Source organism: Kitasatospora sp. NPDC048722 (assembly GCF_040650235.1).
GTDB lineage: Bacteria > Actinomycetota > Actinomycetes > Streptomycetales > Streptomycetaceae > Kitasatospora.
Genome location: NZ_JBEZGX010000002.1, coordinates 1 through 53,713, shown reverse-complemented (window position 1 = coordinate 53,713; position 53,713 = coordinate 1). Strand labels below are relative to the sequence as shown.

57 protein-coding genes and 1 pseudogene are annotated in these 53,713 nt (G+C 72.4%); 26 read left to right on the top strand and 32 right to left on the bottom strand.

Annotated features, from left to right (window positions below; genetic code table 11):
* The first annotated feature begins 108 nt into the window (after positions 1-108).
* Positions 109-759, top strand: a complete 651-nt coding sequence (locus AB0C76_RS02205; RefSeq protein WP_359958282.1) for a beta-glucanase — start codon at positions 109-111, stop codon at positions 757-759.
* A 48-nt stretch (positions 760-807) separates the two neighbouring features.
* Here AB0C76_RS02205 and AB0C76_RS02200 read toward each other — a convergent pair whose 3' ends face one another.
* Positions 808-1,194, bottom strand: a complete 387-nt coding sequence (locus AB0C76_RS02200) for a hypothetical protein (protein WP_359958279.1) — start codon at positions 1,192-1,194, stop codon at positions 808-810.
* A gap of 152 nt (positions 1,195-1,346) precedes the next feature.
* Here AB0C76_RS02200 and AB0C76_RS02195 point away from each other — a divergent pair, with 152 nt between their 5' ends.
* Complete coding sequence (locus AB0C76_RS02195; protein ID WP_359958276.1) at positions 1,347-1,658, top strand: hypothetical protein; 312 nt, start codon at positions 1,347-1,349, stop codon at positions 1,656-1,658.
* A gap of 136 nt (positions 1,659-1,794) precedes the next feature.
* Here AB0C76_RS02195 and AB0C76_RS02190 read toward each other — a convergent pair whose 3' ends face one another.
* Complete coding sequence (locus AB0C76_RS02190; RefSeq protein WP_359958273.1) at positions 1,795-2,205, bottom strand: organic hydroperoxide resistance protein; 411 nt, start codon at positions 2,203-2,205, stop codon at positions 1,795-1,797.
* A gap of 135 nt (positions 2,206-2,340) precedes the next feature.
* Between AB0C76_RS02190 and AB0C76_RS02185 the strand changes: the two genes are divergently transcribed.
* From AB0C76_RS02185 to AB0C76_RS02175, 3 genes are all read left to right on the top strand, one after another.
* A complete protein-coding gene (locus tag AB0C76_RS02185) occupies positions 2,341-2,823 on the top strand; it encodes a MarR family transcriptional regulator (protein WP_359958270.1) in 483 nt (160 codons plus the stop codon).
* Between the two features lie 308 nt (positions 2,824-3,131).
* Complete coding sequence (locus tag AB0C76_RS02180) at positions 3,132-3,722, top strand: sigma-70 family RNA polymerase sigma factor (RefSeq protein WP_359958267.1); 591 nt, start codon at positions 3,132-3,134, stop codon at positions 3,720-3,722.
* A complete protein-coding gene (locus AB0C76_RS02175) occupies positions 3,719-4,429 on the top strand; it encodes a hypothetical protein (RefSeq protein ID WP_359958264.1) in 711 nt (236 codons plus the stop codon). Before AB0C76_RS02180 ends, AB0C76_RS02175 begins: the two co-directional genes overlap by 4 nt.
* Before the next feature lie 70 nt (positions 4,430-4,499).
* On the opposite strand, the gene AB0C76_RS02170 is transcribed toward AB0C76_RS02175, so the two are convergent.
* From AB0C76_RS02170 to AB0C76_RS02110, 13 genes are all read right to left on the bottom strand, one after another.
* Positions 4,500-5,756, bottom strand: a complete 1,257-nt coding sequence (locus AB0C76_RS02170) for a PT domain-containing protein (protein ID WP_359958261.1) — start codon at positions 5,754-5,756, stop codon at positions 4,500-4,502.
* Between the two features lie 208 nt (positions 5,757-5,964).
* On the bottom strand, positions 5,965-6,630 hold the full coding sequence (locus AB0C76_RS02165) for a GAP family protein (protein WP_359958258.1): 666 nt from the start codon (positions 6,628-6,630) through the stop codon (positions 5,965-5,967).
* A gap of 161 nt (positions 6,631-6,791) precedes the next feature.
* Positions 6,792-8,216 (bottom strand): argininosuccinate synthase, encoded by a 1,425-nt coding sequence (gene argG, locus AB0C76_RS02160; protein WP_359958256.1) that lies wholly within the window; start codon positions 8,214-8,216, stop codon positions 6,792-6,794.
* 247 nt (positions 8,217-8,463) lie between these two features.
* On the bottom strand, positions 8,464-9,270 hold the full coding sequence (locus tag AB0C76_RS02155) for an SAM-dependent methyltransferase (protein WP_359958253.1): 807 nt from the start codon (positions 9,268-9,270) through the stop codon (positions 8,464-8,466).
* 117 nt (positions 9,271-9,387) lie between these two features.
* A complete protein-coding gene (locus AB0C76_RS02150) occupies positions 9,388-10,050 on the bottom strand; it encodes a rhomboid-like protein (protein WP_359958250.1) in 663 nt (220 codons plus the stop codon).
* 120 nt (positions 10,051-10,170) lie between these two features.
* Complete coding sequence (locus AB0C76_RS02145) at positions 10,171-10,746, bottom strand: YbaK/EbsC family protein (RefSeq protein WP_359958247.1); 576 nt, start codon at positions 10,744-10,746, stop codon at positions 10,171-10,173.
* Between the two features lie 317 nt (positions 10,747-11,063).
* Positions 11,064-11,444, bottom strand: a complete 381-nt coding sequence (locus AB0C76_RS02140) for a VOC family protein (RefSeq protein ID WP_359958244.1) — start codon at positions 11,442-11,444, stop codon at positions 11,064-11,066.
* A 140-nt stretch (positions 11,445-11,584) separates the two neighbouring features.
* Complete coding sequence (locus AB0C76_RS02135; RefSeq protein ID WP_359958902.1) at positions 11,585-12,493, bottom strand: STM4011 family radical SAM protein; 909 nt, start codon at positions 12,491-12,493, stop codon at positions 11,585-11,587.
* 11 nt (positions 12,494-12,504) lie between these two features.
* Positions 12,505-13,836, bottom strand: coding sequence for an STM4012 family radical SAM protein (locus tag AB0C76_RS02130; RefSeq protein ID WP_359958241.1), 1,332 nt, complete (start codon positions 13,834-13,836; stop codon positions 12,505-12,507).
* Positions 13,833-14,717 (bottom strand): STM4013/SEN3800 family hydrolase, encoded by an 885-nt coding sequence (locus tag AB0C76_RS02125; protein ID WP_359958899.1) that lies wholly within the window; start codon positions 14,715-14,717, stop codon positions 13,833-13,835. The genes AB0C76_RS02130 and AB0C76_RS02125 overlap by 4 nt, the downstream gene beginning before the upstream one ends.
* 56 nt (positions 14,718-14,773) lie before the next feature.
* Positions 14,774-15,892, bottom strand: a complete 1,119-nt coding sequence (locus tag AB0C76_RS02120) for an STM4014 family protein (protein ID WP_359958238.1) — start codon at positions 15,890-15,892, stop codon at positions 14,774-14,776.
* A gap of 19 nt (positions 15,893-15,911) precedes the next feature.
* On the bottom strand, positions 15,912-16,841 hold the full coding sequence (locus tag AB0C76_RS02115; protein WP_359958235.1) for an STM4015 family protein: 930 nt from the start codon (positions 16,839-16,841) through the stop codon (positions 15,912-15,914).
* A gap of 102 nt (positions 16,842-16,943) precedes the next feature.
* A complete protein-coding gene (locus AB0C76_RS02110; RefSeq protein ID WP_359958233.1) occupies positions 16,944-17,891 on the bottom strand; it encodes an STM4015 family protein in 948 nt (315 codons plus the stop codon).
* A 487-nt stretch (positions 17,892-18,378) separates the two neighbouring features.
* Between AB0C76_RS02110 and AB0C76_RS02105 the strand changes: the two genes are divergently transcribed.
* The 4 genes from AB0C76_RS02105 to AB0C76_RS02090 all read left to right on the top strand — a co-directional run bounded on the left by AB0C76_RS02105 (position 18,379) and on the right by AB0C76_RS02090 (position 22,078).
* The gene (locus tag AB0C76_RS02105; protein WP_359958230.1) at positions 18,379-18,705 is read left to right on the top strand and encodes a hypothetical protein; all 327 of its coding nucleotides are present in this window, start codon (positions 18,379-18,381) and stop codon (positions 18,703-18,705) included.
* Between the two features lie 89 nt (positions 18,706-18,794).
* Positions 18,795-19,883, top strand: coding sequence for a DUF6745 domain-containing protein (locus AB0C76_RS02100; RefSeq protein ID WP_359958227.1), 1,089 nt, complete (start codon positions 18,795-18,797; stop codon positions 19,881-19,883).
* Positions 19,884-20,036: 153 nt separating this feature from the next.
* Positions 20,037-20,852, top strand: coding sequence for a MerR family transcriptional regulator (locus AB0C76_RS02095; protein ID WP_359958224.1), 816 nt, complete (start codon positions 20,037-20,039; stop codon positions 20,850-20,852).
* On the top strand, positions 20,849-22,078 hold the full coding sequence (locus AB0C76_RS02090; RefSeq protein WP_359958221.1) for a glycosyltransferase: 1,230 nt from the start codon (positions 20,849-20,851) through the stop codon (positions 22,076-22,078). The genes AB0C76_RS02095 and AB0C76_RS02090 overlap by 4 nt, the downstream gene beginning before the upstream one ends.
* Positions 22,079-22,167: 89 nt before the next feature.
* On the opposite strand, the gene AB0C76_RS02085 is transcribed toward AB0C76_RS02090, so the two are convergent.
* Complete coding sequence (locus AB0C76_RS02085; protein ID WP_359958218.1) at positions 22,168-22,344, bottom strand: hypothetical protein; 177 nt, start codon at positions 22,342-22,344, stop codon at positions 22,168-22,170.
* A 234-nt stretch (positions 22,345-22,578) separates the two neighbouring features.
* Between AB0C76_RS02085 and AB0C76_RS02080 the strand changes: the two genes are divergently transcribed.
* Entirely contained in the window at positions 22,579-22,938 is a 360-nt protein-coding gene (locus tag AB0C76_RS02080) for a hypothetical protein (RefSeq protein ID WP_359958215.1), read from the top strand.
* A 131-nt stretch (positions 22,939-23,069) separates the two neighbouring features.
* Positions 23,070-23,864 carry a class I SAM-dependent methyltransferase gene (locus tag AB0C76_RS02075; RefSeq protein ID WP_359958212.1) on the top strand — a complete coding sequence of 265 codons (795 nt, stop codon included), beginning with the start codon at positions 23,070-23,072 and terminating at the stop codon, positions 23,862-23,864.
* 129 nt (positions 23,865-23,993) lie between these two features.
* Here AB0C76_RS02075 and AB0C76_RS02070 read toward each other — a convergent pair whose 3' ends face one another.
* From AB0C76_RS02070 to AB0C76_RS02060, 3 genes are all read right to left on the bottom strand, one after another.
* Positions 23,994-26,267 carry a SpoIIE family protein phosphatase gene (locus AB0C76_RS02070; protein ID WP_359958209.1) on the bottom strand — a complete coding sequence of 758 codons (2,274 nt, stop codon included), beginning with the start codon at positions 26,265-26,267 and terminating at the stop codon, positions 23,994-23,996.
* 286 nt (positions 26,268-26,553) lie between these two features.
* Positions 26,554-28,053 (bottom strand): long-chain fatty acid--CoA ligase, encoded by a 1,500-nt coding sequence (locus AB0C76_RS02065; protein WP_359958207.1) that lies wholly within the window; start codon positions 28,051-28,053, stop codon positions 26,554-26,556.
* Between the two features lie 283 nt (positions 28,054-28,336).
* A complete protein-coding gene (locus AB0C76_RS02060; RefSeq protein WP_359958204.1) occupies positions 28,337-28,783 on the bottom strand; it encodes a DUF6069 family protein in 447 nt (148 codons plus the stop codon).
* Positions 28,784-28,994: 211 nt separating this feature from the next.
* Between AB0C76_RS02060 and AB0C76_RS02055 the strand changes: the two genes are divergently transcribed.
* From AB0C76_RS02055 to AB0C76_RS02045, 3 genes are all read left to right on the top strand, one after another.
* Entirely contained in the window at positions 28,995-29,243 is a 249-nt protein-coding gene (locus AB0C76_RS02055) for a hypothetical protein (protein WP_359958201.1), read from the top strand.
* A 513-nt stretch (positions 29,244-29,756) separates the two neighbouring features.
* Complete coding sequence (locus tag AB0C76_RS02050) at positions 29,757-31,475, top strand: CocE/NonD family hydrolase (RefSeq protein ID WP_359958198.1); 1,719 nt, start codon at positions 29,757-29,759, stop codon at positions 31,473-31,475.
* Entirely contained in the window at positions 31,472-31,921 is a 450-nt protein-coding gene (locus tag AB0C76_RS02045) for a DUF6069 family protein (protein ID WP_359958195.1), read from the top strand. Before AB0C76_RS02050 ends, AB0C76_RS02045 begins: the two co-directional genes overlap by 4 nt.
* Here AB0C76_RS02045 and AB0C76_RS02040 read toward each other — a convergent pair.
* Complete coding sequence (locus tag AB0C76_RS02040) at positions 31,818-32,324, bottom strand: MarR family winged helix-turn-helix transcriptional regulator (RefSeq protein WP_359958192.1); 507 nt, start codon at positions 32,322-32,324, stop codon at positions 31,818-31,820. The two genes, AB0C76_RS02045 and AB0C76_RS02040, sit on opposite strands and share 104 nt — an antisense overlap.
* Positions 32,325-32,584: 260 nt before the next feature.
* Between AB0C76_RS02040 and AB0C76_RS02035 the strand changes: the two genes are divergently transcribed.
* The 3 genes from AB0C76_RS02035 (at position 32,585) to AB0C76_RS02025 (ending at position 35,292) form a co-directional block, all read left to right on the top strand.
* The gene (locus AB0C76_RS02035) at positions 32,585-33,154 is read left to right on the top strand and encodes an isochorismatase family protein (RefSeq protein WP_359958189.1); all 570 of its coding nucleotides are present in this window, start codon (positions 32,585-32,587) and stop codon (positions 33,152-33,154) included.
* Between the two features lie 99 nt (positions 33,155-33,253).
* Positions 33,254-34,363 carry a CE1758 family FMN-dependent luciferase-like monooxygenase gene (locus AB0C76_RS02030; protein WP_359958186.1) on the top strand — a complete coding sequence of 370 codons (1,110 nt, stop codon included), beginning with the start codon at positions 33,254-33,256 and terminating at the stop codon, positions 34,361-34,363.
* Between the two features lie 122 nt (positions 34,364-34,485).
* A complete protein-coding gene (locus AB0C76_RS02025; RefSeq protein WP_359958183.1) occupies positions 34,486-35,292 on the top strand; it encodes a GntR family transcriptional regulator in 807 nt (268 codons plus the stop codon).
* Positions 35,293-35,445: 153 nt separating this feature from the next.
* Here the strand turns inward: AB0C76_RS02025 and AB0C76_RS02020 are convergent, their stop codons facing one another.
* The 8 genes from AB0C76_RS02020 to AB0C76_RS01985 all read right to left on the bottom strand — a co-directional run bounded on the left by AB0C76_RS02020 (position 35,446) and on the right by AB0C76_RS01985 (position 41,778).
* Positions 35,446-35,943 carry an SRPBCC family protein gene (locus tag AB0C76_RS02020; RefSeq protein WP_359958180.1) on the bottom strand — a complete coding sequence of 166 codons (498 nt, stop codon included), beginning with the start codon at positions 35,941-35,943 and terminating at the stop codon, positions 35,446-35,448.
* 127 nt (positions 35,944-36,070) lie between these two features.
* Positions 36,071-36,976 (bottom strand): VOC family protein, encoded by a 906-nt coding sequence (locus AB0C76_RS02015; protein ID WP_359958177.1) that lies wholly within the window; start codon positions 36,974-36,976, stop codon positions 36,071-36,073.
* Positions 36,977-37,022: 46 nt separating this feature from the next.
* Entirely contained in the window at positions 37,023-37,718 is a 696-nt protein-coding gene (locus tag AB0C76_RS02010; RefSeq protein WP_359958174.1) for a class II aldolase/adducin family protein, read from the bottom strand.
* Positions 37,715-38,149 (bottom strand): nuclear transport factor 2 family protein, encoded by a 435-nt coding sequence (locus AB0C76_RS02005; protein ID WP_359958171.1) that lies wholly within the window; start codon positions 38,147-38,149, stop codon positions 37,715-37,717. Before AB0C76_RS02005 ends, AB0C76_RS02010 begins: the two co-directional genes overlap by 4 nt.
* A gap of 41 nt (positions 38,150-38,190) precedes the next feature.
* On the bottom strand, positions 38,191-38,652 hold the full coding sequence (locus AB0C76_RS02000) for an SRPBCC family protein (RefSeq protein ID WP_359958168.1): 462 nt from the start codon (positions 38,650-38,652) through the stop codon (positions 38,191-38,193).
* A gap of 101 nt (positions 38,653-38,753) precedes the next feature.
* Positions 38,754-39,653, bottom strand: coding sequence for a VOC family protein (locus AB0C76_RS01995; RefSeq protein WP_359958165.1), 900 nt, complete (start codon positions 39,651-39,653; stop codon positions 38,754-38,756).
* Positions 39,650-40,846: an NADH:flavin oxidoreductase gene (locus AB0C76_RS01990; RefSeq protein WP_359958162.1), complete on the bottom strand. Its 1,197-nt coding sequence runs from the start codon at positions 40,844-40,846 to the stop codon at positions 39,650-39,652. Before AB0C76_RS01990 ends, AB0C76_RS01995 begins: the two co-directional genes overlap by 4 nt.
* Entirely contained in the window at positions 40,843-41,778 is a 936-nt protein-coding gene (locus AB0C76_RS01985) for a fumarylacetoacetate hydrolase family protein (protein WP_359958159.1), read from the bottom strand. The genes AB0C76_RS01990 and AB0C76_RS01985 overlap by 4 nt, the downstream gene beginning before the upstream one ends.
* Positions 41,779-42,079: 301 nt before the next feature.
* On the opposite strand from AB0C76_RS01985, the gene AB0C76_RS01980 reads away from it, so the two are divergent.
* From AB0C76_RS01980 to AB0C76_RS01955, 6 genes are read left to right on the top strand one after another with little or no spacing between them, the layout of a single operon-like run.
* Positions 42,080-42,874 carry a 2-keto-4-pentenoate hydratase gene (locus AB0C76_RS01980; RefSeq protein ID WP_359958157.1) on the top strand — a complete coding sequence of 265 codons (795 nt, stop codon included), beginning with the start codon at positions 42,080-42,082 and terminating at the stop codon, positions 42,872-42,874.
* The gene (locus tag AB0C76_RS01975; protein WP_359958154.1) at positions 42,871-43,776 is read left to right on the top strand and encodes an acetaldehyde dehydrogenase (acetylating); all 906 of its coding nucleotides are present in this window, start codon (positions 42,871-42,873) and stop codon (positions 43,774-43,776) included. Before AB0C76_RS01980 ends, AB0C76_RS01975 begins: the two co-directional genes overlap by 4 nt.
* Entirely contained in the window at positions 43,773-44,828 is a 1,056-nt protein-coding gene (dmpG, locus tag AB0C76_RS01970; protein WP_359958151.1) for a 4-hydroxy-2-oxovalerate aldolase, read from the top strand. The genes AB0C76_RS01975 and dmpG overlap by 4 nt, the downstream gene beginning before the upstream one ends.
* On the top strand, positions 44,825-45,604 hold the full coding sequence (locus AB0C76_RS01965) for a 4-oxalocrotonate decarboxylase (protein ID WP_359958148.1): 780 nt from the start codon (positions 44,825-44,827) through the stop codon (positions 45,602-45,604). Before dmpG ends, AB0C76_RS01965 begins: the two co-directional genes overlap by 4 nt.
* Position 45,605: 1 nt before the next feature.
* The gene (locus AB0C76_RS01960; protein ID WP_359958145.1) at positions 45,606-45,836 is read left to right on the top strand and encodes a tautomerase family protein; all 231 of its coding nucleotides are present in this window, start codon (positions 45,606-45,608) and stop codon (positions 45,834-45,836) included.
* Positions 45,836-47,314 carry an aldehyde dehydrogenase gene (locus AB0C76_RS01955; protein ID WP_359958142.1) on the top strand — a complete coding sequence of 493 codons (1,479 nt, stop codon included), beginning with the start codon at positions 45,836-45,838 and terminating at the stop codon, positions 47,312-47,314. Before AB0C76_RS01960 ends, AB0C76_RS01955 begins: the two co-directional genes overlap by 1 nt.
* 1,021 nt (positions 47,315-48,335) lie before the next feature.
* Here AB0C76_RS01955 and AB0C76_RS01950 read toward each other — a convergent pair.
* A complete protein-coding gene (locus AB0C76_RS01950) occupies positions 48,336-48,674 on the bottom strand; it encodes a hypothetical protein (RefSeq protein WP_359958139.1) in 339 nt (112 codons plus the stop codon).
* A gap of 538 nt (positions 48,675-49,212) precedes the next feature.
* On the opposite strand from AB0C76_RS01950, the gene AB0C76_RS01945 reads away from it, so the two are divergent.
* Positions 49,213-49,800 carry a TetR family transcriptional regulator gene (locus tag AB0C76_RS01945; protein ID WP_359958137.1) on the top strand — a complete coding sequence of 196 codons (588 nt, stop codon included), beginning with the start codon at positions 49,213-49,215 and terminating at the stop codon, positions 49,798-49,800.
* A gap of 15 nt (positions 49,801-49,815) precedes the next feature.
* Positions 49,816-50,331: pseudogene (locus AB0C76_RS01940) on the top strand (CoA transferase); the annotation flags it as partial.
* A gap of 633 nt (positions 50,332-50,964) precedes the next feature.
* Here the strand turns inward: AB0C76_RS01940 and AB0C76_RS01935 are convergent.
* The 3 genes from AB0C76_RS01935 to AB0C76_RS01925 form a co-directional block, all read right to left on the bottom strand.
* Positions 50,965-51,432, bottom strand: coding sequence for a cupin domain-containing protein (locus tag AB0C76_RS01935; protein ID WP_359958134.1), 468 nt, complete (start codon positions 51,430-51,432; stop codon positions 50,965-50,967).
* A 133-nt stretch (positions 51,433-51,565) separates the two neighbouring features.
* A complete protein-coding gene (locus AB0C76_RS01930) occupies positions 51,566-52,114 on the bottom strand; it encodes a YceI family protein (protein ID WP_359958131.1) in 549 nt (182 codons plus the stop codon).
* 394 nt (positions 52,115-52,508) lie between these two features.
* Positions 52,509-52,721 carry a hypothetical protein gene (locus tag AB0C76_RS01925; protein WP_359958128.1) on the bottom strand — a complete coding sequence of 71 codons (213 nt, stop codon included), beginning with the start codon at positions 52,719-52,721 and terminating at the stop codon, positions 52,509-52,511.
* Between the two features lie 651 nt (positions 52,722-53,372).
* Between AB0C76_RS01925 and AB0C76_RS01920 the strand changes: the two genes are divergently transcribed.
* On the top strand, positions 53,373-53,713 hold a 341-nt coding region (locus AB0C76_RS01920; RefSeq protein WP_359958125.1), incomplete at its 3' end, for an acetyl-coenzyme A synthetase N-terminal domain-containing protein.

Here is a 53,713-nt window from a genome sequence, read left to right as displayed (position 1 = left end):
CCCGGATGGCCAGGTCCACCTCCGCATACTGCGGAGCGTATCGGGTAACTCACTCTGTGTGCCCGGCGGGCAGGACTGCCGGGTCGGCGGAGCACCGGGGAGGCAGCCGTGGCAGTCGTGTTCGACGCGGACTTCACTTCGACCAGGCAGTGGATCGCCGGGCGCAGCAGCGCGTATCCCCGGATGGGGCCGACGAACCGGAGCGACCACAAACTCGACTACCTCAGCCGCTCGTACTGCCCGGGGGGCGTGTTCACGGCCACCCGTCGGCACACCGGTGGGCTGTGGACGTGCAGCCTGCTGACCACGGAGGGCAGCCCCGAGGGCTTCCAGGTCCGCACCGGGGACGAGCTGTCGGCGCTCGTCACGCTGCCCGTCGACGTCGGCGCGTGGCCGGCGATCTGGACCTGGCGGGACGGCGGCAACGAGGTGGACGTCTTCGAGTACCACCCGGACCACCCGGACCTCCTGGAGCTCTCCAACCACGTCCGCGGCGGGTTCCGGTACTGGCACGGCGAGGGCAGCGGCATCGGCCCGGGTGCGACCTTCGGGCTGCGCGTGATGCTCGGCGCGCACTCGGTGGACTGGTACGTCGGGGACGAGCTCGTGTACGCGGACCTGCACGGGGTCGGGGCGGGCTGGCACGCGTACCTGATCGTCAACCTGTCGGTCGCGGACGGGGTGTACCACGACCGGCCGGCGATCGGCGGGCCGGACCGTCTCAGCTGGGTGTGCCACAGCCTGACCGTGGAGAGATGAGCCCCGGGGTGTCCGGGGCGCTCGGGGTGTTCAGGCCGGTCGGGGTGTTCAGGCCGGCCGGTGTTCGGGCGGGAACGTCGCGGTGATCGGACCGCGCGGGCCCGAGCGCTGGAACCAGACGACCCGGCGGTGCGGGCCGATGTGCGCGGGGTGCGTCACGTAGAGGTCGTCGCGCGGGGCGGTCTCGTTGCCCGGCGCCAGGGCCGCGTCCACGGCGTCGGCGGCGATCGCGTCCAGCAGGGCGCGGGCGGTGGCCTCGGCGGCGGCCGGGGCGATGGCGAGTGCGGTGAGCTCGGCCCACAGCGCGGCGGAGACGTAGGAGATCGGGGAGTGGCCGAGCGCGGGGTGCGGGCGGCCGTCCGCGTGGTGGCGGAGCACCCCTGCGGCGACGAGCTGCTCGGCGGAGCGCTCGCCGGCCGGTGTGTGGTGGTCCATGGGCCGAACGCTACCCCGGCCCGGAGCGACGGTGGCGACGGAACGTTTTCTCACGCTTTCCTCAGCGCACTTCGGGGGTCCGCGGGCGCACGATGGTGGTACTGGCGACAGTCACCTCGACAGGCCCGCCGCGGCCGGAGGAGGAGGTCCCGATGAGGCACTGGCACGGGTACGTGCACCACGGGCCGGGCGGCTGGGGCATCGGCCTGATGGTGCTCGTGATGCTGCTGGTCCTGGCGTTGCTGGTGCTCGCCGCCGTCGCCCTGTCCCGCTACGTCTCGCGCTCCCACCGGCCGCTACCGCAGGGCCCGGCCGCCGCGGGACCGCCGCGGGCGGGGATGGCGGGGCCGACCCCGGAGCAGCTGCTCGCGGAGCGGTTCGCCCGCGGGGAGATCGACGCGGACGAGTACCGGCTCAGACTCGACACGCTGCGGTCCGCGAACGGGCCGGGGCCGGGCGGGTGAGGGGCCTCGGTGCGGGACGGAGCGCGGCCGGGGCCCGCCGCATCGGGGGTGTGCGGCGGGCCCCGGGGGCTCCGTGGCGGCGGTTCGCCGCGGCCGTCCGGCACCGTGATCGGGTGATCGGGCGACGGTCGGACGGCTACTCGACGACGAGTTCGACCGGGATGTTGCCCCGGGTGGCGCGGGAGTACGGGCAGACCTCGTGCGCCTGCTTGACCAGCAGCTCGCCGTTCTCGCCCGCGAGCGACTCGGGCAGCTCGACGCGCAGCACGACGGAGAGGCCGAAGCCGGCGCCGTCCTTGCCGATGGAGACCTCGGCGGTCACCGAGACCTCGCTGGTGTCGACCCGGGCCTGTCGGCCGACCAGGCCCAGCGCGCTGGCGAAGCAGGCCGCGTAGCCGGCGGCGAACAGCTGCTCCGGGTTGGTGCCCTGTCCGCTGCCGCCGAGCGCGGGCGGCATCGCCAGGGCGAGGTCCAGCTGCCCGTCGGAGCTGACGGCGCGGCCCTCACGGCCGTTCGCGGTGGCGGCTGCGGTGTAGAGCGCGTCCATGGTGCGTTCCCTTCTGCTGTTCCTGCTTCGGTCCCGCTGCGACGTTCCGCTGCGGTGTCCTGCCGACGACAAGTAGAGCACGCAATTCAATTGCGCACAACTAAATCGCGGGAACCCGATCGGTACGATGGGTGCATGACCACGCCTCCCGGACACCCCGTCGCGTCGGACGAGCGTCTGCTCCGTCTCGACCAGCAGATCTGTTTCTCGCTGAACGCGGCCTCCCGCGCCTTCGGCGGCGTCTACCGGGTGCTGCTCAAGGACCTCGGGCTCACCTACCCGCAGTACCTCGTCATGCTGGTCCTGTGGGAGGACGGCGAACTGCCGGTCAAGCGGATCGGCGAGCGCCTGCGACTGGACTCCGGCACGCTGTCGCCGCTGCTCAAGCGGCTGGAGGCGGCCGGCCTGGTGCACCGCGAGCGCAGTCCGGAGGACGAGCGGTCGGTGACCGTCGCGCTCACCCCGGCGGGCGTCGCGCTGCGCGAGCGTGCCGGACAGGTGCCGCGCCGGCTGCTCACCGCGACCGGGATGCCCGTCGAGGACCTCGCCGCACTGCGCGTCCTGCTGGACCAGGTCACCGCGGCGCTGGACTCGGCGGCGGTCGAGCCGGTCGAGTAGGTCCGGCCCGGTACGGTCGGCCGAGTGGGTCCGGTGCGGCCGGTCGAGTGGGCCCGCGCGCCGCGGGTCAAGTCGGCGAACCCTTGAGTGTGATCTGCATCACTGCCCCGTCCGGCCTGTAGCCCGGACGGGCCGGAACCGGCAGGTCAGCGCGGGTGTCCGGAAGTGAACGGAAGCGGTCGATTATTGCCCGCCGCTTCGGGTCAACAACCCGCTGCTCCGGGACGGTTACACCACGAGCCCCCCGCGGGGCAGTCGGCGTGCCAACCGGTGGGCCGGCCAACCGACTCACCGAAAAGGGGAAGCGCGTGCCGACCACCCCCGGGCCGGGCGAGGAGCACGACGTGCGGACGGACCCGCTCGACGGCCTGCCGGCCGACTTCGAGGCCTTCTTCACCCGCGAGAACCCCGGCTACCTCCGGTACGCGCAGCAGCGGCTGCGCCACCGCGAGGACGCGCAGGACGCCGTCCAGAACGCCGGTGCCGTGCTCTACCAGAACTGGCGCAGGGCCCTGGCCAGCGCTGATCCGCAGGCCTTCGCGTTCAAGGTCCTCAAGGACGCGATCGTCGACGTCCTGCGCGAGCGCCACCGCGCCGAGCGCAAGCGGCTCCGGGTGATCGCCCAGCGGCGCCCGGACACCAGCCAGGACGAGCTGGAGGAGCTCGCCGAACTCGACGCCCTGGACTGGGCGATGGACGAACTCGCGCGCAGCGCCCCGGTCCAGGCCGACGTCGTCCGGCTGCGCCAGGCTGGCCTCTCCTACCCGGACATCGGTCGCGCGCTCGGCATCGCGCACACCACCGCCCGCACCTACTACAGCCTCGGGCGGCGGCACCTGGAATACCTGCTGGAGCACGCGAGCGGCGGCGAGTCGGGCGAAGGACGGGCGGCGGAATGAACCTCGGCGACCTGCTGCGGGCTGACTCCGCCGGGCTGGAGCGGGAGTTCCGTGACCACGACCCGGCGGACTTCACCCGGCGCCTCGCCGGCCGGCTCGCGGCCGACGGCCCGGAGGGCGGGCGCCCGCCCTCCGAGCGGCCGGCGGGCGCGGGCCGGGACCGCACCGTCCGCCCGGTCGGCAGTCGTCGCAGCGGGGCGGCCCGCCGGGACGGTGCGGGGCGGGCCGAACTCCGGCGCGACCTCAGGCACTTGTGCTGGGGCGTGGCGGGCACGGTCGAGCCGTGCGAACTCGCGCTGGACCTGGAGCTCGCCGAGAAGGCGGCCTTCCGGACCCTCGGCTGCTTGCTCTACGGCATGGACCGCACCGCCGACGCCGTGTTCTGGTGGCGGATCGCCGCGCAGTACGGCGACCAACTCGCCGTCCACTGCCTGGCGGTGCACTACGCGGCTGAGGGTGAGGACGGCGACGCGGCGCGCTGGGCCGTCCAGGCGCAGGACCTCAGCGCCCCCGGCCGGCTGCCCGCACTCGCCCCCGACGTGCGGCCGGACGGGGCCGCGGAGCTGGTGCGGCTGCTGGCGGAACGTTTCGACGGTGAGATCGTGCTGACGCTCCGGGAGATACCGGCCGCGGTGGGCCCCCGAGCGGACGACGGCCGGCTGGGCGTGCGTGCGGTGCGGGGGAGGGGGCCGGTACGGATCCGTTGACGCCGACGGCAACGGCCCCTGCTCCCGCGCGCGTTGCGGGGAGCAGGGGCCGTTGCCGCGGCAGGGGTGGCTAGCCCTTCTTCGAGATGAAGTCGAACAGGCCGGCCGCCACGTCGTCCAGGTACGGACCGGCCTGGTACTTCAGCGCGTCGTTGCCGACCGACACGTTGCTGACCAGGGCCGGCTTGCCGTCCTTGGTCGACAGCCAGCCGCCGCCGCTCGAACCGCCGGTCATCGAGCAGCCGATCGCCAGCATCGGCGGGCGCGACGGGTCGAAGGACATCCGGGACGGCTTGCCGCCCTGGCAGTGGTTCAGCTCCAGCCCGTCGAACGGGGGAGCGGCCGGGTAGCCGTAGTTGGTGATGCCGAGCTGGTCGCGCGGGGCGTTGAACCAGACCGGCACCGCGCCGCCGACCGTCTCCTCCAGCGACTTGCCCGTGTCGTTCTCCGGCTTCACCCGCAGGATCGCGAAGTCGTACTGCGCCGCCGGGCCGACCTCGCCGCCCTCGGCCGCCCAGACCGGGGAGGTCACGTGGTTGACGGCGCCCCACTCGCCGTACGGCGCGTACTGCGAGACGTCGGTCGGACGCTTGCCGCCGCTGACGGCGCCGCCCGCGTTGAAGTCCGGGATGAAGACGATGTTGTTGTTGAACGTGGAGCCCTTGCCCTGGTGGGCGCAGTGCCCGGCGGTCCACACCAGGTTGCTCTTGCCCGGGTGCGCCGGGTCGGCGACCACGGTGCCCGAACACACGTAGTGCTGGCCGAGCTTGCCCGGGTCGAGGGTCTCGGTGCCGGGCTTGTCGAAGAAGATCTTCCCGAACACGGCCAGGTTCTTGGCGTACGGGTGGGCGTCCGCCTGAGCCTCGACGCTCTGCGGCGGGGCGTCGTTGCCGCCGTCGGCGGGCGGCGGGGTGCTCGCGCCGGTGGGCTGCGCGGTCGGCTGCGGGGCCTGGGTGGGCTGGCCGGTGGGTGCGGCCGTCGGCGGCTTCAGCTGGTCGACCGGCTTGGCGGCGAGGAGCTTCTCGACGGTCCAGTAGCCCTTGGCGACGGCCGGGGCCGCGTAGTCCTTGGCCCACTTCTCCCAGTCGGCGGCCTTCCACTTCTTGAGGTCGTCGAGGTTGGCCGGCAGCCCGAGCCCGGGCGCCTTGCCGGTCGCGGCGGCGGTGGCCGCGGCGCTGGTGGCGGCCGCGGTCGCGGCCGTGGTGGCCGCCGCGTCGCTGGAGCCGTTGTCCGGCCCGCAGGCGGAGGTGGCGAGGAGCGTCAGCGTCAGCGCGGACGCCCCGAGGGCGGCGCGCACGGTGCGCTGGGTACGACGTATCGATGACATGGACGTTCGTGTCCCCCGTGGATGTCGGCCCGGCGTCGTAGCGGCAGCGCCGGGTATTGCGCAGAGGAGTATGTCATCAACCGTCAGACCCTCGCACATTCGGTCGAAGCGGTGGATACGGGCCACCTCGCGGCTCTTGGGGGAGCGGCGTCGTTCGGGAACGGCGGGTCTTCTCGGCCGGCCCGTGGCCGGCCTGGGGCAGTGGGACTCAGGCGAGGCCGGTGAGGGCGTCGCCGAGGTAGGTGGCGCCGAGGACGGCCAGGACCGTCGTCGTGATCGCGGTGTGGTGGGCGGCCATCCAGGCCTTCCACTCGCCCAGGGTGCGCGCGGAGCCGTCGCGGCCCAGGAGGTGTACCGCGAGCGGCAGCAGCGTGCACAGCGAGGCGACGAGCACCATCAACGTGGCGGCCACCGCCTTGCCCACGCCGCTCGTCGGGCTCGCGGCGATGGAGGCGGCGCCACCGACGGCCAGGACGGCGTCCTTCGGGCTCGCGGCGGCGAGGGCCGCCCCGAGACGGGCCGATCGACCCGCGGTGAAGCGGTGCACCGAAAGCATCCAGCCCGGCGGTGCGGTGACGTGGCCCTCGCGCGGCCGGTCCCGCCACTGCCTGAGCGCCAGCAGCACGAGCAGCGCGCCCAGCGCGAGCTTGAGCCAGGACGACCAGGTGGGCTCGCCGCCGGGGCCCAGCCTGCTGCCGCCCGTCACCACGACCGCCACGATCGCGCCCAGGGCGGCCGCTCGGCCCGCGGTCAGGGCGAGCGCGTTGGCGCGGCCGCGCGGGGCGGCCAGCATGAGGATCGCCGCGATCAGCGGCTGCGGGCCGATCGCGATGCCCGCGGCCGACGCCAGCATCGCACCGACTGCCTCACCCATCCCCGCTCCCGCTCTGGACGACGGGGTCCTCCTCCGTCCATGGTCCGCCCCCGGCCGCCGTCGGCACAACGTCGGCGCGGGCATGCGGAGGCGGCTCCCGTGTACGGCCGAGGGCCGTGGCACACGTGGTGCCACGGCCCTCGGGCGGTCGAGCGCGGGGATCAGTCGTTGCCCGACTCGATGGCCGCCTGGTCGAGCGCGGTGGCCTCGGCCGCGACCGCCCCGGCCTCCTGGCTGGCCGCCGCGATCGGTGCCGCGCCGCCCGGGGCGAGCTCGCCGATCAGGCCGCTCCAGGGGGCGAGCTGACCGTGCGTGGCGTACTGCTCCAGCTTGCTGCGCGAGTCGGCGATGTCGAGGTTGCGCATGGTCAGCTGGCCGATGCGGTCGTCCGGGACGAACGCGGCGTCCACGCTGCGTTCCATCGACAGCTTCTCGGGGTGGTAGCTGAAGTTCGGGCCCTGGGTGTCGAGCACCGAGTAGTCCTGGCCGCGGCGCAGGCGCAGGGTCACGCTGCCGGTGACGGCCTGGCCGACCCACTTCTGCAGGCTGTCGCGCAGCATGAGCGCCTGCGGGTCGAACCAGCGGCCCTCGTACAGCAGCCGGCCGAGGCGGCGGCCCTGGGTGTGGTAGGTGGCGAGGGTGTCCTCGTTGTGGATCGCGTTGAGCAGCCGCTCGTAGGCGGTGTGCAGCAGCGCCATGCCGGGCGCCTCGTAGATGCCGCGGCTCTTGGCCTCGATGATGCGGTTTTCGATCTGGTCGGACATGCCGAGGCCGTGCCGGCCGCCGATGCGGTTGGCCTCGTGCACCAGCTCGACGTCGTCGGCGAACACCCGCCCGTTGATCCGCACCGGGCGGCCGAACTCGAACTCGACGGTGACGTCCTCGGCCGCGATGTCGACGGACTGGTCCCAGAACGGCACGCCCATGATCGGGGCGACGATCTCGATCGAGGCGTCCAGGTACTCCAGGCGCTTGGCCTCGTGGGTGGCGCCCCAGATGTTGGCGTCGGTGGAGTAGGCCTTCTCGGCGGAGTCGCGGTAGGGCAGGTCGCGCTCGGCGAGCCACTCGGACATCTCCTTGCGGCCGCCGAGCTCGGAGACGAACCGCTGGTCCAGCCACGGCTTGTAGATCCGCAGACTGGGGTTGGCGAGCAGGCCGTAGCGGTAGAACCGCTCGATGTCGTTGCCCTTGTAGGTGGAGCCGTCGCCCCAGATCGAGACCTCGTCCTCCTGCATGGCGCGCACCAGCAGGGTGCCCGTCACGGCCCGGCCGAGCGGGGTGGTGTTGAAGTACGTCTGCCCGGCGGAGCGGATGTGGAAGGCGCCGCACGCGAGCGCGGCCAGGCCCTCCTCGACCAGCGCGGCCCGGCAGTCCACGAGGCGGGCCTGCTCGGCGCCGTAGGCGCGGCCGCGCGCGGGCACGTCGGCGAGGTTCGGCTCGTCGTACTGGCCGATGTCGGCCGTGTACGCGTAGGGGACGGCGCCGTGCTCGCGCATCCACGCGACCGCGACGGAGGTGTCCAACCCACCGGAGAATGCGATGCCGATCCGTTCACCGACCGGCAGCTTGCTCAAGACCTTCGACATGCGTGCACCCCTGGACCCGCGGCGCGCGGGCCTTCGAACTAGCGACGTGTGGGACGTTTCGGCACTGGTGTCCGACACCGTCACCCTGGCATAGGTTTGCAGAGTAGCGCAAGACAATACGAAAGTGGCGGCCGGGCCCGCCCGGCGGACCGGTGCCGTCGGGCGGGGGCGTGGTGGTGGTCGGGCGGGGTCGCAGTGGTGGTCGGGATCGTGCGGGCGGTCGGGATCGCGCCGGCGCTCGCCGGTGTCAGGACTTGCGGCCGACGCCCGCGTACATCCAGCGGGTGGTGTTCGCGGTGGAGCCGTCCGGGCGCCAGAGCGGGACGAAGTCGACGCCGGGCTCCAGCAGCTCCCAGCCGTCGAAGAAGGCCTCGACCTCGGCCCGGCCGCGCCCGTTGATCTGGGACGTCGCGTTCTGCCAGGTCTTGCCGACCTCCTCGGCCCGCTGCGGGTTGCCCTCGGCGGTGCTGTGCGAGACCACCAGGTGGCTGCCCGGCGCGACTCTCTCGAGCACGGCCCGGACGGCGGACGTGGCCTGGGCGTCGTCGACGAAGTGCAGGACGGCGAGCAGGAGCACGGCGACGGGCTGCGACAGGTCGATCAAGGAGCGCAGTTCGGCGCGGTCCAGCAGTTCCTCGACGTCCCGGAGGTCACCGGTCAGGACGGTGGTGCTGCGGTTGTCCGCGAGCAGGGCCCGGCCGTGGGCGAGGACGATGGGGTCGTTGTCGATGTAGACGACGCGCGCGTCCGGGGCGAGCTCCTGGGCGACCTCGTGGACGTTGCCGCGGGCGGGCAGGCCGGAGCCGATGTCGATGAACTGCCGGACGCCGGCCTCGACGCAGAGCCGCACGGCGCGGCGCAGGAAGGCGCGGTTCTCGCGGGCCGCCTGCGGGATGTCGGGCGCTGCGGCGATGGCGTGCTCGGCCGCGGCCCGGTCCGAGGGGAAGTTGTCCTTGCCGCCGAGCCAGTAGTCGTAGATCCGCGCCGGGTGCGGGCGGTCCGTCCGGAGATCGGTCGGGACGTCCGTCCCACTGGTGCCGTCGGTGCTGAACATCCGGTCCCCTCCACTGTGCTGAGCGGCTGTCATCCGGCGGGGCGGTGCAGCCAATCGAACGTCCGCGCATGATAGCGGCCGGGCCGCGGTGGGAGGTGAACCGCGGGTGCCCGCCGACTACCTGGCGGCCGCGCGGTGGACGCGCCCGGGGGCGGCTCCGGCGGGTGCCCGGACGGCGCGCCTGCGCAGCCAGGGCCAGTGGGAGGCCAGCACGCCGAGGGCGAGGGCGATGAGGTGGCCCGCGTCGGCGAGTTCCTGGTCCACGGCCCAGGCCGCGGCGAGGGCGACGGCGAGCACGGGCAGGCCGTACCGGTGCAGGGGTTTGGGGCCGAGGGCGAGCAGGCAGGAGCCGGTGGCGACGAGCCCGTAGCTGATCCCGACGTCCCGGGCGCGGGAGAGCGCGCCCGGGATGCCGGTGGTGATCATGCCCCACATCGCGCCCTCGGTGAGCAGCGTGGCGCCGAGGTGCCCGAAGGCGAAGACCGCGCCCGCCCGGAGCGCGCCCCACCGCCACTCGGCGAGTCCGAGCACGGCGGCGACGGCGGCGATCCCGGCCCAGGCCGGGACGCCGTCCACCACGAGGCCGCTGGTGAACAGGGTCCACCACTTGCCGACCTCCATGTGGTGGACGTTGCTGCTGTTGTGCCGGACGAAGCGGGCCCGGCCGGCGTGGCTCTGGCTCGCGAGCCAGACGGCGGTCGCGGTCAGCAGCAGGACGTAGACGGTGGTCAGCCGCAGCCTCGCCAGCACGTGCAGCACCTTGTCGCCGCGGTCTTCCATCGTGCCTTCCGCCTTCGCCGTCCGACCGAAGCCCCGTGTCGGGCCCCTGCCGGTGTCCGGCAGTACGTCGGCAGCCTATCGGCGTGCGGAGGGTGCTCCGTCCCGTGCGGGCGGGATCGGTCAGGTCGCGAGGCCGGGGAGTACCTCGGCGTGCGGAAGACGGGCCAGCGCGGGGCCCGGCAGGATCAGCTTGCCCCGGCGCCGGCCGCTGCCGATGAGCACGTGCGGGGCCGAGGCCACGGCTCCGTCGATCAGCAGGGGCCAGTGGGCGGGCAGTCCGACGGGGGTGATGCCGCCGTACTCCATGCCCGTCTCGGCGACGGCGGTGTCCATCGGCGCGAACGACGCCTTGCGCGCCCCCAAATGCCTCCGCACCACCTGGTTGACGTCGAGCCGTGTGGTCGCGAGGACGACCGCGGCGGCCAGCGTGACCGCTCCGCCGCGCTTGGCGGCGACCACCACACAGTTCGCCGAGTATTCGAGCGGCGTCGCGTAGGTCTCGCAGAAGACGGCGGTGTCCGCCTTGTCGGGGTCGGTGTCCACGTACAGCACCGAGCGCGCCGCCTCGCGGCCGTCTTCGTGGGCGTCCCAGTTCTTCAGCGCGTCCGCGACGGGCGCGGCGAGTTCGTCGTGGACGTCCAGCGCGGCGCGGACGACGGGGAACCTGCCGAAGGGCGGGACGATCTGCTCGCTCATGGCCCGACCCTACCGAACCGCCGTCCGCGGGAGCGCAATCCGCTTCCGGGGACGGCAGTCCGGCGGGTGTGGAGCCGACAGCCGCCGAAGGCACGGAGCACTCCTGGCGGGGGCGGGCGAGGGCGGTCGACCGGTCCGCGTGCCCGGGTGCGCCCCGTCGGCTTTCAGCGCTCGATCAAGGTTCGGTAACCCGGCTTCCCGGGGGTGAGTCGGCCACCGGGCCGCTCGCTGGAGCGTTCCGGTGGCCGGGGGCGGGAGTGGTTGGTTGCTGGGTGTGGTTGCTGGATGACTCGCGGCGGTGATCCGCGGGGTGGTGATCAGGTGTCGGTGCGCTGGGCGAGGCAGAGGATGTTGCCCTCGCTGTCCTTGAACCAGGCGGCGCGGATGTCGTCGCGCTCGGCGACGCCGTCGACGGTCTTCAGGCCGGGGAAGTCGTACTCCTCGAACGTGACGCCGCGCTCGCGCAGGGCGGCCATCTCGCCGTCGAGGTCGCCGACCTTGAAGCTGGCGAGCGTGTGGGCGGACTGGCCGCCACTGGGGGTGTGGTAGATCGTGAACTCGGTGCCGCCACAATCACAGGTGAGCTGCTCCTCGTCCTCCCTGGTGAGCTTGAGGCCGAGGACGTCCGTGTAGAAGGCCTTGGCGCGGCCGAGGTCGGTGGCGGGGATGACTGCCTGCAGCGGTCCGTCTCCAAGCATGGTGGTTCGCCTCCTCCTGATTACCAGGCTAGGGAGGTGCGGGCGTGGCCGCGCGGCGGGCGGAGCGCCGCTGCGGGGGCGCGCGCGGGGTGTCGCCGGGAGGTCGCGCAGCGTGGGCGCGCACGTGCTCCGGTGACGCTCTACGCTGCCGGTGGCCACTCCGTCGGCACCCGTTCCAGGACACCCGCGCCGAACAGCTCGTACAGCGGCAGCGTCTCCAGGTGGACGTAGCCGATGTGGCAGTCGCACACCGGCAACGGGCAGGCGCGCGGGCGGAGTCGGGCGCGGTAGCTGCCGTCGTAGAGGTTCCCGAGGACGTCCCGGACGAAGTGGCAGCGGCGTACCGTGCCGTCGCCGTCCACCGAGAGCACGGACTCGCCCGTGCGGCAGGGGAGTCCGGCGCTAGGGTGCGCGTGCCTGCTGTAGCCGAAGTGCGGGTCGAGGGCGGCCCATTGCGCGGCCTCGGCGTCGGTGTACGTGCGGCCCTCGGCGGCGTTGATCCAGAGGTAGACGTGCGGGGCGAGCGCGGCGCGCAGGCGCCGCGCCTCGGCGAGGTGCTCGGGTCGGCCGACCACGCCGACGCTGTAGCGCGCGCCCAGTGCGTCCAGCTCGCGGCACTTGGCGAGGAAGCGGTCGTGGGTGACCTGGCCGGGGTGGAAGGTCACCCACAGGGCGAGGGTGCCGAGGTCGGCCCCGGCGAGCCAGTCGGTGCGGCAGCTGAGGTTCGTCTGGATCGCGACGCGGCGGACGTGCGGGAGTCGGCTCAGCTCGGCCAGCGCGCGGCGGTACCACGACCGCACGAGGCCCTCGCCCCACGGGGTGAACAGCAGTGACAGCGTGTCGCCGGTGCCCGCCCGCCCGGCGGCCCAGGCGGTGAACCGCTCCAACGCGGCGCGGTCGGCACGCAGTTGCTCGGGCGTGTCGCGCCGCTTGGCGAACGGGCAGTACGGGCAGTCGTAGTCGCAGGAGGCGAGCGGGCCACGGTAGAGGAGGGTCAGGTCCCGCGCGGAGTCGTCGGTGGAGTCCTCGGTGGGCGGTGGGGACGGCATTCCGAGGAAGGTCATTTCGCCTCGTAGTCGGCCATCAGCGCCCGGACCCCGGGCGAGAACAGCATCGGTCCGACGGCGTCCGAGTGCGCCAATCCCTCCGGGGTGAGCACCAGGCGCGCGCCGTCCTCGGCCAGCCAGCCGCGTTCGGCGAACTCGGCCAGCTCGGCGGGGAAGTCCTCGGCGGGCGTGCTGCCGAACCGGGCCAGGTAGTCGGCCAGCGGCATGCCCCCGGCCTGCAGCAGCGACTGGACGAGATGGCGGCGGCGCGGCTCGTCGCCGGTCATGGCGTGCCCGACCTCGGCCCGGTGGAAGTCCGCCGTGGCGACGTAGTCGTCGATGATGCCGCGCACCTCGGTCGCGTTGACCGCGTAGTCGAAGGAGTAGTGCACCCGTGACGTGTACGACCGCGCCCCGCAGCCGAGGCCGACCATGCCGTCGGTCTGGCACGCGTACTCGCTCACACCCGCCTGCGGGGAGGCGGCGCGGCGGAACATCCGCATCGACACCTGCTCGTAGCCGTGCGCGAGGAGGTGGTCCCGGCCGGTGCGGTAGAGCGTGAGCCGGCGGGCGTCCCAGGCGGAGAGGCTCTCCTGCTCGCCGCGCCGGGCCAGGCCGGTGAGCGGGCGGACGTACAGCGGGTAGAGGTACAGCTCCTCGGGCTGCCAGCCGAGCGCGGCGTCCAGCGAGTGCAGCCAACTGGCCTCGGTCTGACCGTCGATGCCGTAGATGAGGTCGATGTTGAGCACCGGGAAACCGGCCGCGCGGATCCGGCCGAGGGCCGCCTCGACCTCGGCGCGCTTCTGCGGGCGGACCGCCGATCGGGCCTCGGCGTCGACGAAGGACTGCACGCCCAGGCTCAGCCGGGTGGTGCCCCGGGCGGCCAGGACCTCCAGCCGGTCGGCCGTCGCGGTGGCGGGCGAGGCCTCCACGGACAGGGGTATCGCCCGCAGGTCGGCGCCCATGAGCCGCTCGGCGATGTCGCACAGCCGCTCCAGCTCGCCCGCCGTCAGGTACGTGGGCGTGCCGCCGCCGAACGCGGCCACCGCGAACCGGGCGTCGGCGTCCAGCGCCGCGCGGACCGCGCGGGCCTGGCGCTCCAGCGCGTCCAGGTACGCGGTGGTCAGGCCCTCCGGGCTGCCGATCCGGGTGAACAGGTTGCAGAAGCCGCAGCGCACCTCGCAGAACGGGATGTGCAGGTAGAGCGAGAGCGCGTGCTGCGCCTCGCCCGCCCACAGCTCGGCCAGCGCCGGGCGCTCGGGCAGCGGGCGGTACGCCGTCTTGTGCGGGTAGGCGTAGACGTACGACAGGTAGGGCGACTCGGTGCGTGGGGGTGCCGTCGTCATGCCGCGGGCTCCTCTGCGGTGGGCGTGCGGGGGGCCGCGGTGTGGTGGGGGAACGTTGGGTGCCGGGGGACCGCGGAGCAGCGCGGGATCGTGAAGTGGGCGTACGGGACCGTCCAGACCACCTCGTGGCCGATCCGGTGGCCGGTGTAGCCGTCCTCGCCGTACGCGGTGCCGTGGTCGGAGCAGACGATGGCGAAGCACGGGCGGCGGGCGCTCATCGCCGCGAACAGGCGGCCGATGTGGGCGTCCACGTACTCCAGCGCGGCGGCGTGGCTGGCGCGCGAGTCGCCGTGCTCGCGGGTGGCGCCTGGCAGGTGGAACCAGTTCGGCTGGTGCAGGGCCGAGACGTTCAGGAACAGGAACAGCGGCTGCCCGGCGGGCTGCTCGGCGACGACCCGCTCGGCCCGGGCGACCTGCGCCTCGAACGACGTGGGCGAGGGCACGCCCATCTCCGGCGCCCAGTGGCTCTCCTGGAACAGGCCGGGGAGCACCGAGCCGAGCGGGCCCTGCTTGTTGAAGAAGCCGACGCCGCCGATGCACACCGTCCGGTACCCGGCCGCGCCGAGCGCTGTCGGCAGGTCGGGGGCGTCGAAGACCCAGGTGCGCGGGGCGGTGCTCTCCGAGCCGGCGAAGCGGGCCGCGAACAGGCGCGGGTGCGGGCCGCCGGGCGCGGCAGGGGTGGGCAGGAAGCCGGCCAGGATCGCCTGGTGGGAGGCGTACGTGAAGCTGCCGGGCGCGTGGCGGCGCTCCCAGCGGCCGCCGGGCAGGTGCGCGGCCAGGTGCGGGATGCGGCCGGCGGCGGCGAGCTCCTCGGCGACGTCGAAGCGAAGGGTGTCGAGGGTGACGAGCAGGAGGTCGTGGGTGCCCACGACGGCGTTCATGTCGGGGCTCGCGTCGGGGGCTTCGACGGGCTGCGCGGCGGGGGGCACGGTGTGGTTCATGCGGGGCGTCCGGTGGTTCGTCGTTCTGTCGTTCCGGGGTGGGCGGCGGTCAGGGCGGCCAGCTGGGCGCCGTAGGTGTCGAGGCCCTCGGCGGGGCCGCCGGGCAGGCCGGTGAGATTGGGCAGGAGGTCGCCGAAGGCGTTGACCTCGCCGACCACGGCGCGCCGCCAGCCCGTGACGGGCAGGACGTCGACGCCGACCATCGGCGAGCGGGGGAAGCAGGCGGCGGCGCGCTCGGCCGTCTCCAGGAGGGTCGGCCAGGCGGGCCCGGCGGCCTCGCGGGCGAGGTCGAGGCTGCCCCGGGTACCGCCGAGGTGCAGGTTGGTCATCGGCTGGGCGCTGGTGCGCACCACGGCGTGGGTGGCCCGGCCGGCGACCACGACGACCCGCAGGTCCGCCGAGCGGCCGGACTGCGCCGCCTTCGGGACCCACTGTTCGACGTGCAGCCCGTCCGGTGCGAGCCGGTCGACGATCGCGGCCACCTCGGCCTCGCCGCGGTAGCGCCGCACGCGCAGCGAGTTGTGCAGCTCGCCGCCGGCCGGCTCGACGGACGTGGTGGCCTGCACCTGGCCGCGCGGGCCGAACTCCAGCGCCACCACCCCCGAGGCGGAGGAGCCGTGCGCGGGCTTGACGAAGACCCGGTGCAGGCCGGCCCCGTGCACGCGCTCGCGCAGTTCGCTCCAGTCCGCCAGCCCGGTGGTGTCGAGCGCCCGGGGCACCGGCACCCCGGCGACGGACAGCGCCGCGTGCGCCCGGCGTTTGTCGAACATGACGGCGATCTCCTCGGGATCGCCGAGCAGCCGCACGCCGGGTCGGGCGGCCAGGTCGCGCAGCGCGGTCATCACGCCCGCGTACCAGGCGGCCGTGCCCTCCACACGGGTGGGCGCGTAGGACGGGCCCAGCACCGGGCCGCGCAGGAGTTCGTCCACCGCCGGCTCCTCGCCGGGCGATTCGATCCGCAGCAGAGCGCCCTCGGGCAGCCGGTACCCGCCGCGCAGCACGTCCAGCCAGGGCAGGACGGCGGGCTCGGGCAGGCCGGCGGCCCGGGCCGCGGCGGCGAACAGCGTCACCCGCCGGTGGCCCGGATTGCCGAGGACGGTCAGCCGCGTCGTCATCGTGCCGTCACCCGCCCGCTCACTCGGCGACCGCGACATAGCGGTCGTCCGGGTCCTCGTCCGCGTCCTCGGGGTCGCTGAGGTCGATCTCGACGCCGGGGAGGGCCTGGCGCAGGCGCTGCTGCATCTCGTCGGTGAGGTAGTGGTGGTGCAGGTCGAGGGTGCGGAGGTGGGTGAGCGGCTGGCCCTCCAGGAGGGCGCCCGCGCCGTCGTCGGAGAGCACGCCCATCGACAGGTCGAGCGTTTCGAGCCGGGCCACGACGGGTGCGTGTGCGACGGCCGCGGCGATCTCGTCCTGGAACTCGCTGTTGGCCAGGCCGAGGTGGCGCAGCGCCGGCAGCCGCGTGCCGTCGAGGAAGGGTGCGAGGTCGTCGAGGGTCGCGTCGCCGCCGTACTCGTCCGCGCCGAGCCAGAGCACCAGGCGCTCCAGCGCGGGCAGTTCGGAGGCGGCCACGGCGCGCACGACCTCGGCGGGCAGACCGCCGGCCTCGAAGCGCAGGGACCGGAGCCGGTCGTGGCGCACCGGTGTGAGCTCCAGGTCGGTGCCGCCGCGCACGGTGAGCTCGGTGAGCGCGGGGAGCGCCGTCAGCAGCGGGGTGACGTCGCTCATCTCCAGCCAGGAGATCTCGCACTCGTCGTACGTGACGTCGCCGAGGAAGAGCGCCTCCAGGGCGGGCAGGCGCTCGGCGGCGTCGGCGAGGAGGCCGACGGCCTCCTTGACGGGTTCGTAGTCCCGCTGCCACCAGGAACCGATCACCAGCGCCCGGACGGCAGCCGGGTCGACGGCGGCGAGGAACGCCTCCCAGAGGGCGGCGAAGTCGTGCGGGGCGTCGTACTCCAGGGAGAGCCGCCACGCGACGGTGCCGGCGGCGGGCCGCTTCGCGGCGCCGGGGTCGAAGTCGTGGATCGGCAGCTCGTGGAAGCGCCTGGGGTGGTGGTCGACGGTCATGGCCGCTCCTGGCGGGGTCGGGTGGTGGAGGGTGGGGGGTGACGGCTGCTCGGACGCGGCTGCTCGGACGCGGCAGTTCGGACGCGGCAGTTCGGCCAGGGGCTACTCGGCCACGGCGACGTAGCGCCAGCGGTCGCCAGGGCTGCTGGCGCCCGAGAGGTCGATCTCGACGCCGGGGAGGGCCTGGCGCAGGCGCTGCTGCATCTCGTCGGTGAGGTAGTGGTGGTGCAGGTCGAGGGCGCGGAGGTGGGTGAGCGGCTGGCCCTCCAGGAGGGCACCCGCGCCCTGGTCGGTGAGGGCACCCATCGACAGGCTGAGCGTTTCGAGCCGGGCCACGACGGGTGCGTGCGCGGCGGCGGCGGCGATGTCGTCCTGGAACTCGCTGTTCTGGAGGCCGAGGTGGCGCAGCGCCGGGAAGCGCGAGCCGTCGAGGAAGGGTGCGAGGTCGTCGAGGGTCGCGTCACCGCCGTAGGCGACGGTCCCGAGCCACAGCTCCAGCCGCTCCAGCGCGGGCAGTTCGCACGCGGCCACGGCGCGGACGACCTCGACCGGCAGGCCGCCGGCCTCGAAGCGCAGTGCGGTGAGCGCCTCGTGGCGCACGGGCTGGAGTTCGAGGTCCGTGCCGCCGCGCACCACCAGCTCGGTGAGCCCGGGGAAGGCCGTCAGCAGCGGGGTGATGTCGCACATCTCCAGCCAGGAGATCTCGCTCTCCTCGTAGGTGATGTCCCCGACGAACAGCGCCCGGAGCGCGGGCAGTCGACCGGCCGAGCCGACGATCGCGGCCAGCGCGTCGTCGCCGAAGGGTTCGGGGCCCTCGGTGAACCACTGGCCGATCACCACGGCCGTGACCCCGGCGGTGTCGACCGTGTCGAGGAACCGCTGCCAGCGCTCGGTGAACGTGCCCCCGGACTCGTAGTCCAGGCCGACCTTCCACGCCACCGCGGCGGCCGCGGGCAGCGTCCCGGCCGCCGCCTCGTCCTGCTCCACCGCCTCGACGAGGTCGAAGACGGGGAGACCGTGGAACTTCTCGATGTGCTCGTTGACGGTCATGGCGCTGCTCCTCGGATGTCGGGCCGAACACGTGTCTACCAGTCGGGTCGGACAATCCGCCGCGCGGGTCCGGCCGGGTGCGTCGTCTACCCCCCGCCCGGCGGCCTTCGACCGGCGGCACCGGCGGACCCGACCGCAGCGCCGTGTCGGCAGGTCAGGCCCGGCCGCAGCGCGGTCGCCCGTGAGCGCACATGCGTCGCGGCGGCCCCGGCCGCCGCGACGGACGGGTCCTCGTGCGTCGGGTCGGCCGGCCGGGGACGCTCAGCGGCTCAGCAACCCGGTGGCCCGGGACGGGTTCGCCGTCGTGGCTGATGGCCGTGGCGGGGGAGCCGACCCGCCACACACGTCCTGGCCCGCTGCGTCCTGTGCGACCGCGTCGATGTCAGACCCTTGCTCTAGGTTCCGGTTGTGGCTCCGGAGAGTGACGGCGGAGCCTCGGGTTCCGGCGTTCGCCGGTATCCGTCGGGCAGTCAGGGGAGGAGAGCCGATGTACCGCCAGGGTGACGTGCTGATCGTGCCGGTCGAAGAGGCCGCCGTGCCGGTGCGGGTGGCCGGGCCGGCCGTGCAGCCGCGGGACGCCCGCGGCCGGATGGTGCTCGCCCTCGGCGAGGTCACCGGCCACGCGCACGCCGTCGTCGGGCCGGGGGCGCTGCGCCGCGAGGCCGGGCCGTTCGGTGCCGGCTGGCTGCACCTGCCAGAGGGTGGGCGGGTCGTGCACGAGGAGCATGCGGCGATCCCGCTGCCCAAGGGCTGGTACCGGGTGGTGCGCCAGCGCGAATACGCGCCGGGCGCGGTGCGGATGGTCGCCGACTGACGCGCCCGCCCGGCGGTTGGCCGGTGGACGGAACGACGGTACGGACGCGGACGGCCGGGCGGGGAGCCGGGCCGGGATCGGAGCACGTGATGGAGAGCAGCGCGACCCACCCGGCGGTCGGGGCCGCCGAAGCGACGGCCCGCTGGCGCGCGGCGGCGGCCGCCACCGGCCCGGACGACCGCGCGGCGGCCGAGCGCGCCGTCCGCGCCGCCTACTGGGCGGCAGGGCTGCCCGAGCCTGCCGGCGTCCGCTGGTACGGTTCGCCGCTCGCCGCCGCCGAGGCGGCGCTGGAGCTGCGGGAGGCCGGCGCGGTGAGCGTCCGTGAGGCCGTCCGCACGCGGGCCTGGGAGGACGCGCGGAGGCGTGCTGTCGAGCGAGTCGGTGCGGCCGGCTGGGCGGCGCACTGGGCGCTCACCGGCGGCGAACTCGGCCCGGTCACCACCCCGCTCGCCGACCGCGTGCGCAACGCCGTCCTCGACCGACTCGCCCCCGAGGCCGAAGCCGGCGTACCGTCCGCCGACGAGCAGACGGCCCGTGCCCGGCGCACCACCGTCCGCCTCGCGCTGCTCGACGCCGTCCGCGGGCCGCACGACGCGCCCTGGTTCGCCGCGTTCGAGGCCGCCGGGGCACTCGACGGCGCCGTCGCCCCGCTGGCCGAGGCCGCCCGCACGGCCGGCTGGTGGTGGCCCTACGCGGACGTCGTGCTGATCAGCGAGCGGCCCGTCGAGCTCCACCGCGACGAGGCCGGCCGCCTCGACCGCGCCGACGGCCCGGCCCTCGCCCACCCCGACGGCTTCGCCCTGCACGCCTGGCGCGGCATGCCCGTTCCCGCCGGGTTCCTGGCCGCCCTCGCCGACATCACCGTCGAGCGGATCCGCACCGAGGAGAACGCCGAGCTGCGCCGCGTCCTGCTGGAGCACTACGGCTACGACCGCTACCTCACCGACGCCGGCGCCGAGCCGCTCCACCGCGACGAGACCGGCGTCCTGTGGCGGATCGTCATGCCCGGCGACGAACCCGTCGTCATGGTCGAGGTCGTCAACTCCACGGCCGAGCCGGACGGCACCTTCCGCACCTACTGGCTGCGGGTGCCGCCCAGCACCCGCACCGCCCGGGCCGGGGTCGCGTGGACGTTCGGCATACCCGAGTCCGAGTACCACCCGCAGCGCGAGACCTGAGTCGCCCCCGGCTCCCGCCCCGCCGCCGCGCCGTCGCAGCCGAGCGTCCCGCGCGGAGCCCGGAGCCGGCCGTCGAGCTGCGAGTGTTGACCCTCACCCGACGTCAGGCCCCACGGTGGGGGCAGCGCAACGGCACGAAGTCATGGGGGAACGATGAGCTGGTCGGTAGGACAGGTCTCCGGCTTCGCCGGGGTCACGATCCGGACCCTGCACCACTACGACCGGTCCGGGCTGCTGTCGCCCAGCGAGCGCAGTCCGGCCGGCTACCGCCTGTACAACACCGCCGACCTCGCCCGGCTCCAGCAGATCCTCTTCTACCGGGAGCTAGGCTTCCCGCTCGACGAGATCGCGACCATCCTGGCGGACCCGCAGGCCACCGCGCTCGACCACCTGCTGGCCAGGCGGGACGCGCTGGCCGGGCAGATCGCCAGGCTGCAGAAGCTCGTCGAGGTCGCCGAGCGGGCGATCGAGGTCCGCCGGCTCGGGGTCGACCTGACGCCCGAGGAGCGCTTCGAGGTCTTCGGCGACGTCGTCTTCGACCTCAGCTACGCGACCGACGCCCACCTCAAATGGGGCGACCGGGACGGCCATCAGGAGGCCCTGGCCCGCGCCGCGGCCCACTCCAAGGAGGACTGGCGGCAGCTGATGGCCGAAGCGGCGGTGTGGCGCGGAGAGCTGCTCGCCGCGTTCGACGAGGGACTGGCGTGCGACAGCGAGCGGGTGCGCCGTCTGGCGGAGGAGCACCGGCAGCACATCGCGCGCTGGTTCACCCCGTGTCCGCCGGAGATGCACTGCCGGATCGCCGACGACTACGAGGCGGACGCCCGCGCGTTCGCCCTCGTCGTCCCGCCGGGCGAGCAGCGGCCCGGCCTGGCCGCGTACCTGCGAGCGGCCATCGGCGCCAACGCGGCGGCCGCCGGTGCCGCTGCCTCCGGGGCCGGTGCCGGGGACGTGAGGGAGGCCCGGTGAAGATCCTCATCATGGCGGCCGGCTCGCACGGCGACGTGGCCCCCTACACCGGGCTCGGTGCCCACCTGCGGGCGGAGGGCCACGAGGTCGCGCTCGCGGCGCCGGAGGCGTTCGGCGGGATGGCCGCCGACAGCGGGCTCGAATTCCGGGCGCTCCCGGCCGATCCACGGGCCACGGGGGGAGGCACGGAGGCGGGCCCGAAGCTGCTCTCGAAGGCGGCCGCCTTCATCGACCGTCTCGGCGACGGGCTGGCCAACGCCGCCGCACCCGGCGCCGACCTGCTCCTCCTGGCCACCACCACGGCCCCGCTCGGCTGGCACCTGTCCGAGGCGATGAACGTGCCCAGCCTCGGTGTCTACCTGCAACCCGTCCTGCCCACGGGCGAGTTCCCGCCGGTCGTCGGCGGGGTCCGTCCGCTCGGCCGCTGGGGCAACCGGGCCGCCGGCGCCCTCGGCCAGCGCGTCGTCGACCGCCTCCACACGGACGCCGCCCGCCGCCTGCGCGCCGGGCTCGGTCTCCCCCCGCTCGGCCAGGGCGCCCGGCGGCGAGCCCGGGAACGGGAGAACTGGCCGGTCCTGCACGGCTTCAGCCAGGCACTCGTCCCGCGACCGGCGGACTGGCGCAGCGGTCTGCAGGTCGTCGGCAACTGGTGGCCGCACCTGGCGCCGGACCACCACCTGCCCGACGAGGTGGAGGACTTCCTGCGGGCCGGACCGCCACCGGTGTTCGTCGGATTCGGCAGCATGGCGGCCGGAGACGGTGAACGGCTGAGCGGACTCGTGGTGGACGCGCTGCGCCGCGCCGGCGTGCGGGGTGTCCTGCAGTCCGGCTGGGCCGGGCTCACTGCGGAGACGGCGAACGGTTCCGACGTCCTGACGGTCGGCGAGCTCCCGCACGCCCTCCTCTTTCCGCGCACGGCCGCAGTCGTCCACCACGCGGGCGCCGGCACGTCGGCAGCCGCACTGCGAGCGGGCGTCCCGAGCGTGCCGGTCCCGGTGATGGCGGACCAGCCCTTCTGGGCTGCTCGCCTGGCCGCCGTCGGCGCGGCCCCGCGACCGGTCCCGTACGCCGACCTGACGGCGGAGCGCCTGGCGGCGGCCGTCCGTCTGGCCGTCGACGACCGGACGCACCGCACGCGTGCGGAGGCGGCGGCCCGGCACATGGCGTGCGAGCAGGGCGCGGCCCGCGTCGCCGAGGCGGTGGCGGCGCTCGCGGACGGGAGGTGAGAGGGGAAGGAAGGTGCGAGGGGAGGGAAGGTGCGGAGCGGGTCCGGCGAAGCGGGGAACGGCCACAGCGGACGGGCCGCCGGCTTCGGTCAGGGCACGCGGGCGATGAACACCGGCTGGAAGAAGCCGGTCTCCTCCGGCGGAGCCCAGGCCGGGTCGGCGAAGCCCGCCTCGATGGCGAAGGCGGTCAACCGGGCCTGGGTGAGCGCCCAGTAGGTGGAGCGGTGCACCTCGGTGCGCCACTCACCGGTGGCGTCCGGGACCATGCGGAAGAGTTCGAGGTCGTAGCGCTCGCCGTCCTGGTGCCAGTGCCAGAGCTGGAAGATGACGGACCGGTGGCCGTCGCGTTCGGCGGTCTGGGGCGGGGTGGAGCTCGGGCGCCGACGGCGCAGGTCGTCCCGGCCGCGTCGGCCGCCCCGCAGCGGCCGTACGGCGACTCCTTGGGCGGCTGTTTCGGCATGGGATCATCCTCTCGCGGTCGAGGGGCGGAGGACAGAGTCTTGGACGCGATCGAGTTGCCCGAGGGGTCCTGGTGGGACTGGGACGTGTTCTCCTGGCGGCCCGGGCAGTTGCGGCTGGCGGCCGGGTACGACCTGGGCTACCACCACGGGCTGGAGCTGGTGTTCGACGATCCCCTCTACGTCGCGTGCCCGGCGGACTTCCACGATCCGGTGTTCCGCGCGCCGACGCCGGGGGAACTGCGGCTGGTCGAGCGGTGCTGCGGTGAGGTGCCGGAGGTTGTGGTCGCGTTCGAGGCGGACGCCGGCGGGGCGCAGGACGTGTCCGGGCTGATCGCGGCGGGCGGGTTGCGGATCGTGCCGGGGCCGGTGAGCAGGATCAGCGCTGCGGCAGGGGCCTGACGGCGGGACCGGCTGGCCGGGCGGAGACGTGCGGGCGACTGCCGGGGCCGGTGAGCAGGATCAGCGCTGCGGCAGGGGCCTGACGGCGGGACCGGCTGGCCGGGCGGAGGCGTGCGGGCGAGGATACGGGCATGCGCACCTTCGAGGATCTGATCGGTGAGGCCGGAGCGGTGTCCGTGGACGGCTGGGACTTCTCCTGGCTCGACGGGCGGGCCACCGAGGAGCGGCCGTCCTGGGGTTACCAGCGGTTGCTGGGCGAGCGGCTGGCGCGGGTCGATGCGGCGCTCGACGTCCAGACGGGCGGCGGTGAGGTGCTGGCCGGGGCGGGGAGATTCCCGGCGGTGATGGTGGCCACCGAGTCGTGGCCGCCGAACGTGGCGCGGGCGACGAAGCTGCTGCACCCGCTCGGCGCCGTCGTCGTGTCCGACCCGGACGAGCCGCCGCTGCCGTTCGCGGACGGGGCGTTCGACCTGGTCAGCAGCCGGCACCCGGTGAAGGCGCACTGGGCGGAGATCGCCCGGGTGCTGCGGCCCGGCGGCACCTACCTCGCGCAGCACGTCGGGCCGGCCTCCGGCTTCGAGCTGGTCGAGCACTTCATCGGCCCGCAGCCCGAGGCGCGCAGGAGCCGCCGCCCCGAGGACGAGAGCGCCGCCGCGCGGGCCGCCGGGCTGGAGGTCGTGGACCTGCGCTCGGAGCGGCTGCGGATGGAGTTCTTCGACGTCGGCGCGGTGGTGTACTTCCTGCGCAAGGTGATCTGGATGGTCCCGGGCTTCACCGTCGAGGGGTACCTCGACCGGCTGCGCGAACTGGACGCCCAAATCCGCACCGGGGGACCGTTCGTCGCGCACTCGGCCCGCTTCCTCATCGAGGCACGCAAGCAGATCGACCGATCCGGTGACCGCATCGTGCAGGTACGGGAGAGTTGAGGGCAGCCTGGAAGGCCAGGCCGGTCATCCCCGCCGGCGCGAGCACCGTTCCTGCGGGGGAGGCTCAAGAAGCACTCTGAACTGCAGGGATGTCCCGCGCGGTCGCGCGGCGAGAGGTCTTCGGCAGGTTCAGCGGATGGGTTGTTCAGCCCAGATGGTCTTGCCCGTGTGGGTGTAGCGCGTGCCCCATCGCTCGGTGAGCTGCGCGACGAGCAGCAGCCCGCGGCCGCCTTCGTCGCTCAGACGGGCGCGGCGCAGATGAGGGCTCGTGCTGCTGCCGTCGGACACTTCGCAGGTGAGCGTCTGGTCCTTGATCAGCCGCAGCTGGATGGGGCCGGTGGCGTAGCGGATGGCGTTGGTAACCAGCTCGCTGACGACGAGTTCGGTGACGAACGCGAGATCATCCAGGCCCCATGCGCTGAGACGGTCACGGGCGCTTCGGCGTGCCTGTGCCACGACAGCCGCGTCGCTGGGCAGATCCCACGAGGCCAGGCTGTCCTGGCCGAGGCCCCGGGTTCGGATCAGCAGAAGGGCGACGTCGTCGCCGTCTGGCTGAGGGTGCAGTGCGTCCAGGGCTCTGTCGCAGAGGGAGTCGAGTGGGGCCGTGGGGCGGTCGAGTATCCGGCGTAGCGTGTGGATCCCTTCGTCGATGTCGTGGTCGCGGCTTTCGACGAGGCCGTTGGTGAACAGGGCCAGCAGGCCGCCCTCGGGGAGCTCGAGTTCGGTGGCCTCGAAGGGCAGGCTGCCCAGCCCGAGAGGAGGGCCGATCGGTAGGTCGACCGCACGGGTCGTGCCGTCCGGGTGTACCAGGATCGGGGCAGGGTGGCCCGCGAGGGCCAGCGAGCAGGTGCGGGAAACGGGGTCGTAGACGGCGTACAGGCAGGTGGCCCCGATGTCACCGGGGAGCTCGGCGTCGTCGTCGGCGACCTGCGGGGGCGTCGCGTGGGTAACGATGTCGTCGAGGTGGGTGAGCAGCTCGTCGGGTGGCAGGTCGATGTCGGCGAGAGTGCGTACGGCTGTGCGGAGGCGGCCCATGGTGGCCGTGGCGTTGATGCCGTGGCCCACGACGTCGCCGACCACGAGGCCGATCCGGGCGCCGGGCAGGGGGATCACGTCGAACCAGTCGCCGCCTGCACCTGCGCTGCCACCCGCGGGAACGTAGCGGAAGGCCGTCTCCGCGGCCGGGTGGACCGTAGGTTCCCGCGGCAGCAGGGAGCGTTGCAGAGCCAGGGCGATTCCGCGCTCTCGGGTGAAGCGGCGCGCGTTGTCCAGGCAGATCGCGGCCCGGGTCACCACGTCCTCGGTGATGGTCAGGTCGTCGGGGCCGAACGGGTCGGGAGCGGTTGCGTACCTGAGGAGCAGGACCGTACCCAGGACCGTGCCCCGGGCCCTGATCGGCACCGCGATCAGGGAGCGCGCCCCGAACGCGTCGGCATGGGCCGCGTGGAGCGGGTCCTCGGCCAGCCAGCGGATGATCTCGGGGTCCGTGAAGTCCCTCAGCTCCGGACGGCCGTCGGTCAGGCAGCGGGCGAGGGGAGACGACGGCGGAGGCGTGTGCGCCTCGTCGGCACCGAGCAGGGCACTGGGCGGGAGCCGGCGAGAGCATCCCTGGGCCGCGCGCCGCAGGGTCGCAGGCCCGATCGGCGGACCGGGAGGCGGCAGCGCTCCGCGCAGGACGACGTCGAGCAGGTCGACGGCGACGAAGTCCGCAAAGCGGGGTACCAGGACGTCGGCGAGCTCCTTGGCGCTGCCTGCCACGTCGAGGCTCGTTCCCATGCGGGTTCTGGCCTCGCTCAGCAGGGCGAGCCGTTCGCGCGTGTTGTACTGCTCGGTGTGGTCGTCCGCGGCCAGGCCCACCGCCCGGACCCGGCCGCCCGCATCCTTGAGCGGGAAGATGTCGACGGCCCAGGCGTGTGCCTTCTCTTCCTGCGGCAATCTGACGAAGAGCTCCGTGTACTCGGGCTCGCCGGTCCGGCTCACCCGCAGGATCCGTCTTTCGGCCTCCTCGAACGCGGGCCCCGGCAGGAACTCGGTGAGGCGTCGTCCAGGGATGTCCCGCTCGGGGAGGCCGACCACCCGCTTGGTGGCCTCGTTCGCCGTGAGCGCCCGCCCGTCGCAGTCGTAAATCGCGAGAACCCGGGACATCTGCTCGAATGCCCATGTCGCGAGCCTGTCATTGGCCGGCGTCGGTGTCATCGGATCGGGTGCGACCGCCACCAGCACGGCCTCCTGCTTCCCGGCGCCGAGCAGGGGGAACAGGCGGACCTGGACGTCCAGTGGGCGCCCGTCACGGTGCCGCAGCGTTGACCCGTCGGGGGAGCGCAGATCGGCCAAGGGCCTACCGATGATCTGCGCCGACGTGTATCCGAGAAGCTCCTGCGCTTCGGCGCTCCAGTACGCCACACGCCCTCCCCCGTCCGTCACGGCGACCGCGACCGAGACGTCCGTGGGAGTCGCGTCCGGTGAACACGAGCGTCGGTCAGGCCGCTCGCCGGATCGTTCCATGGCGGTGCACCTGGCCCTCCTGCCTCATGGCGCACCATCCAGCATCATCCGGCCGATCGGGGACCGCAAGGCAGCCGACGGCGGAGGTGCGCCGGCATCGCCGTCCCCTGCGCTATCGTCGGCGCCTGCTGCTCGGCCCCACGCCGCCCCGGGATTCGGTGCCACCGGCGGAGGCGGACCCGGGTCAGGACTCGAGCGGTGCCACGACGATCTCACGCTTGAGGATCTTGCCGGTCGGCCCCTTGGGGAGGGCGTCGGTGAGCGTGACCACCCGGGGGTACTTGTAGGCGGCCACCTGGGCCTTCACGTGGTCGCGGATCTCCTCGGCGGTGGCGTGTGCTCCGGGCTTGAGGACGACGGCTGCGGCGACCTCCTGCCCGAGCAGTCGGTCCGGCACGCCGACAACGGCGGCCTCGGCGACAGCAGGGTGCCGGTAGAGGACCTCCTCGACCTCGCGCGGGTAGACGTTGTAGCCACCGCGGATGATCAGGTCCTTCGTGCGGTCGACGATGAAGTAGTAGCCGTCCTCGTCGACCCGGGCGAGGTCGCCGGTGTGGAACCAGCCGTCGCGGATCGCCTGCGCGGTCGCGTGCGGCTGATTGTGGTAGCCGGCCATCACGTTCTCGCCGCGGATCGCGATCTCGCCGATCTGGCCGGTCGCGGTCGTCGTGCCGTCCCGTCCCACCAGGCGCAGCTCGACGCCGCGGACGGGCAGGCCGATGGAGCCGGGCTTGCGGGGGCGGTCCGGCGGGTTGAAGGCGGCGACCGGGGATGTTTCGGACAGGCCGTATCCCTCGAGCACGTCGACGCCGAAGCGCTCCTCGAAGGCGTGGAGCACCTCGACCGGGAGCGATGCACCGCCGGAGACGGCCAGGCGCAGGCGGGTGGCGTCGAAGCCGTCGGGAAGCGCGGCGTGCAGGAGTGCTGCGTACATCGTCGGGACGCCGAAGAAGACGCTGACGGCGTCCCTGCGGATGGTCTCCAGTGCGGCCGCCGGATCGAACCGGGTGAGGAGGGTCAGCGTGGCGCCGGCGGCCACGGCCGTGTTGAGGGTGCAGGTCTGGCCGAAGGCGTGGAACAGCGGCAGGCCGCCGAAGAGGACGTCGTCGGGGCCGACGTGGAACAGGGTCTCCACGGCGGTGGCGGTGTTGCCGAGGAGGTTGCGGTGCGTCAGTTCGGCGCCCTTGGGCGTGCCGGTGGTGCCCGAGGTGTAGAGGATCACCGCGAGGTCGGTGTCCTCCGCGTCGGCGACGGTGCGCTGCGGATCGGTGCGGGCGAGCCGTGCGTCGAACTCGGTCGGGTCGACGACCAGGAGGTCGGTTCCGGCGGCGCAGGCCGCTACGGCGGCCTCGGCTGCCGCGATCGGCGAGGCCAGCAGCATCCGGGCGCCACAGTCCCGCAGGGCGTGGGCGATCTCGCCGGCCTTGAGCAGCGGGTTCATCGGCACGACGACGGCGCCCGCGCGGAGGACGCCGTAGTAGGCCACGGGAAAGTGCGGCACGTTGGGCATGATCAGGGCCACCCGGTCGCCCGGGCGGACACCGCGGGCCTGCAGCAGGCCCGCGGTCCGCGCGCTCAGATCGTCGAGCTGGGCGTAGGTCAGTGCGGTGCTCTCATGCCGCACGGCGATCCGGTGGCCATGGGCGTACGCGGAGCCTGTCAGCAGGGTGGCGAGATTCGTCATCGTGGTTCCTTCGGGCCTGGCTGGACGGTGGTGGATCGAGTGGGGTGCGGAGGGGAGGGAAGCCGGTCAGCGAGACGGTTCGATGACGAGGTCGCCGGGCGGGGAGGCGGCTTCGGCGAGCTTGCCCTCGGTCTGCTGCTCGTCGGTGTCGGCGAGGTGGGCCATGGCCACGGCGGCCTCCGGGACGAGCGCGGTGCGGGCCTCCGGGCCGGGGACGGGTACGGCGGTTCGCGGAGCCCGGCGGGGGCGGGCCGAGAAGTCCTCGATCGGCCGGGCCCCGGTGTCAGGAGCGATGCGCTGAAGTGATCACGAACGTGGGGATCACGACCGCACCGACGATCAGATGCATCAGGGCCAGCAGGAACTGGTCGGCCACGCTGATCCCGGCCCCGTTGTAGGGAAGGCTGCCGGCGAGCGTCAGCACCGCGAGCACCGTCCAGATGACGGTGGCCCGGCGTGGGGCGAACCGTTCCAGCAGTTCCAGCAGTGCCCAGCCGAGCAACGTCGGGACGATCGAGGAGGCGCTCACCAGGCTGACCAGGACGGACTGGGCCGGCAGGCCGAACACCGCGGGCGTCTTCAGGTTGTATCCGAAGCCGCCGGTGAGGACGAGCATGTACAGGAGGTTCGCGAGGAGACCGACGGCGACGGCCGTGGCGCGTGCCAGCCGGTCCGGGGCGCTCGTCGAGGGATGGGCGGATGGTCTCGGTGGGGGCGATGCGGCGGACACGGTGACTGCTCCGTTCGAAGGGCCGTTCTCAGCGGATGACGGGCAGGACGGGGTGAGAAGGGCGGTCGGCGGGTGGTGGATGGGGGGCTCTGCTCCTGTGACACCGGGGTTCACCCGCCTTGAAGCGCAGGCATGGCCAAGTTTCATCAGCCATTGAAACTGTTTCAGCGTATGGTGAAACTGTCGCGGGTGGCAAGGGCTGTCGACGTCGATGCCGCTGGAGGAACGCGGGCGGGCCTTCGTGGCGACGGCGCTGTGCATGTGGGACTATCCGGCGAAAGCGGAGATCCTCGGTTCGATCATCCACGCCGCAAGCTGTGAACTGTTCGCGCTGGAGCGCCTCCGCGAGGTTTTCTCCTCGCTCGCTCTGCAGGCGGTGTCGGCGAGTCTTCCCGACGACGAGGTCGGCCGGCGCGCGGACCTGGTCGCCACCCAGCTCGTGGGTCCGGCCATGACGTGATACGTCCGGGCCGTCGACCGCATCGCCGACGTGCCCGGGGAGCGGGCCGTGCGGCTGATCGGGCCGATCGTGCAGCATCATCTCACCGGCACTCTGGGTGGCGGCGTCTCGAAGGGGATATGACCGGAAGGTGGTTCCCCGGGTGAGGCCCTGGGCGGGGGAGGCGTCGCAAGCCAGCCGGGTGAAGCGGGTCTGCTCAACTCCGGGGGGCATGCCCGCACTTCGCACCGATCCGGGCGGAGTCGCGCCTTTCGGCTGCTTGGTTTGCGCCGCACGGGCGCCGGGCTGCGGCTGGACCGGATGGCCGTTGCCCGGCGCCGGATGTGCTGGACGTCCGCTGTGTCCCGTGCCGGACGTCGCCCCCCTCGGGGTGCCTTCAGCGGACGTCTCCGGCGGTGCGCCGCCCGTCGGGCGCGCCTCATTTCTCTATATATGGAAATTCTTCTTGCTGTGCCGGGGTGGCGGGCGTACCGTGGGCGCCAATAATTTCCCTATGCGTGGAAATGAGGCGCCATGGCTCGGTTCAAGGCAGCGGGAGTGGAGCCCGGTCAGCGTCAGCTGAACGGGCCGCAGACCACGGGCCGCCAGTACCGCAACCTGTCCCCGGCTGTTCACGGGAGCACCCGCGAGGACAACGTGCCCGTCCTGGTCCGCGACGGCACCCGGCTCCTCGTCGACGTCCACCGCCCCGACGCGGACGGCAGGTTCCCGGCGCTCGTCGCGGCGGCCCCCTACCCCCGTCAGCTCCAGGACCTGGGCGCCCCGGCGTCCATCATCGAGGCCGGCGCCAGCGACTTCTGGGTGCCGCGCGGCTACGCCCACGTCATCGCGAACCTCCGCGGCACGGTGGGCTCGGACGGGACCTACACCTTCTTCGACGAGCAGGAGCGCAAGGACCTGTTCGACCTGGTCGAGTGGGTCGCCGGGCAGCCGTGGTGCAACGGGAACGTGGGCATGATCGGCCTCAGCTACTACGCCATGACCCAGATGGAGGCGGCGGCCCAGCGCCCGCCTCACCTCAAGGCACTGTTCCCCTTCAACGTCACCGTCCAGGGTTGGGAGGCCACCTACCACAACGGCCTGATGAGCGCGGCTTTCGTCACCACCTGGTTCCACGCGCTGGGCGTCCTGTCCGCCCATGGCGACCGCCTCTACCGCAGGGGTCTGTCCCGTCTCCTGCGCAGGATCCTCGCCATTCCCGCCGTCCACCGCCGGTTCCACCGCACCGATCCCGTCCAGGCGACCCGGGCACTGGAGCTGATCACCCACTTCCGCCGCGACGCCCACCCGTGGAACGATCTGCTGAACGCGGTGGCCATCGAGCACCCAGTGCGGGACGCGTGGTGGGACGAGCGTGACCTGACCCGACGGCTCGCCGACGTCGATATCCCGGTCTACCTCGGCGGAGAGTGGTCCAACGTCGCTCTCCACCTGCCCGGTCTCTTCGAAGCCTGGGGGGCCCTCGCCGACAACCCCCGTGTACGCATGGCCATGCTCGGGGACGACAGCCTGCCCTGGCCGTGGGAGAGCATGCACATCGAGGCCCTCGCCTGGTTCGACCACTGGCTCAAGGGACAGGACACCGGCATTCTCGAAGGCCCCGCCATCCGCTACTGGTTGCCCGGAGCCGACCAGTGGCGTACCGCCGACACCTGGCCGCCGCCGGCCACGCACATGGCCCTGGCCCTCAACTTCGACGGCTCGCTGGCGGTCGACGAGACGCCGGGCAAGCGCAGCTACGCCACCGACGGCGCCGACTCCATGCCCGGACGGCTGACCTGGACGAGCGCCCCCCTGCCCGGTGACCTCGACATGGTCGGCTACCCCGAGCTGCGGCTGACCGCCACCAGCAGCGGGGACGACACGGGATGGATCCTGCTCCTGCAGGACGTCGATCCGGACGGCAAGGCAACCGACGTCACCCAAGGCTGGCTGCGCGCCAGCATGCGCCACGTCGACGAGGCGGCGAGCGAGGTGGGCCGGCCCGTCCTTCCGATGAGGACCCGGGACCCCGTCCCCGTCGGGGAGCCGGTCGACTACCGCGTCCCGCTGGTCGCCAATGCCCGCCGGTTCCGCCGGGGGCACCGCATCCGGCTGATCCTCACCAGCGACGACACCCGCAAGGATTTCCGGCCCATGATGCTCTTCAGCCATGCCCCCGTCGGCATCGCCGGTGTCAACACGGTGCATTCCGGCTCACGCCTTCTCCTTCCGGTTCTCGGAGGGGAATGAACGCGCCGCCTCGCTCTCGCCCAGGGGATGCCTTGGCGGCCACCGGACCACGGCAGGCCACCCACACCCGAACTCTCGATGGTGCGCCGCGCCGCCCGGTCCGGCCACACGACCGACACAACCGTTCTTCGCTCATGACGGAGCGCTCTGATGACCACCACGCGATCGTCTGGACCCGACCGGCCGTCGCCGCGCTGGTGGTGTCGCCGGCGCCACTGACGTTCGTCCAGGCGTCCGGCACCGCCAAGGCCACCCTGGCGTTGATGCGCCGGGCCGTCGCCGCCGTAGGGGTCCCACTCCTGCGCCGCGAGACGGTGACTGACCCGGGGCCGGGCGTCGCGGTTACGACGAAGCCGACGGCACGCCGGCCTCGGGCGGTGTGCGGTCGAGGTTGGCCTCGATTCTGGCCAGTACGAGCATTGCCTGCTCGTACTCGCCCTGTGTGAACCCCGCGGCGGTGATCGCCTCAAGATCCCGCCAGGCCTGTTGGACCCGGTCTCGCAGGGCCTGGCCGGCCCGGGTGGGCTTCACCACGACTGCCCGCCGGTCGTGCGGGGAGGGGCTGCGGGTGACGAATCCGGACTGTTCCAGGCGCTGCAGCATCTTGGTGACGGTGGAGGGGTCCAGGGCCAGTGTCTTGATCAGATCGGCCTGGCGCTGTTCCCCCTGTGCCCAGAGCTGCATCATCAGCACCTCCTGCCCGGGGTACAGGCCCGTTTCACGCAGCAGGTTGGCCGCCGTGATCCGGTGCATGCGGGCCGCGCGGAAGAGCGCCTCGCTCATCGGAGCGTCGGCGACGGTCGGTACCGCGTCGTCCCTGTTCTGGGCCGATTCGGACGCTGGCGGCATGGTGGTTGATCCTCCATGAATGGCAGGCGGGTCGTTGGCCGACCCATCATCTCATCCAGAAATGTTTTGTCGGCCAATTAAACCGCCATTTCGGTGGAGGCGCTGCACTGACGTCGGATCATAACGGACATAGGTGCGGATTTGGGGCATTGTGGCGGCCAAGCCATGAGGCCCAAGTGTGTGATAATTGGTCGGCATAATAGTTCCGAGCCGTTCGCGCCCGTCCGTGCGCCTGCCCGGCTCGGCAGAGAGGTCTCTCCGTGTCCGCACCGTCCTTCACCGCCGCCGACTCTGCGGTGCTGCTCATCGACCACCAGGTGGGCGCCGCTGGGTGGATCCGCACCATCCCTTCTGAGCGGATGGCGGCCAATGCCCTGGCCCTAGCCAGGACCGCCAGGGCGAATGGCATCCCCCTGTTCTTCGCCTCCTTCGAGGGCGCGTGCGTCGCGGGCTCACTGTCGGCAGCGCTGCGGGGGGATCGCCCCGGCGGGGAAACGGCGTGCCTCAACCGTCAGGCCGATGTCCACATCGTGGACGAAGGGGACTTCGCCTCCGTCCTGGGGAAGGCCGGCAGAAAGAAGCTGATCATCGCTGGCGTCGGCCGCGACGTGTGGACCGTCCACTTCGCCCTGACGGCACTGCGCCTGGGGTACGAGGTCGCGGTCGTCGCCGACGCGGGCGGTCCGCCGTCGACGACCAGGCAGGACTTCGCCGCGCGCCGCATGGGCAGGGCGGGAGCTGCCATCACCTCCACCGCCCAGATCCTGGCCGAGCTCCTCCAGCCCTGGGCCGGTCGACGCGGCGGAAGGATCCTGCCGTTCGTCAGGTAGCTCGTGCCGCAGGCAATGGCGACGCGGAGTGGCGAGCGGCGGCAACAGCCGTCCGTCGCTCCGCTGACTTCAACTTCCCTCCCGTGTTCGGAGCTTTCGATGCAGTTCGGTACGTTCTCCATAGGCGACGTCACCCCCGACCCCGCCACCGGCCGGCCTCCCACTGAGCAGGAGCGGCTGAAAGCGATGGCCGCGATCGCGGTCAAGGCCGAAGAGGTCGGGTTCGACGTCTTCGCGACGGGTGAGCACCACAGCCCGCCGTTCGTTTCGTCCTCGCCGACCACCCTCTTGTCGTACATAGCCGCGAGGACCAGCAGCATCCTCCTGTCCACCGCGACGACTCTGATCACCACCAACGACCCGGTGAAGGTCGCCGAGGACTACGCCGTCCTCCAGCATCTCGCCGACGGCCGCGTCGATCTCATGCTGGGGCGGGGCAACGCCGGTCCCGTCTATCCCTGGTTCGGCAAGGACGTGCGCGAGGGCATCCCGCTCGCCGTCGAGAACTACGCGCTGCTGCACCGGCTCTGGCGTGAGGAGCTCGTCGACTGGACAGGCCGCTTCCGCACTCCGTTGCAGTCCTTCACCTCAGTGCCGAGGCCGCTCGGTGGAACACCGCCGTTCGTCTGGCACGGATCCGTGCGCAGCCCCGAAATCGCCGAACAGGCCGCCCGCTACGGCGACGGCTTCTTCGTCAACAACCTCTTCGCGCCCAAGGACCACTTCCGCCGCCTGGTCTCCATCTACCGCGAGCGGTATGCCCACTACGGGCACGGCACCGAGGGGCAGGCGATCGTCGGCGTCGGCGGCATGGTCTTCGTGCGCCGCAACTCCCAGGACGCCGTGCGCGATTACCGCCCTTACTTCGACAATTCCCCGTTGGCCGGCTACGGATCGACGGTGGAGGAGCACATGGAGCGAACGTCGCTCACCGTGGGAAGTCCGCAGCAGGTCATCGACAAGACCCTGACCTTCCGGGAGCACTACGGCGACTACAGTCGCCAGCTCTTCCATCTCGACGGCGGCGGCATGCCGCTGAAGGTCGTCCTGGAAACGCTCGACCTGCTCGGCGAGGACGTCATCCCCGTCCTGCGCAAGGAACTCGCCGCCCTGCGACCCGCCGGCGACCCGGCCGCGCCGGCGCACGCCTCACTGCCCGTCGCGCGCCGGACCGGGCAGCGCACGGACGCCGACGGCAGAGCGCTATGAGCGCTCGCGGTCCCGGTGATCGAGACGGGTAGTACCGCGCGGTGCTCGCTTGTCCTGGAACACGTGATGCTCCCACCGGCTGCGCAACTCAATGTGTATGCAGATACGTCATAATGGAGGGCATGCCTCAACCGATCATCGTCATCGACGGCATAGAGCCGCTGAGCCTGACCGGCGTCCGCCAGTCGGTCGGACCGCTGCACACCCTGCTGCGGGAGTGCATCCTCGACGGTCGGCTGGCGCCGGGCACCGTCCTGTCACAGGTGGCACTCGCGCGCCAGCTGGGGGTGAGCCGTACTCCGGTGAGGGAGGCGTTGCGCATGCTCCAGGAGGAGGGGTTCGTCGAGGCCGAACCCAACCAGCGGATGCGGGTGGCGGGTCTGGACCCGAGTGCGTTGGACGCCGACTACTCGATGCGCATCACGTTGGAGTGCCTGGCCCTGACCATGACGCTGGACGGCTTCGGCAGCCGGGTCGAACGAGAGGCGGAGGCGCAGCTGGCAGCGATGCACCGGGCCGCCCGCGCGAAGGACGGCGAGGGTTGGTTCGTCGCGCACCGCGAGTACCACCGCCTCCTCACCGCCGGGGCGGGCGAGCCGCTGCGGCGCCAGCTCGAGGCCCTGGCCGACCGTAGCGTGCGCTACATCCGCATCACCCAGCAGCTCGACCCCGAGAGCTGGCCCCGGGCGGGCGACACCGAGCATCCCGCGATCCTGGACGCGGTGATCGCCGGGGACCGTGACGCCGCGGTGTCCCGCCTGGCCCATCACCTGGAGCGGACCGCGTTGAACGTGCTCGGGCAGCAGGCCCCCGGCTACAGGCCGCAGGCCGTGCCCAGGGCGATGGCTCTGGTCGGCGCCGGTCCGTCGCCCTGGGGACCGGGGCAGGGACGGGGGACCGGGCCGTTGGGACCCGACGAACGTTCCTGACCTCACCCGGCGGAGACGGGTGACCAGTGTGGACGGTGTCTCGTTCACTGTCGCACTGTCGCACTGTCGCACTGTCGCCCCGACGAGCCGCAACGGCCCGCCGGACGTACCGGCGGACCGTCATGGGAGATGCGTGCATTCGGGAGGTTCGCGTCAGACCGATCGGTCGTGCTGCTCGTTCTCGACGATGGCAGCTATGCGTTCGAGGCTCGTGGTCATGCCGCGCTGGAGGTCGCTTCGGCGATCCTTCAGCCCGGCGAGGGTGTCGATGATGAACCAGCCGAACATTCTGACCTTCTTGAGCACTGTGTAGGACTCGGTGACCAGCGTTCCGGTGCCCTGCGGTTCGAACCGGTAACGCCACTCGATCGTGCCGGCGCCGACCTCGGTGCGTTCGAACGCGAAACTCCGGCCCGGTTCGGCCACGGTGACGACGGGCTTGTTCGGCCAGTCGGGAACGCGCCCGGCGTGGTTGATCGCCTTGAACCGCGCGCCCACCACCGGGCCCGTCGCCCCGTCGATCCATGTGCACCGAACGACCTCCGGCGAGTACTCCGGGGTCCGGGTGACGTCGGAGACGAGGGCGTACAACACCTCGGGCGAAGCCTCGATGTATCGCGATGCCTGGTCCGAAGTCAGTTCTTGCTTCATTTCTTCCTCTTGTGTGATTCGCGGTCCGTCATCCGGCAGCCGCGGGGAACATGTCGAAGGTGGCCTCGGCGCCATCGGTCGGGTCGCCTGCTCCCAGGTGTCAGGACCGATGACGCCGAGGCGTCTCCTACGGCTTCGGCTCGGCGTTCTGCAGGAACTGCTCCGGCATCAGCGGGCACCACACCGCGGGCGGGACGTCCCAGTCCTGTGCCTGCCAGTCGTCGGTGATCTGGTCGATGTCGGAGAAGTACTCGATCCAGCTGCCCCAGGGGTCCTGGACGTAGTGGAACAGGTTGGAGCCCAAGGTGTGCCTGCCCAGACCCCAGCCGACGGTGTGGCCCTTGTCCGCCATGACCCGGGCGCCCATGGCCAGTTCGTCGATGCCCGCGACCTCCCAGCTGGAGTGGTGCAGGCCCGGATGACTGCTCTGGATGAAACCGAAGACGTGGTGGTCGCCGGGACCGGGGTTCATGAAGACGACCTTGCCGGTGATCCGGTCGGACACCCGGAGGCCGAGGGCGCGCTCGTAGAAGTCCTGTGAGCGGTTCACGTCCGAGGAGAAGACCAGCATGTGTCCCAGCCGCCGGGGGCGCGGCACCGCGTCCGCCTTGAGCCAGCTGGGCTCGTCCACGCGCCGGTAGTCACCGGCCACGTTCTGCTTGACGGGTTCGACCGCGCGGGGCGCGGCGAGTTCCTGCTCGCGCACGTTGACCGCGGTGCCGTCCGGGTCGCGGAACCACAGGCCGCCCTCGGGACCACCGGCCGGGGCGTCCCGCAGGGGGATGCCCAGGGACTCCAGGTGACGCTGCAGTTCGGGCAGGGAACCGTCGGGCGCCGCGAAGGCGACGTGATGCAGACGCTTGTCGTGTCCCTCGACGAGCAGTGTCTGGTCCTGGTCCCGGCCGTCGCAGCGCACGACCAACCGGTCGTCGCGTTCGTCGACGGTCAGTCCGAAGTCGGTGTAGAAGTCCTTTCCTTCGGCCAGATCGGGCAGTTGCAGGCCGTAGTGGAGTAGTCCGCTGACGTGCAGCATGGTGCTTTCCTTCGTCGTTCGTGTGGGGGCCGGAAGTCCTCGTCGGTCACAGCGGTGGCTGGCCGCCGAGGCTCCGCAGGTGTGCCCAGAGCCGGTCGAGCAGGGGCGGGCCGGCGGCCCGCCAAGCCGTGATCTCCTCGCCGGTGAGGCTGTGGATCGCCCCTGCCCGCCGGGCCGCGAGGTGGAGTCGGCAGGTGGTGTCGAGCAGCCACATGCGGGCGACGGCGTGGCCGGGTGTGGCGCCCGTGGTGAGGGCGCCGTTGCCGCGCAGGATGACCGCGTCGGCGTGGCCCAGCGTGTGGGCGGCACCTTCGGCTATACCGGCCGAACGCATGAGCCGCGCGTCGTCGTGGACGGGTACCGCTTCTCCGAGCAGTGCGCCCTGCCCGTGCAGCGGCGGGATGGTGCCGGACGCCGTCCCCCCGACTGCGAAGGCGGATTCAGGCGTGGCGCGGGCGACGGCCCCTACGTCGGGTCGCGCCCGGTAGACGGCCAGGTGCGCCCACGCCTCGCCAGGCGCGCCCGCCGGCAACGCCTCCGTGTCCAGCGCGATGCTCAGGAGGGTGTCGGTGCAGGCGTCGGCGAGGTCGGCCGGGGGCGTGATCAGGATGTGGTCGCCGTGACGTGCCGACACATGCCCGAACGCCGAGACCAGACCCAGTGCCGCGAGGGTGCGTGCCGCGACGGCCACCTCCGCGGGCAGGGTGCCGGCGTGTGGATCGACCGTCGTCCGCCGGCTCATATCGCGAGCCCCCCGGCGGCCTCGGGTGCAATGGCCGCCTCGGCGGCGAGTGCCGCGAAGAGCGGAGAGGCGTCGAGGTGGATCCGCAGCGAGGTGATCGCTCCCGAGGGGGCGCGGGCGATGACCGTGACACAGGGGAGCGTCAGCTCGGTGCCGCCGCGTGTGAGGTAGTGGACGCGGGCTTCGAGCAGCACGGTTGCCCGGTCGTCCACCTGCCAGCAGTTGCGCCACTCGTGTCGTATTCCGGAGAGTGCCGCGTGCAGGCTGTCCATTGCTTCACGTATCGCGACACGCCCGACCGCCGGCGGATTGTTGCCGAACACCAGCTCCCCGTCGGGGGCGAAGCGGTCGAGGACGCGGTCGATCAACTGCGCGTCGACGTCGGTGTAGAAGGACTCGGTCCAGCCGATCCAGTCGGGCGTGTCGGTCATCTCTGTTCCTTTCGTCGGTGGGTTCCGCGGTTCGCGTGTGGTCAGGCGACGTCGGTCACGGAGCAGCGACGCATGGCGTCGAGGGTCGCGGTGAGGGCCTGGAGGTAGTCACCGGTCATCGTCGCGGCGATGGTCGCCTCGACCTCGGAGCCGCCGGGGACGCCGGACTGGACCAGGGCGAAGGTGAAGCGGAGCCGCAGGTCGTGGTCGTCGCCCTCGATCTCGTTGGCGATGGTGCCGAGCACCGGGCCCGACAGCCGGGTGAACACCACGCGGTGCGGCTCCTCGAGCGTGATCCGCTCACGGAAGTCGACCTCCCGGTAGCGGATGTCGCGGTCGAAGCAGGTGTCGTCGTAGCGCTCGACGACGGTGCAGTGGCTCATCGAGGGGACGAACGGCAGGGCGTTGTTGGCCTTGAGCACGAGTCCCTCCCACACCGCGGCACGGTCCAGCCGGGGCTCGCCGGGCTCGTTGACGGGCAGGACATGGGTCACGAAGATCATCGGTTCTCCTTCGCCGGCGGTGTCGCCGGGTTGGTGGGGATTGGGTACGGGTCGGCCGTGGTGCCGACCTGGCAGAGGGGGCCGCCCGTGGGGCCGGGCGGCTACGACGCGGCGGGGTGCGCCGTGCGGGGCAGCTGGCGCTGCCGGGTCGTGGGCGCCACCCGACCGCGCCACGTGTCGAGGGACGAGGGCAGCTCGGGGTCGAACACGCGCGGGATCCACGCCGTGTCGGCCTCGATGAGTCGCCCGCCGACCGCGTACTCGTAGGTGAGGTTCTCGGGGCCGCGGAAGTAGAGGAACACCGAGCCGGACGTGGGGTGCCGTCCCGGCCCCATGACGATCTCCACGCCCCGGTCGGTCAGGAAGTGCCAGTTGCGCATGAGCGCATCGAGCGAGTCGACCTGGAAGTTGATGTGACACAGGCCGGCCTCCTCGCCCCGGAACACGGCGAGCTTGTGGTGGACGGGGTCGATGCGCATCAGGCAAGCGCGGTCGCCGACCCAGTCCGACACGCGCGCATTGAACGTCGTGGACCAGAACCGGTGGGCCTCGTGCACATCCGGCGCGTCCAGGCACAGGTGCCCGAACTCGGTGATCCCGGCGTCGCGGGTGTGCCGCAACGGTTCGGCGGAACGGTACTGCGCCGCGGCCAGTTCTATGCGGTTGCCGAAGGGGTCGTCGAAGGCGATGTACTCCGAGACCCCGCGGGAGCGTGCCCCCGCCGGATCGCCGCGTTCGACCCGCAGGCCCTGCTTCTCCAGTTCGCTCTCCGCGGCGGCCAGGGCGTCGCGCCCGGCGACGGTGAAGCCGGAGGCGATGACGCCGGAGCGCCCCTGGACGAAGGTGAGGCAGTGACCCCGGGGGTCGGCCCGCAGATGCGCCACCCCGGGCTCGTCGGAATCGACCACTTCGAGGCCGACGATGTCACCGGCGAACCGGACGGCGCCTTCCAGGTCTTCGACACCCGAGCGCACGTAGGCGATGTCGGTCAGGGTGATCACGGCGTGGTCCTCTCGTCGTATCCGAGGTAGCCGCGTGCCCGGGCGCTGTCCGGCCAGCGCTCGCAGAGCGAGCCGGTCAACTGGGTGCGCAGGCACAGCGACGTCTCGCAGCGGCAGGTGCACAGGGTGTCGGCGGCGCCGGCCGCCACCTTGCGAGGCCAGTCGGGATCCACGAAGAGCGGCCGGGCCAGGCCCACCGCCTGCGCCTGCTGCGCCCGGAGGACCCGCGCCGCCTCCCGGGGATCGCCCAGACCGCCGTTGGCCACCACGGGGATCCGCACCGCACGCTGCAGTGCCTCCGAGTCGTGCACCGAGTAGGCCGGCTCCCCGAGTACGTCCGCGTTGCGCGGAAGACGCATGGTCTCGAACGTGGCGGGGATCGCGAAGAGGAAGGCGGCCCCTGCGTCCTCCAACAGCGGAGCGAGCCGCACGGCGTCCTCCAGGCTCCACCCGCCCTCCACGCGCTCGTCGCTGAGCAGGTGCACTCCGACCGCGAAATCCGCACCGGTGCTCGCGGTGACCCGGCGCACCACCTCCAGCACGAGCCGGGTGCGCCCCTCGAAGTCGCCGCCCCACCGGTCGGTGCGCCGGTTGGTGCGCGGCGAGAGAAAGCCGGAGAGCAGGAAGCCCTGCGCCGCGTGGATGTCCACACCGTCGAACCCGGCACGCTCGCACAGCCTCGCGGCCCGCACGAAGGCGTCGACGGTCTCCTCGATCTCCTCCGGCGCGATCTCCTGCGGGGTCACAACCCGGCCGGGCGTCAGCTCGAAGGAGACCGCCGACGGAGCGAGGCGGGGGCGGCACCCGTACTCCTCCCAGGGCCCCGCGTACCTGCCGGCGTGCACGATCTGCACGATCGCCAGGGCGCCGTGCCTGCGGATCTCGGAGGCCAGCCGCCTCAACCCGGGCAGCTGATCCTCGTCGCTCACCAGCGTCTGCAGCGGCATCTGCCGGCCCGCGACGCTGATCGCGAAGTTCTCGGTGATCACCACTCCGGCGCCGCCCTGGGCACGACGGGCGTAGTGCTCGATCTCGCGATCGGTCACGGTACCGTCCGGGTTGGCGTAGCCGACGGACATCGGCGCGTGCACGATCCGGTTGCGGGCCGTACGGCCGCCGAGGCGCAGCGGCGCGAAGAGCGGTGCGAAGTCCGCGGCGTCGGCTGCGCGGCTCGGGCCCGTGGCGGAGGTCATCCCTGCTCCACGGTGTTCGAGGGCGCGGAGGCGAGAAGCGGTTCGGCCTGCCGCACGTCGTTGCCGAGCTCGCCGAGCGGTTCGATCTGGATGCGCAGCCGGTCGCCGTCCTGGAGAGCCAGGCCCTTGGCCGCCCCGACACCGGCCGGCGTACCGGTGGCGATGACGTCGCCCGGCTCCAGCGTCATCAGCGCACTTGCGGCCGAGACGAGCTGCGCCACGGTGAAGATCATGTCCTTGGTGTTCCCGTCCTGTTCCAGTACGCCGTTGCGCCACAGCCGGATGGGCAGCGCCTGCGGATCGGCCACGAACCAGGACGGCGTCACCCCGGGGCCGATCGGTGTGAAGGTGTCGCGCCCCTTGGACGCGAGCCAGTCGTAGGCGAACGGGGGCGCCAACGGGTTCGGCCGGGCGTGCAGGCCGCGCGCCGAGACGTCGTTGACGATGGTGTAGCCCGCGACGGCCTCCAGCGCCCGTTCCACAGGCAGCCGGTGGGCCCGTCGTCCGATCACCACGCCGAGTTCGGCCTCCCAGTCCACGCGGGCCGCAGGGTCACCGGGGATGGAGACCGCCTCTCCGGGCCCGACGATCGCCGTCGGCGGGAGCAGGAAGAAGTACGGTTCCATGCCGTCGGGTAGCGTCCCGACACCCATTTCCCGCAGGTGGTCGTGGTAGTTGGCGCCGGCGAAGACCAGCTTGCCCGGACGCGGCAGAGGCGCCAACAGCTCCACGGATTCGAGAGGTTCGCCCTCGGCGGGCCGCCAGGCGCGCAGGACCGGCTCGAGCTCCGCCCAGTCCTGCAGCGCCGCCCCCACGTCGGGATACCGCGCCAGTACCGGGTGGAATCGAACCCGTCCCTCTGCGTCGGCGGCGACGAACGACGCGGCGCTGGGCCCCTCGGCCCGGCAGGTCACCAGGTTCCATACGGACATACGAACTCCAGGCATCGATTGTTTGCCGCGCCATGATTCGGGAGCAGTGGCGCCAGCACGCTGAAGTAGGGAGGCCAGCTTGGTGCTGGCGGCTTGCTGGAACACAGTGCATACAGTTTCGGCTCTGGTCAATAGGTCGACCAAGTATTGACTTCGCCGGGCGAAAGTGTACACAGTTTGAGAGCGCGGTTTGCCCGGACGTGGCAGGCGGCGCACTCGACAGACCCGCACAGACCCGATCGGAGATCGTCATGACGGATGTCGCCGCACTTCCGGCGGGGCAGGCCGAGGGGGTGCCGTCATGACCGCACCGCCCCTGAGCGAGGTGGCGGACACTCTTCTCGCCGCTCACCACAGCCGGGTTCCGGTCGAACCGCTCGTGGGCACGTACCGCGGGCTGACGCTCACGGACGCCTACGAGATCCAGCTGCTGCAAGTCCGCCGCCGCGTCGCCGGCGGAGCGCGGATCAAGGGCCACAAGGTCGGCCTGTCGTCCCCCGCCATGCAGCGGCAGTTGGGGGTGGACCAGCCGGACTACGGCCATCTGCTGGACGACATGTTCTGGCTGGAGAACGCCCCCGTGCCGGCCTCACGGTTCCTTCAGCCGCGGGTCGAGCCGGAGATCGCCTTCGTGCTCAGACGTCCGCTGGCCGGACCGGGAGTCACGGTCGCGGAGGCCGCCGCGGCCGTGGACTTCGTCCTGCCGGCGCTGGAACTGATCGACTCACGCATCCGCGACTGGCGCATCGGGATCGTCGACACCGTCGCGGACAACGCCTCCGCCGGCGGCGTCGTCCTCGGCAGCACCCCGGCCCGGCTGACGGACGTCGATCTCCGCCTCGCCGGCTGCACGCTGCACCGCAACGGCGACCTGGTCGGCACCGGCGCGAGCGGCGCGGTGCTCGGCTCGCCGCTGACCTCGCTGGTCTGGCTGGCCAACACCGTCGGCGCGCGCGGCGTGGTCCTGGAGGCGGGACACGTCGTGCTGCCGGGTTCCGTCACCGCCTCCGTCGCCGTCGGCGCGGGTGACACCGTCACCGCCGCCTTCGCCGGGATCGGCAGCGTCACGGCACGCTTCACCGAGGAGAGTTCATGAGCAAGGTCACCGCGGCCATCGTCGGCCCGGGCAACATCGGCACCGACCTGCTCGCCAAGCTGATGCACAGCCCGACCGTCGAGGTCCGCTACATGGTCGGCGTCGACCCGGCATCGGACGGGCTGGCCCGGGCCCGCGACCTGGGTCTGGAGACGTCCGCGGAGGGAGTGGACTGGCTGCTGTCGCGCGGCGAACCACCGCAGCTGGTGTTCGAGGCGACCTCCGCGAAGGCGCACATCGCGAACGCGGCGCGCTACGCCGCAGCGGGCATCCAGGCGATCGACCTGACCCCGGCGGCCGTCGGCCCGCTCGTCTGCCCGCCGGTGAACCTGGAAGAACACCTGGACGCCCCCAACATCAACATGATCACCTGCGGCGGGCAGGCCACCCTCCCGATCGTGCACGCGGTCTCCCGCGTGGTCCCGGTCGAGTACGCGGAGATCGTCGCGTCGATCGCCTCCCGGTCGGCCGGACCCGGAACCCGCGCGAACATCGACGAGTTCACCGAGACCACCTCGCACGCCATCGAGCGGGTCGGCGGCGCGGGCAAGGGCAAGGCGATCATCATCCTCAACCCGGTCGACCCGCCGATGATCATGCGCGACACGGTGTTCTGCGCCATCCCGGAGGACGCCGACCGGGACGCCATCAACGAGTCCGTCGCGCGCATGGTCGGCGAAGTGGCCGCGTACGTCCCGGGCTACACGCTGCGGGCGGACCCCCAGTTCGACGATCCGCGCCCCGAATGGAAGGGACGAGCCCGGGTGGCCGTCTTCCTCGAGGTGCGCGGCCGGGGCGACTACCTGCCGCCCTGGGCAGGAAACCTGGACATCATGACGGCCGCGGCCGCTCGCGTCGGCGAGCGGCTGGCGGAAGCCCGGATCACGGCGGTGACTTCATGACCACCCTCACCAACTCCCAGCAGCCGCGAGCGCTGCGGATCACCGACTCCACCCTCAGGGACGGCTCGCACGCCATGCGGCACCGGTTCACCGAGAATCAGGTGCGCGGTGTCGTGCACGCCCTCGACCAGGCGGGCGTCGAGGTCATCGAGGTGGCCCACGGTGACGGCCTCGGCGGCGCCAGCTTCAACTACGGCTTCTCCGCCGTGGACGAGATCCGGCTGATCGAGGCTGCCGTCGACGAGGCGACCCGGGCGAAGATCGCCGTGTTGCTGCTGCCCGGCGTCGGCACGGTCACCGACCTGAAGCGCGCCCACGCCGTCGGCGCGGATGTGGCCCGGATCGCCACCCACTGCACCGAGGCCGACACGTCCGCCCAGCACTTCGCCGCCGCCCGCGAGTTGGGCATGGAGACGGTCGGCTTCCTGATGCTCTCGCACCGCGTCGGCCCGGCAGAACTCGCCGCCCAGGCGCGGATCATGGTGGATGCCGGTGCCCAGTGCGTCTACGTCGTCGACTCGGCCGGGGCCCTGGTGCTGAGCGACGCGCAGGCCCGGGTCGAAGCCCTGGTGCAGGAGATCGGACACGAGGCGCAGGTCGGCTTCCACGGCCACCAGAACCTCTCCCTCGGCGTCGCCAACTCGGTGCTCGCCTACCAGGGCGGTGCCCGGCAGATCGACGGCGCCCTGTGCGCGCTCGGCGCCGGCGCCGGAAACGCGCCGACCGAGGTGCTCGCGGCCACCTTCGAACGCCTGGGCATCCCCACCGGCCTGGACGTCGGCCTCGCCATGGCCGCCGCGCAGGACGTGGTCAAGCCGTTCATCCCCCGGCTGCCGTGGATGGACCGTTCCTCGATCGTGCAGGGCTACGCGGGCGTCTACTCCAGCTTCCTGCTGCACGCCGAACAGGCCGCCGAACGCTACGGGGTACCCGCCCACGAGATCCTCCAGCGGGTCGGCGAGGCCGGATACGTCGGCGGCCAGGAGGACATGATCATCGACATCGCGCTGAGGCTGGCCGAAGAGCGCGAGAAGGCGGGGGCCAGCCGATGAGCTGGGACATCGCTCGCGCCGCCACCGTCCTGCTGGCGGCCGAGGACAACCGTACCGACCGCGGTCCGATCACCGACGAGTGGCCCGGACTCGACCTGGACACCGCCTACGCGGTCCAGGACGAGACGCTGCGCCGCCGACTCGACCGGGGCGAGCACATCGTGGGCATCAAGCTCGGCCTGACCTCGCGTGCCAAACAGGAGCGGATGGGCATCGCTGCGCCCCTGACGGCCTGGCTGACCGACGGCATGTTGCTGCCGACCGGAGCTCCCGTCCCGCAGGGCCGGCTGATCCACCCGCGCGCCGAACCGGAGATCGTGTTCGTGATGAAGGACCCGCTGGCCGGTCCCGGTGTCACCGCCGCCACCGCCCTGGCCGCGGTCGGCTCGGTGCACGGCGGCATCGAAGTGATCGACAGCCGCTACCGCGACTTCCGCTTCACCCTGCCCGACGTGGTCGCCGACAACGCCTCCTCCGGCCGATTCCTCACCGGCCCGGTCGGTGTGGCGCCCGAGGCGCTGGACCTGGCGATGGAAGCCTGCCTGGTCGAGGTCGACGGCCAGGTCGCCGACAGCGCCACCGGTGCCGCCGTCCAGGGCCACCCGGCCGAGGCCCTGGCCCTGGCCGCCAACGAGCTCGGCCGCCGGGGCCTGGCGATCGAGCCCGGCTGGCTCGTGCTCACCGGCGGCATGACCGACGCCGTACCCGTACCGCCCGGCACCACCGTCGCGGTGCACTTCACCCACCTCGGTTCGCTCCACCTGACGGGAGGCTGACATGCCGCTGATCGAAGTGACGATGGTCCACGGACGGACCCCGGAGGAGATCCGGTCGCTGATCCACGAGGTCACCAGGGCGGTGGTCGAGGCACTGGACGTACCGCAGCACAGCGTCCGCGTGGCCGTCCGGGAACTGCCGAAGACCCACTGGGCGGCCGGTGACGTCACCATCGCCGAGCGGGAAGCGGCGACGGAAGCGGCGACCACGACCGGGGGAGCGGCGCACTGATGGAGTTCTACGGTCATGTGATCGACGGCGAGGAAGTGGCCTCGCTCTCGGGCGCCGCCTTCTCGTCCACCGACCCCTACACCCGCCGGCCCTGGGCGGAGGCCGCCCTCGGCGCCAGCGCCGACGCCGACCGCGCGGTGAGAGCGGCTCGCCGTGCCTTCGACGACGGCCCCTGGCCACGCATGGGCGCGGCGGAGCGCGGCCGGATCCTCCACCGTCTGGCGGACCTGATCGAGCAGAACGCGGAGGAACTGGCCCAGGCGGACACCCGGGACATGGGCAAGCCGATCACCCAGTCACAGGGCAACGACGTTCCGCGCACGGCGGCGAACTTCCGTTTCTTCGCCGACCACGCGAGGCTCTCCACCTCCGAGAGCTACCCGATGGACACCGGCCACCACGCCTACACGCGTTTCGACCCGGCCGGGGTCGTCGCGGCGATCGCGCCGTGGAACTTCCCGATGATGCTGGAGTCCTGGAAGGTCGCACCGGCGCTCGCCTGGGGCAACACGGTGGTGCTCAAGCCGGCCGAGGACACCCCCGTCTCGGCCACGCTCATGGCGCGGCTGGCCCTGGAAGCGGGCATGCCCCAGGGCGTGTTCAACGTCGTCCACGGGTACGGCCCCGACTCGGTCGGCCAGGCCCTCACCGAGCACCCGGCCGTGGACCGGATCACCTTCACCGGCGAGTCCGGCACCGGCCGCGTCATCGCCGCCGCCGGCGCCCGTAACCTCACCCCGGTCAGCCTCGAACTCGGCGGCAAGGGGGCGAACATCGTCTTCGCCGACGCGGATCTGGACGGCGCCGTCGAGTGGTCGATCCGCGCCGTGTACACCAACTCGGGCCAGGTGTGCCTGGCCGGCTCCCGGTTGTACGTCCAGCGGGAGGTCTACGACGAGTTCCTCACGCGGTTCGTCGCGGCGGCGGACGCCATGGTCATCGGCGACCCCAAGAACCCGGCCACCCAGATCGGACCACTGGCCTCCGCCGAGCACCACGCCAAGGTCGCCGGCTACGTGGACACCATCGCCCAACAGGGCGGCACGCTCCGCACCGGTGGTCGGGGCGAGGGCTGGACCATGCGCCCCACCGTCGTCACCGGCATGGCCCCTACCGCCCGGCACGTCCGGGAGGAGATCTTCGGGCCGGTGGTCGTCGTGATCCCGTTCGCCACCGAGGCCGAGGTGATCGAACTCGCCAACGACACACCGTACGGGCTCAACGCGATGCTGTTCACCGAGAACCTGCACCGCGCCCACCGCGTCGCGGCAGCGCTCCGGGCGGGTACGGTCTGGGTGAACTGCTTCTTCGTACGGGACCTGCGGGCCCCCTTCGGCGGCGTCGGCGACTCCGGAATCGGGCGCGAGGGAGGCACGTTCAGCCGGGAGTTCTTCACCGAGCCCAAGGCAGTGGTGATGCAGATCGACCCGGCCGGTCCCGACCGGCCTCGGGGTGGCCGGCGACGGTCGGCCGCGTGACCGGCCACCGCTATGGCGAGGTCGGCGGGCCGGGCCCCGGCAGGCGGCGGGGTTCACCGACCTTGAAGGCACAGCGCCCATAAGTGTTCCAAGGGCGCGGCGATCAGGGGGAGTCGGTGCTCACCGATGCCGTGGTCCCGAAGAGTCCGCCCTGCGGGTGGCGACGGATCTGCGCTCTGCCGCGGTGACCTCATCTGCCTGCTCGCCGCGTTCCTCGGGGCCCGGCCCGCTCACGCCGCATCACCATCCATGCCAGTGCTGTCACTTGCCGTCCAGCGTAATTTCACCATATGCTGAAACTAGTTTCCATGCGCGGGGAAATTAGGAGTTGCCGGCGGTGGCGGTCGGTGTCGCGGCTGCAAGACCGAGTGGGCGACCCGACCAGGGACACGCCGGCGGTGACGGCAGCGGCCGCGCCCAGGCCGCCACCGTCGGCTTCCCCGCTTGGCCCGGTGGGGCGGGGCAACCGCCCGGTGCGGCGCCCGGCCCGGGGTTTTCCGGTGTCGGTGTGTCGCCTTCGGGGCTCCGTCATGTGTGCGCGGTGTGGTTCTTCCGGCCGGCTGGTCGTCGGCCTGTACATCGATCAGGAAGGGAATCGCCGATGGGCGACGTCATCCACATCGACGGCACCGCCTCCACCAAGCAGGGCGGCCTGTACGCGCCCTGGGTCACCCGCTGATCCAGCGGCGTCACGACGGTCGAGGCGGCCACCGATCCCACCCATGGCCCCGTCGACCGGCGTCCTGTTCCGCATCCCCCGGCTCGAAGCAAGCAGCCTGATCGCGCCCTGAACGCGAGCGCGTTGGCTGTCCGACTTCCGTAGGGGTGGAACACCCGCCCGCGCCCTGCGGCTCCCGACTACGGAGCCGCAGGCGCGGCGAAGGTCACGACTGGCTACCCGGCCGTCATCGAGGCCCTCCGAAGGCGGAGCACAGCGTGTTCCTCCACCCCGTCACGGTGGTGCGGCGCGATGTCGCCGTGCTGACCCGCCAGTGGCCGCACCGACGTCCGCCGGGCTGCGTCAGGCAGCACTTGGCGCAGCCGTGACAGTCTCGCGAAGGGCGTCCTCGGTCGGTGTGGGCGTGAGGCCGAAGGCTTCCTGGGCCTGGCGGGAGTCCAGGACGAACGGGTGGTCAAACTGGTAGCGGACCTCGGGGATCTCCCGGGCGTCGGCGTTGAACAGGCCGGCCAGGCGGAGCACGGAGGCGGGCATCCGGCTCGTCCGGGCGGTGGGGGCGGCGGCCAGGGTGGCGGCGAGGCCGGCCGGTTCGCGGATGGACCTGGGCGGCGGGGTCGGGGCGTGCCAGGGGCGGCCCCAGGTCGACTCGTCGTCGGCGACGGCGACCAGGGTGCGAGCCATGTCGCCGGTGTAGGTCCAGCTGTGCGGGGCTGCCCGCCTAGCGGTGAGGGGTCTGGGTGCGCGCCGCAGGCGCTGGAGGACGTCTGGCGGTTGCGTGGGGTGTCGGGCGCGGGAGGGGGCACGGTGGTGGCGGTGGGACCGGGGTGGAGTTCGTCACCGCGGCATGGGCAGTCTGCTGCCGGATGACCGTGCTGGAGGCGGGGGCCGGCCGCTCGCGGGGCTGCTCCCGGGGGAGGCCGGCGAGCCGATGGCCGCCTGGTAGGTGAAGGTCCTCTCCGTCCGGCGCGAGCCGGAGGGTGGGCTGATCCATGCCGTTCAGGACAACCGCGAAGCGGCCGGAGCGATCGTCAATCCCGGCGCGTTGATGATGGCGGGCCGGGGTGCGGGACGCACCGGCGAACTACCCGCACTCGTGAGTCGGGGCGCATATCTCGAACGGTCTGGGCCCGGGAGTCGTTAGACTCGTTTCAGCGTATGCTGAAATTGTGGTGGGCGGCAGGTGCCGCCCCCTTCGACCTGATGCGGAAAGGTGATGCGGGTGACTGGGCGGGGCCCCCGGGGGGAACGCGGTGAGCAGGCGGACAAGATCCTCGCCGCCGCCCGCAGATCCTTTGCGACGCGCGGATACGCCGCAACCTCGCTCCGCGCGGTTGCAGTGGAGGCCGGCGTCGACCCCGGCCTGGTGCACTACTACTTCCGCACCAAGCCCGGACTGCTGGAAGCGGTCATGCAGCCCCCCGTGGAGTTCGGGGCGGCGGTGGCCGCGGCCGCCGAGCGGCCGCTCCACGAGCGGGGGCGCGCGTTCGTGCAGGCCAACCTCCGCCTGTGGGAGGACCCCGCCTCCGCCGAGGTCCTGCGCGCCATCATCCTGACCGCCGCCCAGGAGCCCGCCGCCTTGCAGCGCCTGCGGCAGTTGTTCTCCGAGCTCGTCCTGGCCGTCGTCTCCCACAGTCTGCCCGACGCCGAACGCACCCTGCGCGCCAGTCTCATCGCCACCCAGATCGTCGGCATGGTGATGAACCGCTACATCTGGCAGGTCGGCGACATCGCGTCGCTCTCCGCCGACGCCGTCACCGACCTCCTCGCCCCCACCATCCAGCGCTACCTCGTCGACCCCCTGCCGTGACCGGCGGTCTCCGCTGTCAACCCCGCACTGATCGACGTCAGCGCCCAGGGCTTCCGTAGCGACAGCGACCACGGCACCCACGCGGCCTACGACGACGTCATCCAGGTGGCCGGCGGCCGGGTCCGGCTCGACCGTCAGATCTCCGGACAGCCGCACTACGTGCCCACCGTGCCGGCGGACAAGATCTGCGGCATGCAGATCGCCCAGTCGGTCCTGGCCGCACCGCACTGCCGGGAGCGCGGCCGCATGGGTCAGCACGTCGAGGTCCCGATGGTCGACACGGTGCTCGCCTTCAAACCGGGCGCCGCCGGCCTGGAGCCGGAGGGGCGCTCGACTCGCTCACCCGGCCCCGAGCGCCGGGCCCAACGATCCGCCGACGGCGGGATGTGCATCCTGTCGCAGCGCGACCGAAACCGGCGGGACTTCACCGCTTTCGCCGGCCACCTCGAACCGGCCGAGGACCCGTCCTTCGTCACCGGTCCCGACCACGCCCACCACGCCGACGACCTCTACGGGCGATGGCGGAGCTGATACCACGGCACAACGTGCCCGACGGCTTGCTGCTCGGGCAGCGCGGCGACGGCTGGAAGGAGGTCGTCGGTGAGCCTGCCTTCGAGTGCGGCCGCCCGGAGCGCTACCGAGCGCTGCGTCCGAGCTACTGACTCCGGCTCGTCAGGGTGCACTTGCGAAGTCCCTGATGGGTCTGGGTGGCTGTATCCGGTGGTGTGTGAGGATGATCAGGCCCTCAGAGCCGACGGGGTCGGGAGCGGTCGTGCACCTGAGGAGTGGGGCCCTCGATCAGGTGGGCTCGGGCGTCGAGAATCCACCCGTTGCCGAGCCGCAGTACCGATTCGTCCGGGGGAGGGGAGGTCGGTCAGGGCCTGCATGCGATCTGCGCCGGGTTGTGTCGGCGGGTGCCGGGTGCTCCGCGGCTCCGGTACGCCGCGTGCCTGCACCTGTCCGCCACGGCGACCTCGACCTCGGAGGCCGCCGTGTCCGGTGGACACGTGCTCCTGTCAGGCCGCTCGTTTGGTCCTTCCGTGCCGGCGCACCTGCCCCCGGCCTCCGTGGCGCACCATCCAGCATCATCCGAACGATGGGTGACAACAGGACAGGCGAGGGGCGGAGGCCGGGGAGCGCCGATGGCGGGCGGTGGGTAGGCGGTCAGCGAGGCGGCCCGAGGATGACGTTGCCGTGCAGGGAGGCGGCTTCGCGGAGGCGGTCCTTGTTGAGCTCGAACCCCTCCGGGCGGGGGGTGGTGATGTCGCGTCCGGCGTGCCGGAACATCTCCTCGATGCCTCCGGGGGTGGTGATGAGGAGGAGGTCCGCGCGGTGGGACGTGATGCGGTAGCTGTGGGGGATGTTCCGGGGCAGGTATATGGCGCCGCCTTCGGACAGTTCGTGGCATTCGTCGCCGGCCCACACCAGCGCATTGCCCTTGAGGAGGACGAAGACCTCGTCCTCGCGGGTGTGGAGGTGGAATGGCGGGGCCTCGTCCTTGGGGACGTCGAACAGTCCGACGGTGAGCTTTCCTTCGGTGGCCTGGCTGTCGAGCAGGATGGTGAGCAGCCCGCCGCCGAGCCACTCGAGGGTCTGCTGCTGATCGGGATTGGCGAGGTAGGGCATGGTCATGCCGGTCTCCGGAATGGATGTGGTGGCCCAGAGGCCGAGGGGCGAGGCGCCGACGCGTCCCGGACGCGGTGGCAGTGCTGGGGGGCGGGCGCCATCGGTGACGCCGGCTGTGCCGCGGAGGAGGAAGGCCTTGCTAGCGGCGGGTGAAGCGGGTGATGAGGGTGACGGTGGTGAGGCCCTTGATCATTCCGGCCCTGTTCCAGCCCATGCCGAAGTCGTTGCGGTCGATGACGACCTGGGAGCTGAGGGTCACGTCGTCAGGGCCGGTGGACGTGGTGCGGGCGCTGAAGGTGAGCGGGCGGGTCCTGCCGAGCACGGTGAGGTGGCCGGTGACCTCGGCGGTTCCGGTGTAGTCGGTGACGACGCCGGTGGCGGCGAAGGTGAACGTCGGATACCTCTCGACGTCGAAGAAGTCCGCAGAGCGCAGGTGATCGTCGAGCTTGGCCTGCTTGCTGTGGATCGACGCGGCCTCGATGGTCAGCGTGCCGTGCACGGAACCGTCGAGGCCGATCTCGCCTTCTCCGCTGAGTCCGGTGAAGGCGGCCCTGACCGTGGCCAGCCCCCACACCGACTTGTGCTTGATCTCCACTGATGACCTGGTCGCGTCCAGGACCCAGGAGCCGGCGCTGAGGCCGGACGGTCCGCCGGAGGGCCGGGAGGGGTTGGTGGGGTGGCTCGTCATGGCGACCGCCTTTCACTGTGGGACGGGGGGTGAGCTTCCGGACGGAGCTGCTCGGCCGCCGGCACCGCGGGCGGGGACGGCAAGGTCCTTCCGGTGCCGCGCGACCACGTACGGCACCGTGAAGGGGTTCTTTCCCCGGGCAGGTGCGCGTCGGCGCGGATCCGGACGCCGTCGGACGCCGTGATCCACTCCTGCTTGAGCGTGCTCGTGATCGACTCTTAGTTTCATCACATGTGGAAACTAGTTTCAGCGTATGATGAAACTGCCGTGGGCGGCAAGGTCCGTTCCCGAATGCCCCACGGTCCACCGCGTCCTGAGAGGCGCGCCCGAGGTCTGTGCCCTCACCGGCACGCACCCAGCCCGGCCTACCGTCACCGCACCCACGCACCGAGGATCATGCCGCGTGCCACATCACCGACCGATCGCCCCGCCTGGCGCCGAACGGCCCGGCCAGGCGCTGCCAGCCGTCGAAGTCGCCCTGGACTTCGACGGCGACGTCGGCGACAGCCGCCGCCCCGGGCGCGCGCAACCGCGGGACGAGGTCGCCCGGGCCGCCGACGCCCTGCGCGCGCTTGGCATCGACCGGAGTGACCGGGTCGCGCTCCAACCGCCGGTGATCCCGGACTTGGTGGTGGACAACCCCGCCGACGTGCGCGAGCTGCCGGCCGCCGGCGCGACCCAGCTGATCTGGGAGGCCGAGCCCCGCGGTGACACGCCGGTGCCGCTGTGGCGGCTTGCCGGGAAGTACGGCGTCACCGTCTGGCACGCCGACCCCGTGGCGCTGACGGACCTGCTGCGCGGCGTACTCGGACCCGTTGATGGATACGACCTGAGGAGCCTGCGGCCGACAGTCGGGCTCAGCTCGGCTCGAGGGCGCCCCGGGCGGCGACCGGTTCTGGCGCCGGGAGCGCCTCGGCACCGGCCGGAGCACCCTCGGGGGGCTGTGCGGCAGCGCCCGGCCCCGGCTTGCGGTCCCGTCGCAGCGGAGCGCCCGACCGTACACGGTCCGCTGGTCGTGGCGGCTCGGACGGCGCACACCGACTGGCGGCCCGGAACCTGCGCTGACCGGGTCGGGCGGCACGCGAGCGGGACCGAAGGAGGGCAGAAGGGTTTTCGGCCCGGCGTGACCACGGGTCTACCCGGTCCGGGGCGCCGCATCACCTGCCGCGGGCCGTGATGGACGACGCCGCTGGTGGGGCCTTGGCGGCCCGAACGACCTTCCGACGAGACACGCACGAAGACGCACGAGGAGCACAAAGTGAGTAATGAGAGCCTGGCCAACCTGCTCAAGGAGGAGCGTCGTTTCGCTCCCCCGGCAGAGCTCGCCGCAGCGGCCAACGTCACCGCGGCCGCGTACGCGCAGGCCTCCGAGGACCGCCTGGGCTTCTGGGCCGAACAGGCCCGCCGCCTGGACTGGGCCACCGAACCCACCCAGACGCTCGACTGGTCGAACCCCCCGTTCGCCACCTGGTTCGCCGACGGCACCCTCAACGTCGCCCACAACTGCGTCGACCGCCACGTCGCCAACGGCCTCGGCGACCGCGTCGCCATCCACTTCGAAGGCGAACCCGGCGACAGCCGCTCCATCACCTACGCCCA

What these genes read in the sequence shown, in the direction of transcription:
- AB0C76_RS02200 (WP_359958279.1), bottom strand. Translation starts at nt 1,194, where the DNA reads ATGGACCACCACACACCGGCCGGCGAGCGCTCCGCCGAGCAGCTCGTC.
- AB0C76_RS02195 (WP_359958276.1), top strand. Translation starts at nt 1,347, where the DNA reads ATGAGGCACTGGCACGGGTACGTGCACCACGGGCCGGGCGGCTGGGGC.
- AB0C76_RS02190 (WP_359958273.1), bottom strand. Translation starts at nt 2,205, where the DNA reads ATGGACGCGCTCTACACCGCAGCCGCCACCGCGAACGGCCGTGAGGGC.
- AB0C76_RS02185 (WP_359958270.1), top strand. Translation starts at nt 2,341, where the DNA reads ATGACCACGCCTCCCGGACACCCCGTCGCGTCGGACGAGCGTCTGCTC.
- AB0C76_RS02175 (WP_359958264.1), top strand. Translation starts at nt 3,719, where the DNA reads ATGAACCTCGGCGACCTGCTGCGGGCTGACTCCGCCGGGCTGGAGCGG.
- AB0C76_RS02170 (WP_359958261.1), bottom strand. Translation starts at nt 5,756, where the DNA reads ATGTCATCGATACGTCGTACCCAGCGCACCGTGCGCGCCGCCCTCGGG.
- AB0C76_RS02165 (WP_359958258.1), bottom strand. Translation starts at nt 6,630, where the DNA reads ATGGGTGAGGCAGTCGGTGCGATGCTGGCGTCGGCCGCGGGCATCGCG.
- argG (WP_359958256.1), bottom strand. Translation starts at nt 8,216, where the DNA reads ATGTCGAAGGTCTTGAGCAAGCTGCCGGTCGGTGAACGGATCGGCATC.
- AB0C76_RS02155 (WP_359958253.1), bottom strand. Translation starts at nt 9,270, where the DNA reads ATGTTCAGCACCGACGGCACCAGTGGGACGGACGTCCCGACCGATCTC.
- AB0C76_RS02150 (WP_359958250.1), bottom strand. Translation starts at nt 10,050, where the DNA reads ATGGAAGACCGCGGCGACAAGGTGCTGCACGTGCTGGCGAGGCTGCGG.
- AB0C76_RS02145 (WP_359958247.1), bottom strand. Translation starts at nt 10,746, where the DNA reads ATGAGCGAGCAGATCGTCCCGCCCTTCGGCAGGTTCCCCGTCGTCCGC.
- AB0C76_RS02140 (WP_359958244.1), bottom strand. Translation starts at nt 11,444, where the DNA reads ATGCTTGGAGACGGACCGCTGCAGGCAGTCATCCCCGCCACCGACCTC.
- AB0C76_RS02135 (WP_359958902.1), bottom strand. Translation starts at nt 12,493, where the DNA reads ATGCCGTCCCCACCGCCCACCGAGGACTCCACCGACGACTCCGCGCGG.
- AB0C76_RS02130 (WP_359958241.1), bottom strand. Translation starts at nt 13,836, where the DNA reads ATGACGACGGCACCCCCACGCACCGAGTCGCCCTACCTGTCGTACGTC.
- AB0C76_RS02125 (WP_359958899.1), bottom strand. Translation starts at nt 14,717, where the DNA reads ATGAACGCCGTCGTGGGCACCCACGACCTCCTGCTCGTCACCCTCGAC.
- AB0C76_RS02120 (WP_359958238.1), bottom strand. Translation starts at nt 15,892, where the DNA reads ATGACGACGCGGCTGACCGTCCTCGGCAATCCGGGCCACCGGCGGGTG.
- AB0C76_RS02115 (WP_359958235.1), bottom strand. Translation starts at nt 16,841, where the DNA reads ATGACCGTCGACCACCACCCCAGGCGCTTCCACGAGCTGCCGATCCAC.
- AB0C76_RS02110 (WP_359958233.1), bottom strand. Translation starts at nt 17,891, where the DNA reads ATGACCGTCAACGAGCACATCGAGAAGTTCCACGGTCTCCCCGTCTTC.
- AB0C76_RS02105 (WP_359958230.1), top strand. Translation starts at nt 18,379, where the DNA reads ATGTACCGCCAGGGTGACGTGCTGATCGTGCCGGTCGAAGAGGCCGCC.
- AB0C76_RS02100 (WP_359958227.1), top strand. Translation starts at nt 18,795, where the DNA reads ATGGAGAGCAGCGCGACCCACCCGGCGGTCGGGGCCGCCGAAGCGACG.
- AB0C76_RS02095 (WP_359958224.1), top strand. Translation starts at nt 20,037, where the DNA reads ATGAGCTGGTCGGTAGGACAGGTCTCCGGCTTCGCCGGGGTCACGATC.
- AB0C76_RS02085 (WP_359958218.1), bottom strand. Translation starts at nt 22,344, where the DNA reads ATGGTCCCGGACGCCACCGGTGAGTGGCGCACCGAGGTGCACCGCTCC.
- AB0C76_RS02075 (WP_359958212.1), top strand. Translation starts at nt 23,070, where the DNA reads ATGCGCACCTTCGAGGATCTGATCGGTGAGGCCGGAGCGGTGTCCGTG.
- AB0C76_RS02065 (WP_359958207.1), bottom strand. Translation starts at nt 28,053, where the DNA reads ATGACGAATCTCGCCACCCTGCTGACAGGCTCCGCGTACGCCCATGGC.
- AB0C76_RS02055 (WP_359958201.1), top strand. Translation starts at nt 28,995, where the DNA reads ATGCCGCTGGAGGAACGCGGGCGGGCCTTCGTGGCGACGGCGCTGTGC.
- AB0C76_RS02050 (WP_359958198.1), top strand. Translation starts at nt 29,757, where the DNA reads ATGGCTCGGTTCAAGGCAGCGGGAGTGGAGCCCGGTCAGCGTCAGCTG.
- AB0C76_RS02045 (WP_359958195.1), top strand. Translation starts at nt 31,472, where the DNA reads ATGAACGCGCCGCCTCGCTCTCGCCCAGGGGATGCCTTGGCGGCCACC.
- AB0C76_RS02040 (WP_359958192.1), bottom strand. Translation starts at nt 32,324, where the DNA reads ATGCCGCCAGCGTCCGAATCGGCCCAGAACAGGGACGACGCGGTACCG.
- AB0C76_RS02030 (WP_359958186.1), top strand. Translation starts at nt 33,254, where the DNA reads ATGCAGTTCGGTACGTTCTCCATAGGCGACGTCACCCCCGACCCCGCC.
- AB0C76_RS02025 (WP_359958183.1), top strand. Translation starts at nt 34,486, where the DNA reads ATGCCTCAACCGATCATCGTCATCGACGGCATAGAGCCGCTGAGCCTG.
- AB0C76_RS02020 (WP_359958180.1), bottom strand. Translation starts at nt 35,943, where the DNA reads ATGAAGCAAGAACTGACTTCGGACCAGGCATCGCGATACATCGAGGCT.
- AB0C76_RS02015 (WP_359958177.1), bottom strand. Translation starts at nt 36,976, where the DNA reads ATGCTGCACGTCAGCGGACTACTCCACTACGGCCTGCAACTGCCCGAT.
- AB0C76_RS02010 (WP_359958174.1), bottom strand. Translation starts at nt 37,718, where the DNA reads ATGAGCCGGCGGACGACGGTCGATCCACACGCCGGCACCCTGCCCGCG.
- AB0C76_RS02005 (WP_359958171.1), bottom strand. Translation starts at nt 38,149, where the DNA reads ATGACCGACACGCCCGACTGGATCGGCTGGACCGAGTCCTTCTACACC.
- AB0C76_RS02000 (WP_359958168.1), bottom strand. Translation starts at nt 38,652, where the DNA reads ATGATCTTCGTGACCCATGTCCTGCCCGTCAACGAGCCCGGCGAGCCC.
- AB0C76_RS01990 (WP_359958162.1), bottom strand. Translation starts at nt 40,846, where the DNA reads ATGACCTCCGCCACGGGCCCGAGCCGCGCAGCCGACGCCGCGGACTTC.
- AB0C76_RS01985 (WP_359958159.1), bottom strand. Translation starts at nt 41,778, where the DNA reads ATGTCCGTATGGAACCTGGTGACCTGCCGGGCCGAGGGGCCCAGCGCC.
- AB0C76_RS01980 (WP_359958157.1), top strand. Translation starts at nt 42,080, where the DNA reads ATGACCGCACCGCCCCTGAGCGAGGTGGCGGACACTCTTCTCGCCGCT.
- AB0C76_RS01975 (WP_359958154.1), top strand. Translation starts at nt 42,871, where the DNA reads ATGAGCAAGGTCACCGCGGCCATCGTCGGCCCGGGCAACATCGGCACC.
- dmpG (WP_359958151.1), top strand. Translation starts at nt 43,773, where the DNA reads ATGACCACCCTCACCAACTCCCAGCAGCCGCGAGCGCTGCGGATCACC.
- AB0C76_RS01965 (WP_359958148.1), top strand. Translation starts at nt 44,825, where the DNA reads ATGAGCTGGGACATCGCTCGCGCCGCCACCGTCCTGCTGGCGGCCGAG.
- AB0C76_RS01960 (WP_359958145.1), top strand. Translation starts at nt 45,606, where the DNA reads ATGCCGCTGATCGAAGTGACGATGGTCCACGGACGGACCCCGGAGGAG.
- AB0C76_RS01955 (WP_359958142.1), top strand. Translation starts at nt 45,836, where the DNA reads ATGGAGTTCTACGGTCATGTGATCGACGGCGAGGAAGTGGCCTCGCTC.
- AB0C76_RS01950 (WP_359958139.1), bottom strand. Translation starts at nt 48,674, where the DNA reads ATGGCTCGCACCCTGGTCGCCGTCGCCGACGACGAGTCGACCTGGGGC.
- AB0C76_RS01935 (WP_359958134.1), bottom strand. Translation starts at nt 51,432, where the DNA reads ATGACCATGCCCTACCTCGCCAATCCCGATCAGCAGCAGACCCTCGAG.
- AB0C76_RS01930 (WP_359958131.1), bottom strand. Translation starts at nt 52,114, where the DNA reads ATGACGAGCCACCCCACCAACCCCTCCCGGCCCTCCGGCGGACCGTCC.